Source organism: Arenimonas metalli CF5-1 (assembly GCF_000747155.1).
Lineage (GTDB): Bacteria > Pseudomonadota > Gammaproteobacteria > Xanthomonadales > Xanthomonadaceae > Arenimonas > Arenimonas metalli.
This window is the reverse complement of the sequence record NZ_AVCK01000004.1, coordinates 1-56,514: the sequence shown is the minus strand read 5'-3', so window position 1 is coordinate 56,514 and position 56,514 is coordinate 1. Positions and strand designations below refer to the sequence as shown.

Genomic DNA, 56,514 nt, shown 5'->3' with positions numbered 1-56,514 from the left:
GGAGGGCCTTCAGGCCCGAAGCTTCTCGGCGAAGAGCTTCGGGCCTGAAGGCCCTCCTACAGGAGCGGTAGAATGTCGGCCCGCCACGGAACGGATTAACCGCCGCCATGCCCGTGAACTCGCCCGCCCGGGGCAAGCTCCACATCAAGACCCACGGCTGCCAGATGAACGAGTACGACTCGGCCAAGATGGCCGACGTGCTCGCCGACCGGCACGGCCTGGAACTCACCGACGACGAGGCCGAGGCCGACGTCATCCTGGTCAACACCTGCTCGATCCGCGAGAAGGCCGAGGACAAGGTGTTCTCGCTGGTCGGCAAGTGGAAGCACCTCAAGAAGGACAAGCCGGTCATCATCGGCGTCGGCGGCTGCGTCGCCAGCCAGGAAGGCGAGGCGATCCTGCGCCGCGCGCCGCACGTGGACCTGGTGTTCGGCCCGCAGACCCTGCACCGCCTGCCCGAGATGATCGAGGCGCGGCGCGCCACCGGCCGGCCGCAGGTGGACATCAGCTTCCCCGAGGTCGAGAAGTTCGACCGCCTGCCCGAGCCGCGGGCCGAGGGGCCGAGCGCCTACGTCTCGATCATCGAGGGCTGCAGCAAGTACTGCTCGTTCTGCGTGGTGCCCTACACGCGCGGCGAGGAAGTGTCGCGGCCGTTCGACGACGTGCTGCTCGAGTGCGCGCAGCTGGCGGCACAGGGCGTGCGCGAGATCCACCTGCTGGGCCAGAACGTCAACGCCTACCGCGGGCCGATCGGCGACGCCGGCGACACCGCCGACCTCGCCACGCTCATCCGCGCCATCGCCACGATCGGGGGCGTCGGCCGGATCCGTTACACCACCTCGCATCCGGTCGAGTTCTCCGACGCGCTCATCGACGCGCACCGCGACGTGCCGCAGCTGGCCAGCTACCTGCACCTGCCGGTGCAGTCGGGCTCGGACCGCATCCTGGCGGCGATGAAGCGCGGGCACACGGTGCTCGAGTACAAGGCGCGCATCCGGCGCCTGCGCGAGGCCAGGCCGGACATCGTGGTGGCCTCGGATTTCATCGTCGGCTTCCCGGGCGAGACCGAGCGCGACTTCGAGGCCACGCTCAAGCTGGTCGACGAGATCGGTTTCGACCAGAGCTTCTGCTTCGCCTACTCCCGCCGACCGGGCACGCCCGCGGCCAACCTGCACGACGAGGTGCCGGCCGACGTGGCCAGCGCGCGCCTGCACCGGCTGCAGGCGGCGATCAACGCCAACGCCCGCCGCATCTCCGAAGCGATGGTGGGCACGGTGCAGCGCGTCCTGATCGAGGGCCCCAGCGCCCGCAACCCCGACGAGCTCACCGGCAAGACCGAGAACATGCGCAACGTGAACTTCCCCGGCCACCCGCGTCTGGTCGGCCAGTTCGTCGACCTCCGCATCACCGAGGCCCGCACCAACTCGCTCCGTGGCGAGGTGGTGGTGTCCGGCGAATAGAAGAGCGTTTTTGCCACGGATGAACACGGATAAAGACGGATGAACACGGATAGAGCCATAAGAGTTTTTGACGCGGATTTACGCGGATGAACGCGGATAGGTCAAAAGCGATCATGGTTTTATTCTCTTCATTTTTTCTGCTCTATCCGCGTTTATCCGCGTAAATCCGCGTCAAGAGATTCAATCCGCTTCATCCGTGGCCATCCGTCTTTTCCGTGTTCATCCGTGGCAAGAAACCAAATGACCAAACACGCCGTACATCGTGATTTCGTGCTGGAGCCGGAGGACAACGAGCGGCTGGCGAACCTGGCCGGGCCGTTCGACGAGCACCTGCGGCAGATGGAGCTGCGGCTGGGCGTGGAGATCGCCAACCGCGGCCATGTCTTCCGCGTGAGCGGCGAGGCCAAGGCGGCCGCGGCGGCGGAGAAGCTGCTGCGCAAGCTCTACGAGGACGCCGCCACCGAAACGCTCGACCCGCACCGCATCCACACCCACCTTGGCAGCGCGCACCTCGAGCGGATCACCGGCGAGGATGGCTTCGAGCCGCAGGAAGTGGCGATCAAGGTCAAGCGCGGCACCGTGCGCGGGCGCGGCGCCAACCAGGCCAAGTACCTGCACGCGATCACCACCCACGACATCAACTTCGGCATCGGGCCGGCCGGCACCGGCAAGACCTTCCTGGCGGTGGCCAGCGCGGTCGAGGCGCTGAACGAGTCGCGCGTGCAGCGGCTGTTGCTGGTGCGTCCCGCGGTGGAGGCCGGCGAGAAGCTGGGCTTCCTGCCCGGTGACCTCAGCCAGAAGGTCGACCCCTACCTGCGGCCGCTCTACGACGCGCTGTACGAAATGCTGGGCGTGGAGAAGGTGGCCAAGCTGCTCGAGCGCAACGTCATCGAGATCGCGCCGCTGGCCTACATGCGCGGCCGCACGCTCAACGACGCCTACGTGATCCTGGACGAGGCGCAGAACACCTCGATCGAGCAGATGAAGATGTTCCTGACCCGCATCGGCTTCGGCAGCACCGCCGTGATCACCGGCGACCTGAGCCAGGTCGACCTGCCCAAGCACCAGAAATCGGGCCTGCGAGACGCCATCGACGTGCTGCGCGGGGTCGAGGGCATCAGCTTCACCTTCTTCACCGCCCACGACGTGGTGCGGCATCCGCTGGTGGCGCGCATCGTCCGGGCCTACGATGCCCGCGACGGCAAGGAGTCGCAGGAATGACCAAGGGCCCGGTTCAACTCGACGTCAGCGTCACCTATGGCCTGCCGCGCGCGGGCCTGCCGGCCGCCACCAGCTTCCGGCGCTGGGCGGCCGCGGCCGCGCAGGGGCGCATCAAGCGCGCCGACCTCGCCATCCGCCTGGTGGATGCGAAGGAAGGCCGCGCCCTGAACCGGCACTACCGTGGCAAGGACTACGCCACCAACGTGCTGAGCTTCCCGGTGGAGCTGCCCGAGGGCGTCACCCTGCCCCTGCTCGGCGACCTGGTGATCTGCGCCCCGGTGGTGGCCAAGGAAGCCCTTGAACAGGGCAAACCGCTCAACGCCCACTACGCCCACCTCACCATCCACGGCGTGCTGCACCTGCTCGGCCTCGACCACGAGGACGAACGCGAAGCCGAGGCCATGGAGCAAATCGAGCGCGACATCCTCGCTACCCTAGGTCTCCCCGACCCCTACTAACCCAAATGAACCGGGTTCATTGGATTGGCTGGCGATGACCGGCCGGGGCGGGCGGCCCAGCAGCTCCGGCAGGGCGTTGTGCATCGGCACGTTGTCGCGCCGCAGCAGCTCCCAGTGGCCGAACGAGAACGGCGTGAGGTGCAGCAGGTCGCAGGCGTGGCTGGCGAGGCGGGCCAGCAGTCCCGGCACGGGCACGCGACGCGCGGGCCGACCGGTCAGATCAAGGCGCATGGCCGCGAGGTAGTCGCCCAGGGCGAGGGCGGTCGTACCGCCCAGTTCGAATTCCGCGGGGCCGCGTTCGTCGGCCAGGCGCGGCTTGCGGGCCAGCGCGGCCAGGGCCAGGCCCAGGTCGCGGACATCCATCGCGGCGATGCGGCCGGTGGCGTCGGCAGGTATGGCGTGCAGCGGCCAGCGTGCGACGCGGCGGATCCAGGCGGCGCCGTATCCGCCCGCTTCCGCGTCCAGCAGGGACGGCCGGACGATGCAGCAGTCGGCGCCACTCCGGCGCAGCGCCGCCTCGCCGTCGGCCTTCGAGCGCAGAAAGCCACTGCGCATCGGTGCCTGCAGGCCCAGGGCCGAGACGTGGACCAGGCGCTTGCCACCGCGGCGGCAGGCCTCGGCCAGCGCCGCCGGGGCGAGATGGTGGACGCGCTGGTAGGTTTCCCGGCCTCGCGGCCGGAGGATGCCGACGCAATTGACCACGACCTCGATGCCTTCCAGCAGGGGCCGCCAGTCCTCGGCGGCCAGCAGCTGCTCGAAGCGCGCGCGGCGGCGCAGGCAGGCCCGGGCGGCATCGGGCAGTCGCCGGTCGAGGCGCTCCGGGTGCCGGCTGCCGATCAGGACATCGTCGCCCTGGGCAAGCAGGGCGGCCACGGCATGTCGGCCGATGAAGCCGCCCCCGCCGAGGACCAGCACGCGGCGGGCGGGAGGATCGGGATTCCGGCAAGCATCCATGCGGCACCTCGTTTTGACAGTTTTTTCTGTCTTGACAGAAATATATGCCGGGACTAGCCTGACTGCAAGCTTCCCAGGGCAGCGCCCAGACACCCCGCCATGACCGAAGAAACCGCCGAGTACGCCCCCGACCCGCTGAGCCCCATCAGCCGCCGCTTCGTGCTGCACTGGGGCGAGATGGGCTCGCGCTGGGGCGTGAACCGTACGGTCGCCCAGGTCCACGCCCTGCTCTTCCTCGCCGGCCGGCCCATGGACGCCGAGACCATCGCCTCGGTGCTGCGGGTGGCCCGCTCGAACGTCAGCAACAGCCTGCGCGAGCTCATGAACCTCAAGCTGGTCCGCGTCTCGCACCTGATGGGCGAACGCCGCGACCACTTCGAGACTTCACGCGACGTGTGGGAGCTGTTCCGTACCGTGGTACGCGAACGCAAGGCGCGCGAGTTCGACCCCACCGTCAGCCTGCTGCAGGAGCTCACCAGCGATCCCGCCTTCCCGGGTGAGGACGCCGATGCCCGCAAGCGCATGCAGGAAACCCTCGCCCTGATGACGGCCCTGTCGTCCTGGGGCGAGGAGATGCTGCGGCTGGAACCCGCGACCCTGATGAAGGTGATGAAACTCGGCAGCCGCATCCAGAAACTGATCCGCGACGGAAGCAAACCATGAACGCCACCTGGCCTTTGGTCATCTACTACGACGCTTCCTGCCCGCTCTGCCGGGAGGAGATGCACGCGTTGAAAGACCACGACGCCCAGTCCCGCCTCACCCTGGTGGACGCCTCGCCCCCCGGCTTCGCCGACGTCCACCTGGACGCCGCCGGCATCGCCCGCGCCGACCTGATGCGCCTGATCCACGCCCGGGACGCCGCCGGACGCTGGTTCATCGGGGTGGACGTGTTCGAGCTGGCCTACGCCGCCGCCGGCCTGCACGGCATGGCCAGGCTGTGGGCCAACCCCCGCCTGCGCCCGCTCTGGAACCGCCTCTATCCCTGGGTCGCCCGCCTCCGCCAGCCCCTGTCCTGGCTGCGGCTCAACCGCGCCTACGGCTGGCTGGTCCGCCGCGCCGCCACCCGCGCCCAGGCCCGCGCCGCCGCCTGCGCCACCGGCCGCTGCGACCTCCCGTAAGAAAAGCGGTACCGGGTTCATTTTCATCCTCATTGAGACAGGCGGGCGCGCCCGCACCCGCCTGTCTCAATGAGGATGAAAATGAACCCGGTACCGCTTTTGCTACACTCCGCCGACCGCCCCCCGGGCGCCTATTCCACGGAAATGTCCGAAGATTCCCCTAGTAGCCCGCCGGAACGCCGCTCCTGGCTTGAACGCCTGAGCCTGGCCTTTTCCGGCGAACCCCAGACCCTCGACGACGTGGTCGAGATCCTGCGCGATGCCCAGGCCAACGGCCTGCTCGGCGCCGATACCCTGAAGATGCTCGAGGGCGCCCTGTCGGTGTCCGAGCTGCAGGTCGGCGACATCATGGTCCCGCGCTCGCAGATGGTCTCCCTGCCGCTCGATGCGAAGTTCCTCGACCTGATGAAGATGGTGGTCGAATCCGGCCACTCCCGCTTCCCGGTCCACGGCGAGGACCGCGACGAAATCCTCGGCATCCTGCTCGCGAAGGACCTGCTGCGCGGCATGGTCGCCGACGGCGGCCCCGGCAGCGTCCGCGAACTGCTGCGCCCGGCGGTGCTGATCCCCGAATCCAAGCGCCTGAACGTGCTGCTCAAGGAATTCCGGCTCTCGCGCAACCACATGGCCATCGTGGTCGACGAGCACGGCGGCGTCGCCGGCCTGGTCACCATCGAGGACGTGCTCGAGCAAATCGTCGGCGAGATCGACGACGAGCACGACGACGCCGACGAGGCCAAGCTGATCGCCGCCCAGGCCGACGGCCAGTTCCTGGTCGATGCCCTGACCCCGATCTCCGATTTCAACGAGCAGTTCGGCGCTGACTTCGACGACGACGAGTACGACACCATCGGCGGCCTGGTCACCTCCGCCATCGGCCACCTGCCCGAGGCCGGCGAAGAACTTTCGCTGGGCCGCTTCCACTTCCGCGTCGGTCGCGCCGACCAGCGCCGCGTCCACACCTTCGTGCTGAGCGTGCATGGCCCGGAGTAACGCGGGCCTCGCCGCCGCGCTGGTCCTGTGGCTGCTGACGGCGCTGCTGGCGCCGGCGGCGGCCCGGCCGGCCCCGGCGGCGCTCCCGCCCGCGCTGGAGATGCCCGCCTCGCCAGGCGCGGAGCAAGCGCCGGCGCCGCAGGCTTCCACCCAGCCCCCCGCCCCGCGCATCGGCGTGGTCACGATGGAGCCCGGCGAAATCTTCTTCGAACGCTTCGGCCACAACGCCATCGTGGTCGACGACCCCGCCAGCGGCCGCCGCATCTCGTACAACTTCGGCTACTTCGACCTCGACGAGCCGAACTTCTTCGCCAACTTCATCCACGGCCAGATGCGCTACTGGCTGGTCGCGCTGCCGCTGGAGCAGGACATGGCCCGCTACCGCGAGCTTGGCCGCGGCGCCAGCCTGCAGTGGCTGGACCTCGCACCGGACCAGGCCCGCGCGCTCGCCGCCTCGCTCGACGAACGCGCCAGCGGCGACGATGCGCGCTACCGCTACGACTACTACACCAGCAACTGCTCCACCCAGGTCCGCGACGCCCTGGACGAAGCCCTGGGCGGCGTCCTGAAGACCCAACTCACCGGCCGCTCGCAGGGCAACACCTACCGCAGCGAATCCGTCCGCCTGGCCGCGCCCGCCGCGTGGATGGCGATCGGCTTCCACGTTGGCCTCGCCGGCTACGCCGACAAGCCGCTGTCGCGCTGGGAAGAATCCTTCATCCCGATGCGCCTGCGGGACGCCCTGCGCGAAGTGCGCCTGGCCGACGGCCGCCCGCTGGTGGTCGCCGAGGAGGTCCTGCACCCGCACCGCATCGGCCAGCCCCCGGCCGAAGCGCCGCGCCTGAGGGTGCCCGCGCTGTTCGCCGGCATCGCGCTGGCGCTGGCCGTGCTGTGGCTGGGCCGCCGCGCCCCGCGTGCCGTCGCCGGCATCGCGCTGGGCTTCTGGACCGTGGCCGGGCTGGCGGGCCTGACGATGCTGTTCATCTGGTTCGGCAGCGCCCACGTCGCCGGCCACGGCAACGAAAACCTGCTGCTGCTGAGCCCGCTGTGCCTGTTCCTGCTGCCCGGCGGCTGGGCCCGCCTGCGCGGTCGCGAGCCCTCGGTGCGCTTCCGCTGGCTGCTGCGGATCGTGGTGGCAGGCGCGGCCCTCGCGGGCTTCCTGAAGTTCCTGCCGTTCCGCCCGCAGGAGAACGTCGAGTGGGTGCTCCTGCTGCTGCCGCTGCACTGGGCGCTGCTGCGCCGGCTCGACCCGCGCGGCTGAAGGCTTGCCGGCCCCGGCCCCGGGGCCGATGATGCCGGCATGGAGAACAGCTTCCCCGCCGACCCCGCCTGCGTCGTCAACTGCGTCCGCTACGGACGCGACGGCAGCCGCCGCGACCTGACCCTCGACGAGATCAGCGACGTGCTGGCGGTCGACGACGGCAGCTTCGTCTGGGTGGGCCTGTACGAACCGGAAGAAGCCCTCCTCGACAAGCTGCAGGAAGAGTTCGACCTGCACGACCTGGCCGTCGAGGACGCCCACCACGCCCACCAGCGCCCGAAGATCGAGGCCTACGGCAACTCGCTGTTCATCGCCGTGCATACCGCGCAGGCGCTCGACGGCAAGGTCTCGTTCGGCGAGACGCACATGTTCGTCGGCACGCGCTACCTGGTCACCGTGCGCCACGGCACCTCGCTGTCCTACAGCACGGTGCGCGCCCGCTGCGAACGCGAGCCCGAGCTGCTGGCGCTGGGCCCTACCTACGGCCTTTACGCGGTGCTCGACTACATCGTCGACAACTACATGCCGATCGTCGACGAGTTCCGCGACCAGCTCAACGACCTCGAGCAGGACATCTTCGCCGAGAGCTTCAGCAAGCAGACCGTGCGCAAGCTCTACGAGCTCAAGCGCGAACTCACCCGCCTGCGGCTGGCGGTGGCGCCGATGCAGGACATCACCGGCCAGCTCACCCGCGTCCACACCCAGATGGTGGGCGAGGAGATGCGGCTCTACTTCCGCGACGTGTTCGACCACACGCTGCGGGTCAACGACGCCACCGACACCCTGCGCGAGATGCTGACCGCGGCGATGTCGGTGAACCTGGCCCTGGTCACCGTGGCCCAGGGCGAAGTGGTCAAGCGCCTGGCCGGCTGGGCCGGCCTGCTGGCCGCGCCCACCCTGGTCGCCAGCTGGTACGGCATGAACTTCGAGCACATGCCCGAGGTCGGCGGCCGCTACAGCTACGGGATCCTGATCGGCGTCACCGCGGCCATCGTCGGCGGCCTGTTCATCCTGCTGCGCCGCGCCCGCTGGATCTGACCTCGCCCCGGTAGGAGGGCCTTCAGGCCCGAAGCTTTTCGCCCAAGGGCTTCGGGCCTGAAGGCCCTCCTACAGGAGCGGCGGCTTGACGTCGGTCAAGGCGCCGGGCGCCGGGCGCGCCTAACCTGCCTGCCATGACCGCCATTCCTCCCTTCGACGCCGAGCTGCTGCGCCGCTACGACAAACCGGGGCCGCGCTACACCTCCTACCCGACCGCGCCGCAGTTCAAGACCGGCTTCGGCGAAGCCGAGTTCCGGCGCGCCGCGCAGAAGAGCAACGAAGACCCGATCCCGCGCCGGCTGTCGCTGTACGTGCACGTGCCGTTCTGCTTCAGCCCCTGCTTCTACTGCGGTTGCAACCGCATCATCACCCGCGACTTCAACCGCGCCGAACCCTACCTCGACCGCCTCGTGCGCGAGGCGGCGATGCTGGGCCCGATGTTCGACCGCGACCGCGACGTGATGCAGCTGCACCTCGGCGGCGGCACCCCGAACTTCCTCACCCCGCACCAGATCGGCGAGCTGCTCGACACGCTCGGCCGGCACTTCCACTTCAGCCAGAGCCCGGCGCGCGACTTCTCGATCGAGATCGACCCGCGGGTGATCAAGCCCGGCGACATCGAGGCCCTGGCCGAGCTGGGCTTCAACCGCGCCAGCCTGGGCGTGCAGGACTTCGACCCGGCCGTGCAGGCCGCGGTGAACCGCATCCAGTCGGTGGAGGAAACCAATGCGGTGATCCGCAACTGCCGCCGCAGCGGCTTCCGCTCGGTGAACGTGGACCTGATCTACGGCCTGCCGCTGCAGACCCGCGAGGGCTTCGAGCGCACGCTCGACACCGTGATCGCCGCCCGGCCCGACCGCCTGGCGGTGTACAGCTACGCGCACATGCCGCAGCTGTTCCGCCCGCAGCAGCGCATCGACGAGAGCCAGCTGCCCAGCGCCGAAGAAAAGCTCGGGCTGCTGCAGCTGTCGATCCAGATGCTGTCGGCCGCCGGCTACCGCTACATCGGCATGGACCATTTCGCCCTGCCCAGCGACGACCTCAGCCAGGCCCAGGCGCAGGGCAAGCTGCACCGCAACTTCATGGGCTACACCACCCACGCCGACTGCGACCTGATCGGCCTGGGCGTCAGCTCGATCAGCCACGTCGGCGACACCTACAGCCAGAACCCGCGCGACCTGCCCAGCTGGGAGATCGCCATCGACGAAGGCCGGCTGCCGACCTGGCGAGGCATGGCGCTCGACGCCGACGACGTGCTGCGGGCCGACCTGATCCAGCAGCTGATGTGCCACGGGGTGGTCGATTTCGCCCCGCTGGAGCTGCGCCACGAGATCGACTTCCGCGAATATTTCGCCGAAGACCTGGCCCGGCTGGCCCCGCTCGAGGCCGACGGCCTGGTGGTGGTCGAGGCCGGCCGCCTGCGGGCGACCGAGCGCGGGCGCCTGCTCGTGCGTATCATTGCCGCATGCTTCGACCGCTACCTGCACCAGGCCCAGGCCGAACCCGTCCGCTTCTCGAAAGCGATCTGACCGCCCCCGCCGCCGGGAGCCGCCCGTGAGCCCGACCGCCCGCCGGCGCAGCCTGCCGTCGCCCGCTGCCGCGGACGATGGCGACGAGCTGCGCTTCTGCAGCACCTGCGCCTTCTCCGACGCCTGCCTGTCGCAGGGCTACGGCAAGGCCGACCTCATGGACCTGCACGTGCTGGTCGAGCACATCGGTCCGTTCCACGAGGGCGAGCACATCTTCCGCGAGGGCGAGGAGTTCAACGCCATCGCCGCGGTGCGCGCCGGCACGGTCAAGACCTACGTGCTCGACGCCTCCGGCCACGAGCAGGTGCTGGGCTTCCACCTGCCCGGCGAGATCATCGGCCTGAGCGCGATCAGCCAGGCGCGCTACCCCTGCAACGCGGTGGCGCTCGACACGGTGATGCTCTGCCGCTTCTCGTTCCCGAAGATGGCCGTGCTGGCCACGCGCATGCCCGGCCTGCAGGCGCAGCTGTTCAAGCTGCTCAGCGAGGACATCGGCAAGGCCTCGCTGCTGGCCGGCGACTTCAGCGCCGACGAGCGCATGGCGGCCTTCCTGGTGGCGCTGTCGCGCCGCTACGCGCGCCGGGGCTTTTCGGCCACGCGCCTGCACCTGACCATGACGCGCACCGACATCGCCAACTACCTGCGCCTGGCCCCCGAAACCGTCAGCCGGGTGCTCAAGCGCCTGCAGGAAGACAAGCTGGTCCGCGTCGACCGCCGCGAACTCGAGATCCTCGACCCGGCCCGCCTCGAAGCCCTCGCCCTCCACGTCCTCCGCCACTGACGCGACGCGACGTGACGTGCGCATTGCGCACGAAGGGCAGCACACCGGTTCATCGTTGCAGCGCCGCCGCCCACTCAATAGGTACTTTTGCCCGCCGTCTTGCTAGCGCCATCCTTGGCAGCAAACGTCGGCCGTTACGGGCTTCCTGCCCTCCACTTCAAAAGTACCTATTGAGCGTGCGACGTCGCACCGGATGCTGCGGGCACACCGCGGCCAAGAGCACTCGCTCCCGACACCGCGGGCACGCCGGAACCAAAGCACCCACCGCCCCGCGCGCAAGTCCCGGGCAAGAGCCGTTGATCTGGCTTGTGACCTCCCCTCGGTGTGCGACTGGCTCCCGGGGCGACGTCGCACACAGCACTAGTACTTCTGAAGTGGAGGGCAGGAAGCCCGTAACGGCCGACGTTTGCTGCCAAGGATGGCGCTAGCAAGACGTCGGGCAGAAGTACTAGTGCTGTGGGCGGCGGCGCTGCCGCGAAGCCCCATGTCGTGCGCATGGCGCACGCCGACTTGACTTGGGTCAGGGACGGGGTGGGCGGGTGGGACGACCATGGCGGGGACTTGAACCGGAGAGCCGTCATGAGCAGTACCTGCAAGCTATGGATCGCACTCGCGACCCTGCTCGCCGTCTCGTTTGCCGTCCTGCTATGGGTCGGCGGCGAGATCCATCGCGAGATGCCCCCGATCCCCGAACAGGTGGTCACGGAAAGTGGGCAGGTCGTCTTCACCCGCGCCGACATCGAGACCGGCCGCCAGGTCTGGCAGACCACCGGCGGCCAGCAGCTTGGTTCCGTGTGGGGCCACGGCAGCTACGTCGCCCCCGACTGGACGGCCGACTGGCTGCACCGCGAGGCGGTCGACATCCTCGACCAGTGGGCCCGCCGGGATTATTCCGTCGCGGGCTTCGACGCGCTCGGCAAGGGCGAACAGGCGGCCCTGACCGCCCGCCTGACCGAAATGATGCGCGCCAACACCTACGACGCGGGCGCGAAGTCGGTGGTGATCAGCGATGATCGCGCCCTCGCCATCAGCAATGTCTCAGCGCACTACCAGAGCCTGTTCGGGAACGACCCGGCCACGGCGGTGCTGCGCGAGAACTACGCGATGAAGAACAACACCGTCGCCGACGCCGAACACCGGCGCGCGATGACGGCGTTCTACTGGTGGACGGCCTGGTCGGCGGTCACCCAGCGTCCGGGCAAGGAAATCACCTACACCAACAACTGGCCGCACGAGCCGCTGGTGGGCAATGTGCCGCCCTCGAACCTGTTCATGTGGACGGTGTTCAGCGTGCTGTTCCTGATCGCGGGCATCGCCCTGCTGGGCTGGCACTACGCCGTGAACCACAGCAAGGAAGAGGCGCCGCTGCAGCTGCCGGCCACCGACCCGCTGGCCAAGGTGGTGGTGACGCCGTCGATGAAGGCCACGGCCAAGTACTTCTGGGTCGTGATCGCGCTGTTCCTGGTGCAGATCCTGCTGGGCGCCATCACCGCGCACTACCAGGTGGAAGGCCAGGAGGCCTACGGCTTCGCGCTGGCCGAATACCTGCCCTACTCGCTCACCCGCACCTGGCACACGCAGCTGGCCGTATTGTGGATCGCGACCGCGTGGCTCGGCATGGGCCTCTACATCGGGCCGGCGATCTCCGGGCATGAACCGAAGTTCCAGGCGCTTGGCGTCCACGTCCTGTGGGTCTGCCTGATCATCATCGTGGTCGGTTCGTTCGCGGGCCAGTGGTTCGCGGTGATGCAGAAGCTGGGCCTGGCCAACAACTTCTGGTTCGGCCACCAGGGCTGGGAATACGTGGACCTCGGCCGCTTCTGGCAGTGGTTCCTGTTCATCGGCCTGGGCCTGTGGCTGACGCTGGTGGGCCGTTGCCTGGTGCCGGCCATCCGCGCCGGCGGCGAGTCGAAGTCCATCACCACCCTGCTCTTCCTCTCCACCGTCGCGATCGGCCTGTTCTACGGCGCCGGCCTGATGTGGGGCGAGCACACGCACCTGTCGATGGTCGAGTACTGGCGCTGGTGGGTGGTGCACCTGTGGGTCGAGGGCTTCTTCGAAGTGTTCGCCACCGCGGTCATCGCCTTCCTGTTCACCAAGCTGGGCCTGATCAAGACCAGCACCGGCACCCTGGCGACGCTGTTCGCGACCATCGTGTTCATGGCCGGCGGCGTGCTGGGCACCCTGCACCACCTGTACTTCACCGGCACGCCGGTGGCGGTGATCGCGCTGGGCGCCTCGTTCTCTGCGCTGGAAGTGGTGCCGCTGGCCTACGTCGGCTTCGAGGCCTACCACACCTTCAAGCTCGGCCACGCCACGCCCTGGATGCAGCGCTACAAGTGGCCGATCCTGTTCTTCGTGGCGGTCGCGTTCTGGAACCTGGTGGGCGCCGGCCTGTTCGGCTTCCTTATCAACCCGCCGCTGCCGCTGTACTACATGCAGGGCCTGAACCTGACCCCGCTGCATGGCCACACGGCGCTGTTCGGTGTGTACGGCATGCTCGGCATCGGCCTGATGCTGTTCTGCCTGCGCGGCATGAAGCCGGAGGCGATCTGGCCGGAGGCCCCGCTGCGCACCTGCTTCTGGGCGCTCAACATCGGCCTGGTCGGCATGGCGCTGTTCACCCTGCTCCCGATCGGCGTGCTGCAGCTCATCGCCGCCATCGACCACGGCTACTGGTTCGCGCGTTCGGCGGACTTCATGCAGCAGCCCATCATCGAGATGCTGGTGTGGATGCGCGTGCCGGGCGACACGATCTTCAGCGTCGGTGCGTTCGCGCTGGCCTGGTTCGTGCTGCGGCTCTGGATTGCCCCGCGCAAGTCGGTGGTGGCTGAAGTGGCTGCCGACAGCGCTCGCTGAGCCCTGCCGTTACTTCGAGAGGGCCGCCTTGGCGGCCCTCTCTTTTTTCTGCTGTGGCCTATGGCGCCGTCGTCACCGGGAAGACGAGGGTCGCTTTCTCCTCCGTGAAGCCTTTATGTCGGAGAAAGCGACCCTCGCCTTCCCGGCGCCGCCGGTGCGTATCGGTTTGGGCGCCCAACGGAAGGCCCGCGGCCGTGCGCTCCGATGCTTGCGCGTGTGCGATCAGGACCAAGGCGCACCATTTTTCTCGCTGGGCTGGCTTGGCTAACCCGGTCGAGGCAAATAGCTACTGACGGCCCATCGCGCGCGTCCCTTCGGACGCGAGGTGAGACTGCTTGGCCAGCGTGGAAGACGGCCAGATTGCGAGACCTATCCGCCCGGCGGCGGGTGGAGGTGCAAGGCGTGGAGCCTGGGTCCGTTCTTTTCCGTTGGGCGACCCGCACGTTCCGGTGCACGCGGGTTGCCCCGGGGAACGCGGTTGATCTCGAGAACCATCAAGTGCCCCTGCCATCGCAACGGAGCGGTCAGAAAAGCAGGTGACGCCCACCACCGCCTAGACCCCACACCCGCCGCCGGGCGGATAGGTCTCGCAATCTGGCCACCTTCCACGCTGGCCTCGAAACCTGACTCCGCGTCCGAAGGGACGCGCGCGGGAGGCGTGCAGGAGCACCTCGCCATGGCCGGTTTAGCCAAGCAAGGACAGCGAGAAAGATGGTGCGCCTTGGTCCTGATCGCACACGCGCAAGCATCGGAGCGCACGGCCACGGGCCTTCCATTGGGAACCCATACCGACTCCACCGGGGACGCCGCGGAAGCGAAGGTCGCTTTCTCCGACATAAAGGCTTCACGGAGGAGAAAGCGACCTTCGCTTCCGCGGTGGCCCCGGCGCCGGATCTACCAGTCGATCCCGCGGTGACCCCGGCGCCATACGCAGCGCCATACGCTGCGCCATCCGGGCAGTTGGGCGAAGGGATGATTTGGGTCAAGGCGCCGCCGGGGGCTGCTTGGCAGCATGGCGGCATGGATACGAAACGCGTTGGTTCCCTTGATCTTTCCGCGCTGGCGGCGGCGCCGCACCGGCTGTTGTTCTTCATCGGGGCCGCCAACGTGCTGGCCGCGATGGCGTGGTGGACGGGATGGCTGGGCGGGTGGCTGCCGACGCCGAGCGTGCCGGCCGGATGGATGCATGCCTTCGTGATGCAGTACCAGGTGCTGCCGACCTTCATCTTCGGCTTCCTGCTCACCGTGTTCCCGCGCTGGATGGCGCAGACCGAGGCCAGCAAATGGCATTACCTGCCGGTCGGCCTCGGGCTGGTCGCCGGCCAGGCGCTGGTGCTGGCGGGGCTGGGCACGGGCTCGGCGATGCTGGTGCACCTGGGCGTGATCAACACCCTCGCGGGCTGGCTCACGGCGATGGTGGTGCTGGCCGGCTGGCTGGCGCGCGACCGCAGCGGCAACTGGCACGCGATCTCCTGCTTCGGTGGCCTGCTGATGGGCCTGGCCGGGCTGCTGGCCTTCGCCGCCTACCTGCACGTGCCGGGCGAGCCGCGGCTGGCGTTCGCGATGCTCAAGATCGGCACCTTCGGACTGCTGGTGCCGGTGTACGCCACGGTGGCGCACCGCATGTTCCCCTTCTTCGCCGGCAACGTCGTCGCCGGCTACCGTCCGTGGCGGCCGATGTGGCTGCTGGCGGTGAGCTGGCCGCTGTGGCTGGGCCACCTCGCACTGGAGCTCGCGCACCTCTACCCGTGGCTGTGGCTGGTCGACCTGCCGCTGCTGGCGCTCGCCGCGCTGACGCTGTGGAAGTGGTGGCCGCGCGGCAAGGCGCCGGCGCTGCTGCGCGTTCTTTTCATCGGCTATGCCTGGCTGCCGGTCGGGCTGGCGCTGTACCTGGCGCAAAGCCTCTGGTTCCTCGGCACGGGCGAATTCACGCTCGGCCGGGCGCCGGTGCATGCGATCTCGGTGGGCTTCTTCGGCAGCCTGCTGGTGGCGATGGTGACGCGCGTGACGCAGGGCCACTCCGGGCGGCCGCTGGTGCTGGGCCGCATCCCCGCCGTGGCCTTCGCCGGCATGCAGGTCGTTTCCCTGCTGCGGGTCGGCGCCGAGCTGGCGGCGAACCCGGCGCCGTGGTTCTTCGCGGCCAGCGTCGGCTGGCTCGTCGCTTTCCTGCCCTGGGTGCTGCGCTCGCTGTGGATCTACGCCACGCCGCGCATCGACGGGCGGCCGGGCTGAGGATCGGACCGTGATTGCCTTCTACCTGCAGATCAAACTCGTGCACATCGCCGCAGTGCTCGCCAGCGGCGGCCTGTTCGCCCTGCGCGGGGCACTCGTGCTGGCCGGCGTGCGCTGGGCGATGGCGGCGCCGCTGCGCTACCTGAGCTACACCATCGACACCGTGCTGCTGACCGCGGCGCTGATGCTGCTCACGTCGCTGAAGCTCAATCCCTTCGTCATCCCCTGGCTGTCGGTGAAGCTGGCGCTGCTTGTGCTTTACGTGGTGCTGGGCAGCCTGGCGCTGAAGCGCGCCCGCACCCGGAAGGCACGCGCGCTGTACTACGCGGCGGCGCTGGCGACCTTCGGCTTCATGTACTTCGTGGCGCGGGCGCATCATCCGCTCGGCATCCTGCAGGGGCTCGCGGCGTGACCTCGCCGGCGATCCATCCCTGCTTCCTCGGGCCCTACGGCGAAAACGACGCGCTGCTGGAAAAACTCGTGGTCGAGTTCCTGCGCGACCACGTCTACTGGCGCCGCAACTTCCATCCCGAGGATCCGCCGGCCATCCCCACCGGCGCCGCCGGCGAGCCGGCCTTCCGCGAGTTCGAGGCGCGCATGCGCCGCGAGCTGCACGCGCTGTCGGCCTCGCTCAAGAAGTCGGTGCCCTTCCACAGCCCGCGCTACATCGGCCACATGGTCTCGGACCTGCTGCTGCCGGGCCTGCTGGCGCAGTTCCTCACCCTGCCCTACAACCCCAACAACGTCAGCCTCGACGCCGCGCCGGTCACCATCGACCTCGAGCTCAAGGCCGGCCTGCAGCTGGCGCGCATGCTCGGCTACGTCGACGACCCGGCGCGGCCGGACTGCGCCTTCGGCCACCTGACTTCGGGCGGCACGCTGGCGAACTTCCAGTCGCTGCGGCTGGCGCTGGCGCTCAAGGCCTTCCCTGTGGCGCTGCGGGCGGTGTCGCCGCCGGGCCTGGACGTGCCGGAGGACGACTGGGCGGCCTTCAACCTCGCGCCTGCCGCCGGCATCGACCTGCTCGAGCGCTGGACCGCGTGGCTGGCGCATTGCCCCACGCCGCAAAGGCGCCAGTGGCGGCAGCGGCTGGCGGCCGAACGGCTGGAGTCCCTCGGGCTCGCCGACTTCCTGGCCAGGCACCCGACGCTCTCGACGCCGCGCGTGCTGGCGCCGGTGACGGCGCACTATTCCTGGTCCAAGGGCATGAAGCTGATGGGCCTGGGCCGCGCGCAGCTCGAGCTGGTCCCGGAGCGCGGCATGCGCACCGACATCGACGCGCTGGAAACGATGCTGGCGCGCTACGAGCACGACCGCCAGCCGGTGCTGATGGTGGTGGGCGTGCTGGGCAGCACCGAGTTCGGCACCATCGACCCGATCCACGAACTGGTGGCCGCGCGCGAACGCTGGGCGATGCGCGGGCTCGGCTTCGGCGTGCACGTGGACGCGGCCTGGGGCGGCTACCTCGCCACGCTGTTCCGCGAGGCCGACGGCCGCCTGCGGGCGCTGGCCGACATGCGCGAGGAATACCGCGACTTCCCGGCGCCCGAGGTGCACGCCGCGGTGGGCGCGCTCGGCCAGGCCGACTCGATCACGGTGGACCCGCACAAGCTCGGCTACATCCCCTACGGCGCCGGCGCCTTCCTGTGCCGCGACCAGCGGGCGATGGCGCTGCTGGCGGAAGACGCCGACTACGTGTTCACGCCCGGCGAGGACGGCGACTACTTCCAGCGCTTCCGCCAGCTCGGCCGCTACATCCCCGAAGGTTCGAAGCCCGGCGCCGCCGCGGCGGCGGTGTACGTCACCCACCGCGTGCTGCCGCTGGACCACGAGCACTTCGGCCAGCTGCCGCGCGAATCCATCCTCGCCACCGAAGCCTTCCGCACCGCTGCGACCCGCTTCTCGGCCCGCCTGCGCGATCGCGTGACCTGCCGGATCCCGTTCGAGCCCGACAGCAACCTCATCTGCCTGGCCCTGAACCCCGCGGGCAACCGCGACGTGGCGACCATGAACCGCTTCGTCCGCGCGCTGCACCGCGACCTCTGCTACGACCCGCGCCAGCCGCTGCAGTCGCGCGAGTTCTTCGGCTCGATGACCACGCTGCGGCCCGAAGTGCTGGGCGCCGGGGAAACCGCGGACATCCTCGCCTCGCTGGGCCTGGACCCGGCGACGCTCGACGCCGGCGGCGACGATGACGACCGCCTGGTCATCCTGCGCCACACGCTGATGAACCCCTTCCTGCTCGACACCGGCAACGGCATCAGCTACCTCGAGATGTACTTCGAACACCTCGAGCGCCGCGCCACCGCGCTGCTGGCGGCGGCCGCGTGACGCCCGCCGCCGACCGCCGCTGGGTGCACGCCGCGCTGGCCGAACTGGCGCGCGAGGCCGCCCGCTCCGCCGACACCCACCTGCTGCGGGTCGACCTGCCGGGCTTCCCCGGCATCCGTTTCTATTTCAAGGACGAAGCCGCGCATCCCACCGGCAGCCTCAAGCACCGGCTGGCGCGCTCGCTGTTCCTGTACGCACTCTGCAACGGCCGGCTGGGCGAGGGCCAGGGCGCGATCGATGCGTCGTCGGGCAGTACCGCGATTTCCGAGGCCTGGTTCGCGCGGCTGCTGGGCCTGCGCTTCGTGGCCGTGATGCCGGACTGCACCGCGCCGGGCAAGGTGCGCCTGATCCGCGCGCTCGGCGCCGACTGCGTGCTGGTGCCCCGTGGCACCGACGCCAGCGCAGTGGCGCGCGAGCGGGCGCGGCGCGAGGGGCTGTGCTTCCTCGACCAGTTCGGGCTCGCCGAGCGCGCCACCGACTGGCGCGGCAACAACAACATCGCCGAATCCATCCTCGCGCAAATGGCCGCCGAGACGGATCCCGTGCCCGCCTGGATCGTCTGCGGCGCCGGCACCGGCGGCACCTCGGCCACGGTCGGCCGCTACCTGCGCTATCGCCGGCTCGACACCCGGGTCTGCGTCGCCGAACCCACCGGCGGCGCCTTCGCCACCGGCTGGCGCAGCCGCGATCCGCAGGGCCTCGCCAGCCAGCCCACGCTCATCGAAGGCATCGGCCGGCCGCGGGTCGAGCCGGGCTTCCTGTTCGACGTGGTCGACCGCGTGGAGGAAGTGGACGATGCCGATTCGATCGCCGCGGCCTGGCGGCTCGAGTCCCTGATCGGGCGCCGTTACGGCGGCAGCTCCGGCACCAACTTCGTCGCCTGCCTGCGGTTGGCGCGCGCACTGCGCGACGAAGGCCGCCGCGGCAGCATCGTCAGCCTGCTCTGCGACCGCGGCGACCGCTATGAGGAAACCCTGTTCGATCCCGCGTGGCTTTCCGACCAAGGCATCGAACTGGCCGCGGGCCGCGCGACCGTGGCCGCGCTGGAGTCGGCGTGAGCCACCACGACCTGCGCGGCTTCCTCGCGGAACTCGCGCGCAAGGACCAGCTGCTGCGGGTGGACGCCCCGGTGGATCCCGACCTCGAAAGCACCGCACTGAGCCGCCTGGCCCTGCGCCGCGGCGGACCGGCGCTGCTGATGACGCAGGCAGTCGGATCGCGCCACGCCCTGCTGGGCAACCTGTTCGGCCACCGCCGCCGCATCGAGCTGGCGCTCGGCGGCCGGCCGCTGGCCTCGCTGCGCGAGCTGGGCGAACTGCTCGCCTCGGTGAAGGAACCGCGCTGGCCGTCGAACCTGCGCCAGGCGCTCTCGAGCTGGCCGGAACTCGCGCAGCTCGCCCACGTGGCGCCGAAGACCGTGCGCGACGCGGCCTTCGACGAGGTGGTGCTGGAAGGCGACGACATCGACCTCGGCGCGCTGCCGATCCAGCGCTGCTGGCCCGGCGACGCCGGCCGCCTGCTCACCTTCGGCCTGGTGGTGACGCGCGGCACGCGCCAGCCGCGCCAGAACGTGGCGATCTATCGCCAGCAGCTGATCGGCCGGAACCGGCTGATCATGCGCTGGCTGCCGCACCGCGGCGGCGCGCTGGACTTCGCCGACTTCCGCGCCGCGCACCCGGACCGGCCGTTCCCGCTGCTGGTGTCGATCGGCGCCGATCCGGCGACCCTGCTGGCCGCGGTCGCGCCGGTGCCGGACACGCTGTCGGAGTATGAGTTCGCCGGCCTGCTGCGGGGCGCGCGCACGCGCATCTGGCACAGCGCGCTGACCGGGCTCGACGCGCCGGCCGGCAGCGAGATCCTGCTCGAAGGCTTCATCGAACCGGGCGATACCGCGCTCGAAGGTCCGTTCGGCGACCACACCGGCTACTACAACGCCCAGGGCCTGTTCCCGGTGTTCACGGTCAAGCGCCTGCGCATGCGCCGCGACGCCATCTACCACGGCAGCTACATGGGCCGGGCGCCGGAGGACGAACCCTCGGTGCTGTCGTCGGCGCTGAACGAAGTGTTCGTGCCGATCCTGCGCAAGGTCTTCCCCGAGGTGGTGGACTTCTACCTGCCGCCGGAAGCCTGCTCGTACCGGATCGCGGTGGTCAGCATCCGCAAGCAGTACCCCGGCCACGCGCGCCGGATGATGATGGGCGTGTGGTCCTACCTGCGGCAGTTCACCTACACCAAGTTCGTGATCGTCACCGACGACGACATCGACGTGCGCGACTGGTCGCAGGTGCTGTGGGCGATGTCGACGCGGGTGGACCCGGCGCGCGACACCATGATGGTGCGCGACACGCCGATCGACTACCTCGACTTCTCCAGCCCGGTGCCCAACCTGGGCTCCAAGCTCGGCATCGACGCCACCCGCAAGTGGCCGGGCGAAACCGCGCGCGCCTGGAGCGAGCCGATCGTGCCGGACCCCGCGGCCGAGCGTCAGGCGGAAGCGTTGTGGTCCTCACTCCAGTCCGCGTCCTCGAACAGCTGCGGGTAGCGGGCCAGCACCGCCTCGAGGTCGGCCAGCACCGACGGATCAAAGCCCTCGGCCGCGAGCGCCGCGCTGGCGCGCAGCACGCTCGCCAGCAGCGGGTGCAGCGCCGCATCGGGTTCGGGGTCGAGCCGGCAGCGGGCGATCATGTCCTGCACGGCGGCTTCGAGCTCCGCCGCCACGGCCTTGACCTGGGCCTCGTCGAGGTGGCCATGCGCGCCGTGCGACAGCGCTTCGGTGGCGGCACGGACGCGGCGCATGCCTTCGCGCAAGGGCGCATCCGAGGCCCAGCGGGTTGCGGGAAGGCCGGCGTCGGCGTCCGCATCGTGGCCGTGGTTGCCGTGGCCATCCTGCGCGTCCTCGGCGGCGTGCGCGCCGTCGTGCTCGGTCGCCTGCGTGGACTGCGCGTCCACCGGCGGCTCGCCGCCGGCCGATGAGGCGACCAGGGCCGGCAGCGCCAGCACGAGGGCGACAAGCGCATGGGGAAGAGTGGGATGCATGGCGTTCTCCATTCGTGGCGTCCGCGCCGTGCGCGGCCTGCCGACATCCTCGCGCGAACGCGTTGGCGGGTAACTGACGCAGGTCAATGACCCGGCGGGGCCCGCCGGGGGAGCATGCCCCGTCCCCGACCGCGGAGCCCCCGATGCAACTGGTCTGTCCCGCCGGCAACCTGCCGGCCCTGCGCGCGGCCGTCGATGCCGGCGCCAACGCCGTTTACGCCGGTTTCCGCGACCAGACCAATGCCCGCGCCTTCCCTGGCCTGAACTTCGACGAAGCCGAGCTGCGCGCCGGCATCGCCTATGCCCACGCCCGCGGCTGCCAGGTCTACCTCGCGCTGAACACCTATCCGGAGACGGCCCGCCTGCCGGTCTGGCGCGCCGCGGTGGACCACGCCGCGGAACTGGGCTGCGACGCGATCATCGCCGCCGAAATGGCGGTGCTTGAACATGCGATGCGCGAACACCCGACGCTGGCCAGGCACCTCTCGGTGCAAGGCTCGGCCACCACCGCGCCGGCGCTGCGCTACATGCACGAACGCTTCGGCATCAGCCGCGCCGTGCTGCCGCGGGTGCTGTCGCTGCAGCAGGTCGAGCGCCTGTGCGCCTCGTCTCCGGTGCCGCTCGAGGTCTTCGCCTTCGGCAGCCTGTGCATCATGGTCGAGGGCCGCTGCCAGCTGTCGAGCTACGTCACCGGCGCCTCGCCCAACCGCCACGGGGTCTGTTCGCCCGCGCGCTTCGTGCGCTGGGAGGAGCACGCCGACGGCCAGCGCGGGGTGCGCCTCAACGGCCTGCTGATGGACCGCTACCAGCCGGGCGAGCCCGCGGCCTATCCCACCGTGTGCAAGGGCCGCTTCGACGTCGGCGGCGAAGTCTTCCACGCGCTGGAGGAACCCACCAGCCTCAACACCCTGGCCCTGCTGCCGCAGCTGGCCCGCGCCGGCGTCGCGGCGCTGAAGATCGAGGGCCGCCAGCGCGGCGTCGCCTACGTCACCGCGGTCACCCGCACCTGGCGCGAGGCGATCGACCGCCATCGCGCCGACCCGGCGGCCTGGTCGCCGCGCGACGACTGGCAGCAGGCGCTCGCGGCCCACGCCGAAGGCCACCAGACCACCCTCGGCCCCTACCACCGCGCCTGGCACTGAACGCATGAAACTCAGCCTCGGACCCCTGCAGTACTTCTGGCCGCGCGAACGCACGCTGGCCTTCTACCGCGAGGCGGCGACCTGGCCGCTCGACGTGATCTACCTCGGTGAAACCGTCTGCAGCAAGCGCCGCGAACTCGGCACGCGAGACTGGATCGCCCTGGCCGAAGAGCTGGCCGGTGAAGGCCGCGAGGTGGTGCTCTCGAGCCTGGCGCTGGTCGAGGCCGAATCCGAACTCAACGCCGTGCTGCGCATGCTCGACCACGGCGGCTTCCTCATCGAAGCCAACGACCTGACCACCGTGCAGCTGTGCCGCGAGCGCGGCCTGCCCTTCGTCGCCGGGCCAACGCTCAATGTCTACAACCACCGCGCGCTGGCGATGCTCGCCGAGGACGGCCTGCGCCGCTGGGTGCCCGGCGTCGAGCAGGGCGAACAGCTGCTGGCCGACCTGCTGGCGGCCTGCCGGGCCGAGGGCGCCACCCCGCCCGAACTGGAGGTGATCGCCTGGGGCCGGCTGCCGCTGTCCTACTCGGCGCGCTGCTTCACCGCGCGTGCGCTGGACGTGGCCAAGGACGCCTGCGGCTTCCGCTGCATCGAGCATCCCGACGGGCTGCCGCTGGCCACCCGCGAGGGCGAGCCCTTCCTGCGCATCAACGGCATCCAGGTGCAGGGCGAGGAGACGACCGACCTCGGGCCGGAACTTCTGGCGCTGCGCGCGCTGGGCGTGGACATCCTGCGCCTGTACCCGCAGGCGGAGGGCATGCGCGACGTCGTGGCGCACTTCGACCTCGCGCGGCGCTCGCCGCAGCCGCCGCCGCGGCGGGGCGCGGTGAACGGCTACTGGCGCGGGCAGCCCGGAAAACCGGGCCTGCCGGCGGGCTAACGCTTCATCCGCGCAGGCGCTGGAACACCAGCGAGGCATTGGTGCCGCCGAAGCCGAAGCTGTTGGACATCACCGTGTCCAGCGCCGCCTCGCGGCTTTCGCGCACGATCGGGAAGCCCTCGGCCTGCGGATCGAGCGTGCCGAGGTTGGCGGAGCCGGCGATGAAACCGTCGCGCATCATCAGCAGGCAGTAGATCGCCTCGTGCACGCTGGCGGCGCCCAGCGAATGGCCGGACAGCGCCTTGGTGGAGGAGATCGGCGGCATCGCCTCGCCGAAGGCCTCGCGCACCGCGCGCAGCTCGACCAGGTCGCCCAGCGGCGTCGAGGTGCCGTGGGTGTTGAGGTAGTCGATGGGCTGGTCGATGCCGGCCATCGCCATCCGCATGCAGCGCACGGCACCCTCGCCCGAGGGCGCGACCATGTCGGCCCCGTCGGAACTGATGCCGTAGCCGATCAGCTCGGCGTGGATGCGCGCGCCGCGCGCGACGGCGTGCTCGTAGTCCTCGAGCACGAGCATGCCGCCACCGCCGGCGATGACGAAGCCGTCGCGCTCGGCGTCATACGGACGCGAGGCCGTGGCGGGGTTTTCGTTGTGCTTGGTGGACAGCGCGCCCATGGCGTCGAACTGCAGGCTCAGCGACCAGTGCAGCTCCTCGCCGCCGCCGGCGAACATGATGTCCTGGCGGCCGGCGCGGATCAGGTCCGCGGCGGCGCCGATGCAGTGCGCCGAGGTGGCGCAGGCCGCCGCGATCGAATAGCTGGCGCCGCGGATGCCGAAGGCCGTGGCCAGGTTGGCCGACACCGTCGAGCCCATCGTGCGCGGCACCATGTACGGCCCCACCTTGCGCACGCCGCGCTGGCGCAGCAGGTCGGCCGCTTCCACCTGCCACTCGGTCGACCCGCCGCCGGAGCCGGCGAACAGTCCGGTGCGCTCGGAGCGCACGCGGCCCTCGTCGAGGCCGGCGTCGGCGATGGCGTCCTGCATGGCCACGTGGGCGTAGGCCGCGCCGTCGCCCATGAAGCGCAGGGCCTTGCGGTCGATGCGTGCGGCCAGGTCGATCTCCGGCGCGCCGGACACCTGGCTGCGCAGGCCGGCTTCGGCGGCGGCGGCGTCGGCGCGGATGCCGCTGCGGCCCGCGCGAAGCGCGGCGGAGACGAGGTCGACGGAGTTACCCAGGCAGGAGACGATGCCCATGCCGGTGATGACGACTCGACGCATGCTCACATGCCCTCGGTCGAGGTGAACAGGCCGACGCGCAGTTCTTCGGCCGTGTAGATCTCGCGGCCATCGACGAGCGTGCGGCCGTCGGCGATCACCAGGCTCAGGCGACCGCGCACCACGCGGCGGATGTCGATCTCGTAACTGACGCGCTTCGCCGTCGGCAGCACCTGCCCCGTGAACTTCACCTTGCCGACGCCCAGCGCGCGGCCGCGGCCCGGTTCGCCCAGCCACGGCAGGTAGAAGCCCGCCAGCTGCCACATCGCATCCAGGCCAAGGCAGCCCGGCATCACCGGATCGTCGGTGAAGTGGCAGGCGAAGAACCAGAGGTCGGGGCGGATGTCGAGCTCGGCGCGGATGATGCCCTTGCCGTATTTCCCGCCGTCGCTGCTGATCTCGGTGATGCGGTCGAACATCAGCATCGGGTCGTTCGGGAGCCGCGCGCCGTCCGCGCCGAACATCGCGCCACTGGCGCAGTCGAGCAGCTGGCTTCGATCGAAGGAATGGACGTGGGACAGCGAGGCGTTCATGGCGATCTTCCGAAATGGAAAACGCGATTCTTTCATTACTTCGCGACACTGTCGCTGACTCGCATCAACCAATTCGCCGTACGCCGGCGTAGCGATCCGCCGTACGCATGCGTAGCGATTCGCCACCGAATGGAATCATTTCATGCGCTGTCGGCGCGGTGGTGGGCACCCAGGCTGGCGCGGCGAATGCGCGCCGCGTGCAGCAGCCGCGATGCCAGGCGGGCCTGCCACGTGCGCGCCAGCGAGGGATCCACGCGCAGCCGGCGCTCGGCTTCGGCCAGCGTCGCGTCGTCGCGCACCGGGCCCATGCTGCGCCACAACAAATCGCGCAGCGCGCGCAAGGCGGCGGCGTTCGTACCGGCGCCCGGATGCACCCAACGGCGCGGCGCGGCCTGGATGCGCGCGTCGCGAGGCAACGACAGCCGGGTGCCAAGCGCGCGGCCCGCCACCACGCACTCGAGCAGCGAGTTGCTCGCGAGCCGGTTGGCGCCGTGCACGCCGCTGCAGGCCACCTCGCCCACCGCGTGCAGTCCCGGCAGGCCACTGCGTCCGTCCGCGTCGACGGCGATGCCGCCCATGTGGAAATGCACCGCGGGCGTCACCGGGGCCGGATCCCTGCGCGGGTCGATGCCGTGTGCGCGGCACAGCGCCACCGCGGTCGGGAACGCCGCCAGGCCCTGCTCGCCCAGCGACCGCATGTCCAGGAAAACGTCGTTCCCGGCCTGCCGCCTTCGCCAGACTTCGCGCGCCACCACGTCACGCGGCGCGAGGTCCGCTAGCGGATGAAGCCCATCCATCACGGCCTCGCCGCGCGCGTCGCGCAGCACCGCGCCGGCGCCGCGCAGCGCCTCGGTCAGCAGCGGCAGCGGACCCTCGCCCGGGACCGCGAGCGCGGTGGGATGGAACTGCACGAACTCGAGGTCGCGGCCCGGTGCGCCGGCCTCGAGCGCCAGCGCGAGGCCGTTGCCATCGGCCGACAGGGGGTTGGTGGTGGCCGCGAACAGCGTGCCGATGCCGCCGGTGGCGAGCACGAGGTCCGGCGTCGCGATATCGCGGGTCGCGCCGTCGGCGCCCACCAGCCGGACTGCGGCGATCGCGCCGCCCTCCGACAGCGCCAGGGCCAACAAGCCGTCCGACGCGAGGCGGGTGACGTGCGCGGCACCCGCCACCGCGCGCTCCATCGCGTCGACGATCGCCTGCCCGCTGGCATCCCCGCCCGCGTGCACGATGCGGGCGCGACCATGCCCACCCTCGCGGCCCAGTGCCCAGTCCGCGCCCTCGCGGTCGAAGGCGACGCCCTGCGCCGCCAGCCAGGCCACCGCGTCGGGCGCGGCGTCCACCAGCCTTGAAACCATGGCGACATCGTTGTGGCCGGCGCCTGCGGCGCAGGTATCTTCCGCGTGCAGCGCCGGCCGGTCACCGCGGCCCAGCGCGGCGGCGATACCGCCCTGCGCCAGCGCGCTGGCGCTGCCGGCGCTGCCGCCGACCAGCAACACCGGCCGCGGCGCGGCGGCCAGGGCCACGCAAAGCCCGGCCAGGCCGGCGCCGGCCACCACCAGCGGCGACGCGCCCGCGCTCAAACGCGCTCGCCGCGCCCGACCGCCAGCATCCGTTCCAGCGCCCGTCGTGCGCGCGCGGCGATCCCGGCCGGCACCATGACTTCGCCGGAGAGGTCGCGCAGGCAGGCGTGGATGTTCGGCAGGGTGATGCGCTTCATGTGCGGGCAGAGGTTGCAGGGTTGGATGAACTCCGTGTCCGGGAACCGCAGCCGCAGGTTGTCCGCCATCGAGCACTCGGTGATCAGCGCCACGCGTTCGGGCTTCTCGCGTGCGAGCCAGGCGCCCATCGCGCTGGTGGAGCCCACGAAGTCGGCTTCCGCCAGCACCTCGGGCGGGCACTCGGGATGCGCCACCAGGCGCACGTCGAAGCGCTCGCGCGCGTGCCGCGCCTGGGCGGCGGTGAAGGTTTCATGCACCTCGCAGCAGCCATCCCACAGCATCAGCTCGACCGCGGTCTGGCTGGCCACGTAGGCGCCGAGGTAGCGGTCGGGCAGGAAGATCACCCGGTCGCTGCCCATCGCCTCCACCACCTGCACCGCGTTCGCGGAGGTGCAGCAGGCATCGGATTCGGCCTTCACTTCCGCCGTCGTGTTGACGTAGCTCACCACGGGCACGCCCGGGTGGCGCGCACGCAGGGCGCGCACGTCGGCGGCCGCGATCGAGTCGGCCAGCGAGCAGCCCGCGCGCAGGTCGGGGATCAGCACGCGGGTGTCGGGCGAGATGATCTTCGCGGTCTCGGCCATGAAGTGCACGCCGCACAGCACGATCAGGTCCGCGCCGCAGTCCTTCGCCGCCTGCGCCAGCGCCAGCGAGTCGCCGGTGACGTCGGCGACGCCGTGGAAGATCTCGGGCGACTGGTAGCTGTGCGCCATGATCACCGCGCCGCGCTCGCGCTTGAGCTGCAGGATGGCGTCGATCCACGGCAGGTGCATCGGCACTTCGACGCAGGGCAGCAGCCGCTCCAGCGTCGTCGAGAGTTCCGCATAGTCCCGCTCCAGCGCCGGATGCCAGCGCGGCCGCAGCAGGTGTTCGGGCAGGTCGGCGGCGCTCATGCCTCACCCCGGCGGGCGTCGCGCGCCTCGCGCGCCAGCCGGGCGCCGCGGTGCAGCAGGATGCGCACGCCCAGCGGCACCGACTCCCACGGCAGGCGGTCGAGCAGGTTGCGCGCGGTCAGGCCCAGCTCGGTGTCGCCGGTCAGTTCGAGCCGACGCTGGAAGAACAGCGTGTCGGCGTCCTCGAGCCGGCTCGCAAGCAGCATCAGGTCGGTGGCGGTGCCGCGCACCGTGGCTTCGGCCGGTTCGGGGGTGGCGTGCAGTCGTCCGCCACGCAGCGCGAACACCCAGCCGATGCCGAGGTCGGAGACCGCGATGCCCAGGCGGCGCCCGACCAGGAAGTCGAGCTGGCCATCGCGCAGCGGCGCGGCCAGCAGCTGCTGCACGGCCGGCTCGAGCGCGCGGCCGGGCCACGACGACGGGAGCCGCCGCAGCAACGGGGCCCAGCGGGCCGGGGGCGGGATGGCGCGCAGCAAGGCGCGCGGGAGCGAGGGGTCGTTGGCAAGTGTCATGGCGGGCGCAAGCTTGGCGTCGTCGGGGGGCGCCGCGCCTTGACCCGGGTCAGGTGAAAGCCCCTGCAGGCAACGTCCGTCGGCGACCGCAAGCGCCAGCTGCGCCCGCGCCAGCGAGGGCGGCAGGCCCAGGCGACGCGCCAGCGACTGGCCGCGCTCGTCGATCCGACGCTCGCGGGCCGCATCGCGCACGGGCAGGCCCTCCCGTTGCTTCACCCGCGCCACGGCGGCGACCAGCCGCCGGCGCGCCGCGAGGCAGACCAGCAGCGCGTCGTCGAGCGCATCAATGCCCAGGCGCAGCCGCGCCAATCCGATCGAACGTCCTGCCACCGTCATCTCCCGATCGCCGCCTCAGCGCGGCGGATGCGCCATTGCGAAACCCCGTACCGCGCGGGACAGGCCGGCCTGGGTCCAGCCCAGCGCCAGGTAGGCCGACAGCAGCAAGGCACCGGCCACGCGGGCCGGCAGGTCCCGCCCGTCGAACGCGGCGAGCGCCAGCGCAAGGCCCGCCAGCGCGAACAGCCGCAGCACCGCGCGCCGTCGCACGACCGGCAACAAGGACTGCACGCCGGGCAGCTGCAGCCCCCGGCCGCATCGGCGATGCAGCGTGATCCAGCCGAGGAAGGCATCGATCTCGAGCAGCATCGCGATCACGATCTGTGGAAAAGCCACCGCGATCACCAGCACGCCGGCCAGCGTGGCCTTGCCCCCCGGCCAGGCCACCGCCACTGCGCCCAGCCCGAGCGCGACGAAGCCCAGCCGCCAGGCCGCGAACAGCGGGCCCGGTGCCTGCTTGCGTGTGCGCGCCTGCAGCCAGAGTCCTGCCGAGGCCGCCGACACCAGGGCCGTCGCCACCACGACGCGCAGCGGCAAGCCCTGGCCCGCCATGATCAGCGCGGTGCCCGCGAGCGGCAGGCCCGCCGCCACGCCCAGCAGCCAGGCGACCTGCGCCCGCGCCGGCGCCTCGGGCGCGCCCTGGAACATGGGCATCACCACGCGCGCCACCGTCACGAGCAGCGCGAGCATCCAGCCGATCACGCCGCTGGCCGCATGCAGGTCGGTCCAGCGTGGCAGCGACAAGGCGATCCCGCCGCCCATTCCGGCCACCAGCAGCACGCCCAGGGCCGCGGTGGCGAGGCCCGCGGCGACGGCGAGCGACAGGCCCGCCTGCAGCAACCCCCGGCGGCAACGGGCGAGCAGTCCGGGCAGCGTCGCCAGGCCCAGCCCGGCGAATGCCAGGCCCAAGGCCGTCGCCCCCGCCGCGCGAAGCCCGGTGGACGGCCAACAAAGGCCCGCCACCAGCGCCGCGGTGCCGACATTCAATGCGGCGTGCAGCGCCACGGCCGCACGCGTCCCGCCGCGCACGGGCACGTCGGCCGCCGCCGGCAGGAACTGCAGCAGGCTGCCGAACAGGGCGTTGCCCAACACGCCGAGCGTGAACACATGCACCAGCGCCACCGTCGCCGGCGACCAGCGCGAGGCCAGCAGCGCCGCGCCCTCCACGCAAAGCATCCAGCCGGCGAGCGCGCCCCAGGCCGGGACGCTGCGGAGGAATCGACCGGGGTCGGCGGTGTCCGGGGCGCGCTCAAGCGCCAGACGGGCCATCTTCGATCCATACCGTGACGGCGCAGCCCCCGCCCTCGTGGTCGGAGACCGAATAGCCGAGCCTGCGCTCCTTCAGCGCTTGCAACAGGGGCAGCGGCCGCATCGGCGTGAGCAGGCGCAGCACGGCGCCTGCCGCCAGCGCCTCGATCGCGGCCAGGCTTTGCGTCAGGGGTTCCGGCGCCGGCAGCTGGCGCAGGTCAAGGGTGTTATCGGTGAGCTCGTCCATGCCGGCATTGCAGCGCCGCGGCGGCGGTTCGTCCCTGATCCCGGTCAACCCGGACCGGGATTGATCGTGCGTCCGCCGGCTTCAGAACTCCCAGCGCAGCCCCAGGCTCGCGCCGCGGCCGGGGCGGCTGTAGAAGTCGATGTCGTCGGCGGTCGCGGTGAGCCCGCGCAGCGTGGACCAGTCCCAGTAGCGGCGGTCGGCGAGGTTGTGCAGCGTCAGGTTCAGGCGCACCTGGTCGCCGATCGCCCACCACGCGTTCGCGTCCCAGGTGGAATAGCCCGGCGGCAGGTACAGCGCCGCGGCGGTCTGGTCGGCGCGGGTGACGCGGCGCACGCCGGTGACGCGCAGCTCCCCGCCCCAGCCGCCGTCGGGCGCCCCGTAGCCGGCGGCCAGGCTGGCCCGGCCCGGGGGCACCGAGTTCAGCGGCTGGTCGCGCGCGGTGTCGTCGCCGCGCGCCCAGGCCGCGGTCAGGTCCACGTACCAGCCCGGCGCCGAGGGCAGCCACGCATCGAGGTACCAGCGCGCCTCGAGCTCGGCGCCGCGGATGCGGGCGCGGTCGCGGTTCACCGACTGGAACACCAGTTGGCCCGCGTCGTTGCGGCCGAGGTTGGCGCGCGATTCGATCAGGTCCTCGAACCGGTTCTCGTACACCGCCACGCTGGCCTGCAGCACGTCGCCGGCCCAGCGCGCGCCCAGCTCGTAGCCGTCGCTGGTTTCCGGGCGCAGGCCGGGGTTGGGCAGCGCCACGTAGTTGAAGGCCGGCAGGTTCAGGCCGATGTTGACGTCGGCGAAGGGCGGCGCGCGGAAGCCGCGCGCGTACTGCGCGTAAACGCCCAGCCGCGCGCCGTTCCAGCGCAGGCCCAGCTTGGGCGTGAACGCATCGGAATCGAGCGAGGCCGGCGCGACCGCCGGGTTGTCCTCGCGCCAGATCGCATCCGGGCGCGCGTCGAGTGAATAGCGCTCCCAGCGCAGGCCGGGCACCAGCGCCCAGCCGTCGCCGAAGCGGATCTCGTCCTGCCAGAACAGGCCCAGCTCGTTCGCGCGCGAATTCGGGAAGTCGCGCAGCGGGAACACTTCACCCAGGATCACCGGCGTGCCGGCGCCGGTCGCGAGGTTGGTCTCGAACCCCTCGCGCAGGCCTTCGAAATCGTGGCGCGCCAGGTCGATGCCGAACACCTGCCAGTGCGCGAACCCGCCCGTTTCGCCGCGCCATTGCCCGGTCAGCTCCAGCCCCGTGCTCACCTGTTCGAAGAGGAAGCCGCGCTCGCGCCGCGACGCGAACGGCGTCGCGCGGTCAGGCAGGCGGAACTGGTCGCTCCACTGCTCGCTGCGGCTGGACTGGCGATACGCCAGCGCGCGCACCGGTCCGACCGGCCCCAGCGAATCCCACTCGGTGGCCAGGCTGATGCGGTCGCGGCGGAACCGGTCGTCCGCGAGCAGCGCATAGGTCGTCGCGAATCGCCCGGGACCAAACAGCTGCGACTGCACGTCGGTTTGCCGTTCGCCCCGGCCCTGCTCCAGCGTGGCCGTCCAGCGCCCGGCCGTCCCGGCGTCGAAGCCGAACTTCGCCAGCGCGCTGTCGCTCCGGAAATCGGCGGGGTTGGCGGCATCGTCCGCGTCGCGCGCGCTGTTCTCCGTCTCGTGGCCCTCGCGTCGACCCAGCGCGACCAGCGCAGTCAAGCGCGCGTCCTCGCTGCGCGCCGCCATCCTTGCCGAGAACCAGTGCGAGTCGTCGCGGCTGGCGGCGCCGGCACGCAGCGCCCACGCGGTGCGGCGCTCGTCCCCGGACCACGAAGCCCCTGCCGCCTCGGGCGTCCAGAACGCCACCACGCCGGCCAGCGCCTTGCTGCCGTAAAGCGTGGAGGCGGGGCCGCGCAGCACTTCGATGCGGTCGACGATGCCCAGCTCCACCAGGTCGCGCCCGGCCAGCGCGAACTGGCCGACGCCGAAGCCGTCGGCCAGCGGGATGCCGTCCACTTCGACGCTGACCCGGTTGCCGTCGAGCCCGCGCAGGTTGAAGCCCAGCGCCCCGAAGCGGTTCGGGTCCGAGGCGACCTCCATGCCCGGCACCAGCCGCGCGAGGTCGTCGAGCGTCTGCACGCCGCGCTGCTCCATCACCTCGCGGTCGACCCGGCTGATCGTGCCCACCACCTGGCGCACCGGCTCGGCGCTGCGGCTGCCGACCACCACCACGGCATCGAGCACCTTCAGCGGCTCGGGGGACGGCTCCGGGCCGGGCGACAGGGCCGCGGCGAGGGCCAGGCAAAGCGGGGAAAGCGTCATGGGGATCTCCGTAAGCGTCGCCGCCACGGTAAGCCACGGACACCCGGAACCGGATTGACCCCGGTCAAAGCGCGGGGGTCGGCGGGGCGGGATGCTGCCTTCGCTTGATTCAGGTCAGGGGAACGGCGTGATCACAGGCACAAGCTGTCGCCGACCGTGGACCAGCCACGACTGACTAGCCAACCACTGTGGGGATTACCGTTATGAAGCGAACCCTGTTGAGTACATCCATGGCGATCGCACTGGCGCTGGGCGCCGGGGGCACCGCCTTCGCGGCCGACCCGGCCGGTGACCAGGTCAACGAGCGCCCGGTCAAATCCGAGGCCGAGGCCGGCGAAGCCGGCTACCTGGCCAACTGCGCCGCCTGCCACCAGGCCACCGGCACCGGCCTGGCCGGCGCCTTCCCGCCGCTGAAGGATTCCGACTGGATCGAGAAGGATCCGAACGCCGCGCTCAACGCGGTGCTGGCCGGCCTGAACGGCAAGATCACCGTCAACGGCCAGGAATACAACTCGGTGATGCCGGCGATGAGCCACCTCGGCGACGCCGACATCGCGGCCATCCTCAACCACGTGATGCACAAGCTCAACGACTCGGACGTGCGCTTCACGCCGGCCCAGGTCGCCACCGCGCGCAAGGGCATCGCCGGCGCCAGCGACCCGGCCCAGGGCCAGGCGCATCCGGGCACCAGCCAGGCCCAGGCCGCCTATGAAGGTGCGCCGACCACGATGGCCTCGGCCGACGTGAAGATGCATCGCAGCCCCGGCGCCCCGGACATGACCGAGGACGAGTTCGCCGCCGCCACCGACATCTTCTTCCAGCGCTGCGCCGGCTGCCACGGCGTGCTGCGCAAGGGCGCCACCGGCAAGCCGCTGACGCCGGACCTGACCCAAGCCCGCGGCACCGACTACCTCAAGGCGCTGATCAACTTCGGCTCGCCCGGCGGCATGCCCAACTTCGGCACCGGCGGCGAACTCTCGGCCGAGCAGGTCGACCTGATGGCGCGCTTCCTGCAGCACACCCCGCCCAGCCCGCCGGAATGGGGCATGGCCGAGATGCGCGACAGCTGGAAGGTGCTCGTGCCGGTCGACCAGCGACCGACGAAGCAGATGAACGACTACGACATCGGCAACGTCTTCTCGGTCACGCTGCGTGACTCGGGCGAGATCGCGCTGATCGACGGCTCGTCGAAGAAGATCATCAACATCATCAAGACCGGCTACGCGGTGCACATCTCGCGCGTCTCGCACTCGGGCCGCTACATCTACACCATCGGCCGCGACGGCAAGATCGACCTGATCGACCTGTGGATGGAGAAGCCGGACCGCGTCGCCGAGATCAAGATCGGCCTCGAGGCGCGCTCGGTCGAGACCTCCAAGTACAAGGGCTTCGAGGACAAGCTGGCGATCGCCGGCGCCTACTGGCCGCCGCAGTTCGTGATCATGGACGGCCCGACCCTGGAGCCGATGAAGATCGTCTCGACCCGCGGCATGACCGTGGACACGCAGGAATACCATCCGGAGCCGCGCGTGGCCGCCATCGTCGGCAGCCACCAGCACCCCGAGTTCATCGTCAACGTCAAGGAAACCGGCCGCATCCTGCTGGTGGACTACAGCGACATCGACAACCTCAAGATCACCACGCTCGACGCGGCGCGCTTCCTGCACGACGGCGGCTGGGACGTGAGCAAGCGCTACTTCCTCACCGCGGCCAACCAGAGCGACAAGATCGCGGTGGTGGACTCGAAGGAACAGCGCATGGTCGGGCTGATCGACGTCGACAAGATCCCGCACCCGGGCCGCGGCGCGAACTTCATCCATCCCGAGTACGGTCCGGTCTGGGGCACCTCGGCGCTGGGCAACGACAAGATCACGCTGATCGGCACCGACCCGGAGAAGCATCCGGACCAGGCCTGGAAGGTGGTCGAGGTGCTCAACGGCCAGGGCGGCGGCTCGCTCTTCATCAAGACCCACCCGAAGTCGCGCAACCTGTGGGTGGACACGCCGCTCAACCCGGATGCGAAGGCCTCGCAGTCGATCGCGGTGTTCGACATCGACAACCTCGACGGCGGCTACGAGGTCCTGCCGATCGCCGAGTGGGCGAACCTGGGCGAAGGCCCGAAGCGCGTCGTGCAGCCCGAGTACAACGCGGCGGGCGACGAGGTCTGGTTCTCGGTCTGGAACGGCAAGGACCAGCGTTCCGCGATCGTGGTGGTGGACGACCGCACGCGCAAGCTCAAGGCGGTGCTGGACGATCCCCGCCTGATCACGCCGACCGGCAAGTTCAACGTCAACAACACGGTGAACGACGTCTACTGATCCGGCATGGGATCCGCTGACGCCGAAGGGCCCTGCACTGCGGGGCCCTTTTTATTTCAACGCGGATCAAAGCGGATGCGCGCGGACAAGAGCGGATGGAGCAAAGAATAGAGGTAAAGAAAACTTAGTAATTCTGTTTTCTTGATCCGCTTTTATCCGCGCGCATCCGCTTTGATCCGCGTTAATAACACTCGCTCCCGGTTCAGGGCCAGGTGCGTTCGACCTGGAGCCAGAGCTTGCGGGTGTCGCGGGCGTAGCCGTCGCTGCGGTAGTCGGCGAGTTTCACCAGGCCGCTGAAGCCGGCGGGCAGCGGGAAGGCCAGCGAGGCGTTCCATTCGCGGCCGTAGTCGAAGCCGCCGCGGTCGGACTGGAAGTCATGCCACGCGACCGTCCAGGCCAGTTTGTCGTCCAGCCGCCCCGAGCCGAACTTGCCGGACACGCTGGCGTAGCGATCGTCGAGGCCGTTGGCCGGCGTCACCAGGAACTTGTCTGCCCAGCCGTTGAACGCATGCAGCGTGGCCAGCGGGGTCTGGAAGGCCGTGCGGCCATCGCCGCCCAGCTGTTCCCAGCCGAGTTTCCAGGTCAGCCCGCGCGCCGCGAGCGAGGGCTCGACCAGGAAGTAGTCGACGTTGGTGGCGTTCGGGTTGCCGGCATGGTCCCGTTGGTTGGCGGCCTCCAGCGTCCAGCCGAGGCCAGCCTTGCCGACCGCGCGCTGGCCGGTCCAGCGCAGGCCCAGCGTGCGGGTGGAGGCCGCGGCCACGTCCTGGTCCTCGTGCCAGTAGCCGTAGCCCACCACGCTGCCGTCCGCGCCCTGCCAGGCCAGGTTGAGCAGGTGGCTGTCGAGGTGGCGCTCGCGCGCGAGCGGGTCGCGCGCCTCGTCGCCGAAGACGCGGTGCACGCGGTCGAGCCAGGCGTAGCGCAGCACCAGGCCCTCGCGCAGCGTGGCGTCGGCGGACAGGCCGTCGAAGGTCTGCTCGTTCTGGCGCCAGCCGACGTTGCCGACGAAGCGATGGTTGTCGAAGGCGAGGCGCTGCCGGCCCAGCGTGCCGCCGGCGCGCTCGCCGCGCCAGCGCAGCCAGGCCTGGTTGATCTCCAGCGCGCGGGCATCGGGCACCGCGGGATACGCGGTCTCGCCGTTGGCGCCGGAGTTGAAGCGGTCGCCCAGCGCCGCGACGCCCTCGCCCTCGAAGCCGGCGCTGAAGCCGCTCGCCAGCGCACGGCTCCAGCCCAGGCGCAGGCGCAGCGTGTCCGCGGAGGCGTCGCGCGCGAACGCGTCGTCCTCGACGGCCTCGTGGCGGTAGCGAAGGTTCGCGGTCCAGCCGTCGGCCTCCGCGGCCGCGGGCGCGGCGGCCTGCAGTGCAAGCAGGCCGAGCGAGAGATGGATGCAATGTTTCAGGTTCATGGCACGGTCCGTGATTGGCCCGGGTCGGGTCGCCGCCATCGTGGCAAGGGCGCGACCGTGCGGCCCTGAGGCAGGTCAAGTGGCGTGTAGGCCGGTGACGAAAATTCGGGGTTCACATTCCCTTGACAGGGGTGCAGACTGTGCCGCATCCGCGCGGCTTGACTTGAATCAACGTGCGCGGGCCCAGGTTTGCCGACACTGCCTCCCAGTTGAATCACTCGACACTTGTCCGGAGACGCACGATGAAACGCCACCTGCTCGCCCTCTCGATCGCCGCACTGCTCGTGCTTCCGGGCTGCCGCGACAACCCCAACGCCGACCTCGATTCCCGCGGCAAGGCCACCGCCAGCGCCGATGCCGGCGACACCGGCGGCTCGCGCAAGGGCGATTTCGGCCCGCCGCAGGGCGAACCCATCGAAGCCGTGCTGACCAGCCCGCCGCTGGTGCCGCCGGCCACCGGCCGCGACTACCCGGCCAAGGTGGTGGTGAACCTGGAAGTGCGCGAAGTCGACATGGAGATCTCCGAAGGCGTCACCTACACCTTCTGGACCTTCGGCGGCACCGTGCCCGGCAGCTTCATCCGCGTGCGCCAGGGCGACACGGTGGAGTTCCACCTCAACAACCACCCCGATTCGAAGATGCCGCACAACATCGACCTGCACGGCGTGACCGGGCCGGGCGGCGGCGCCGCGTCCACGTTCACGGCACCGGGCCACAGCTCGCAGTTCACCTTCAAGGCGCTCAACGCCGGCCTCTACGTCTACCACTGCGCCACCGCGCCGGTGGGCATGCACGTGGCCAACGGCATGTACGGCCTGATCCTGGTCGAGCCGCCCGAAGGCCTGCCGCCGGTGGACAAGGAGTTCTACGTGATGCAGGGCGACTTCTACACCACCACCAAGTACCGCGAGAAGGGCTACGCGCCGTTCGACATGCAGAAGGCGATCGACGAGAACGCCACCTACGTGCTGTTCAACGGCGCCGAGAACGCGCTCACCGGCGACAACGCCCTCAAGGCCAACGTCGGCGAGAGCGTGCGCATGTACGTCGGCAACGGCGGCCCGAACCTCATCTCGAGCTTCCACGTGATCGGCGAGATCTTCGACAAGGTCTGGTTCGAGGGCGGCACGAAGTACCAGGAGAACGTCCAGACCACGCTGATCCCGGCCGGTGGCGCCGCGATCGCCGACTTCCACCTGGAAGTGCCGGGCAGCTACGTGCTGGTCGACCACTCGCTGTTCCGCGCCTTCAACAAGGGCGCGCTGGCGATCCTGAAGGTGGACGGCGCCGAGAACCCGGAGATCTACTCGGGCAAGGAAGTCGACGAGGTCTACCTCGGCGACAAGGCCGGCAGCATGGCGCCGGTGGCGGCCGCGGCGGCCGCCAACGCCGCCGGCACCCTCACGCTCGAGGACCAGGTCGCAGCGGGCCAGGCGCTGTTCGCCGGCACCTGCTCGACCTGCCACCAGCCGGACGGCAAGGGCCTGGCGGGCGTGTTCCCGCCGCTGGCCGGCTCCGACTGGATGACCCGCTCGCATGAAGAGCTGGCCGGCATCGTGCTCAACGGCCTGTCCGGCCCGATCAAGGTCAACGGCCAGGACTACAACTCGGTGATGCCGCCGATGAGCCAGCTGACCGACGACGAGGTCGCCAACATCCTCACCTACACGCTCAACAGCTGGGGCAACCCGGGTGGCCGCGTGAGCAAGGAGGACGTGGCCAAGGTGCGCGCCAGCACCGAACGCGGCGAAGGCGCGGCGCACTGACATGCGCCCCGGCCTGCTGGCGGCGGCCCTGCTCGGCATCGGCGCCTGCGCCGGTGCCGTCGCGGCCGGCGCCGACACCCCCTGGCGCACGCTGCCGGGCGGCGAGTTCGCCTCGGTGCTGCGCTACGAGGACACCGGCGGCAAGGTCACGCTGCCGGGCTTCGCGCTGCAGCAGCGGCCGGTCACCAATGCCGATTACCTGGCCTTCGTGCGCAAGCACCCGCGCTGGCAGCGCGGCAAGGCGCCGGTGGTGTTCGCCGAGTCGCGCTACCTCGAGCACTGGGCGGGCCCGACCACGCTGGGCGCCAACGCCCTGCCGGACCAGCCGGTGGTGATGGTCAGCTGGTTCGCGGCCCAGGCCTATTGCGAAAGCATCGACGCCCGCCTGCCGACCTGGTCGGAGTGGGAATACGCCGCGGCCGCCGACGAAACCCGCGCCGACGCCCGCAGCGACCCGGCCTGGCGCGAACGCATCCTGGCCTGGTACTCCGTGCCCTCGGGCCGGCCGCTGCCCGCGGTGGGCCAGTCCGCGCCCGACGTGCACGGCGTGCAGGACCTGCACGGCCTGGTCTGGGAATGGGTCGAGGACCACTCGGCCATGCTGGTCTCGGCCGACAACCGCGAACAGGGCGACCCGGACGAGATGCGCTTCTGCGGCGCCGGCGCGCTGAGCATGGACGACCGCGAGAACTACGCCGTGCTGATGCGGGTGGCCATGCTGTCCGCACTGGAAGGCGACGACACCACCAAGAATTTGGGCTTCCGCTGCGCCCGCGACCTGCCCGGAGGCAAGCCATGACCCCCCTGCTGCGCGTCCTCGCGCTGGCCTGCCTGCTGCTGCCCGGCCTGGCCGCGGCGGCACCGGCCGCCCTGCCCGACGATTCGATCTACCTGCTCGAAGACACCTTCAGCGACCAGGCCGGCAAGGCCTTCACGCTCTCCGACCGCCGCGGCAAGCCGCAGCTGGTGGCGATGTTCTACACGTCCTGCCGCTACATCTGCCCGCTGATCGTGGACAGCGCCAAGGGCGTCGAGCACGGGCTCACGCCGGAGGAACGCGCCCGCCTGGGCATCCTGCTGGTCAGCCTCGACCCGGCCCGCGACGACACCGCGGCCCTGGCCTCCGTGGCCGGCAAGCGCAAGCTCGACCCCGCCCGCTGGACCCTGGCCCGCACCGAGGCCGCCGGCGTGCGCCGCATCGCCGCCCTGCTGGGCATCCGCTACCGCGCCCTGGCCGACGGCGAGTTCAACCACTCCAGCGCGTTGGTACTGCTCGATGCCGAAGGCCGCGTGCTGGCGCGCACCGAAACGCTGGGCTCCGTGCCCGACCCGGCCTTCCTGGCCGCGGTGAAGGCCGCGCTGGCGGGCCCGCCCGGCGGCTGAGGCCGCACCGGCGGGCACGCGGCATTCCGCGTGAATTGACCTCGGTCAAGCCGGGGTCTGGCCGTGCTGGGGATAATCACGCAACGAAACCGGGGATGATCCGATGACGCTGGACAACAAGGTGGAAACCTATAACGACAAGGTCGTCATGCAATTTGCAGTGATGACGGTCGTCTGGGGCCTGGTGGGCATGACGGTCGGCGTGCTGATCGCCGCCCAGCTCTACTGGCCCTCGCTGAACTTCGACACCGCCTGGCTGAGCTTCGGCCGGCTGCGGCCGCTGCACACCAATGCCGTGATCTTCGCCTTCGGCGGCTGCGCCCTGATGTCCACCAGCCTGTACGTGGTCCAGCGCACCTGCCACGTGCGCCTGTTCAGCGACAAGCTGGCGGCGTTCACGTTCTGGGGCTGGCAGGCGGTGATCCTGGCCGCCGCCATTTCGCTGCCGCTGGGCTACACGCAGGGCAAGGAGTACGCCGAGCTGGCCTGGCCGATCGACGTGCTGATCACCCTGGTCTGGGTCGCCTACGGCGTGGTGTTCTTCGGCACCATCGTCAAGCGCCGGGTCCGGCACATCTTCGTCGCCAACTGGTTCTACGGCTCGTTCATCATCGCGGTGGCGCTGCTGCACATCGTCAACTCGCTGGCCATCCCCGCCGGCCTGATGCACAGCTACCCGGTCTACTCGGGCGCCGTGGATGCGATGGTGCAGTGGTGGTACGGCCACAACGCGGTCGGCTTCTTCCTGACCGCCGGCTTCCTCGGGATGATGTATTACTTCGTGCCGCGCCGCGCCGGCCGCCCGATCTACAGCTACCGCCTCTCGATCGTGCACTTCTGGGCCCTGATCGCCATCTACATGTGGGCCGGCCCGCACCACCTGCACTACACCGCCCTGCCCGACTGGGTGCAGAGCGTGGGCATGGTGTTCTCGCTGATCCTGCTGGCGCCCAGCTGGGGCGGCGCGATCAACGGCGTCATGACGCTCTCCGGCGCCTGGCACAAGCTGCGCACCGACCCGATCATCAAGTTCCTGATCGTCGCCATCTCGTTCTACATGATGAGCACGTTCGAGGGCCCGATGATGTCGATCAAGACCGTCAACGCGCTCAGCCACTACACCGACTGGACCATCGGCCACGTGCACTCCGGCGCGCTGGGCTGGGTAGCCATGATCTCGATCGGCTCGATCTACATGGTAATCCCGCGCTGCCTGGGCCTGAAGGAAATGGCCTCGCTCAAGCTCATCGACCTGCACTTCTGGGTCCACACGATCGGCGTCGTGCTGTACGCGGCCTCGATGTGGATCGCCGGCATCGGCCAGGGCCTGATGGCGCGCGCCTCCAACGCCGACGGCACGCTGACCTACGCCTTCGTCGAGATCGTCAAGTTCAACTACCCCTACTACATGATCCGCTTCCTGGGCGGCGTGCTGGTGGTGGCCGGCATGGTGATGATGACGGTGAACATGTGGCGCACCTTCCAGCAGGCCAAGGGCCTGGTGGCCGCGCCCGTGCTGCCCGCCACCCCCGAACCCAGCCACGCCTGAGGACCCGACATGAGCCACGAGAAACTCGAGACCAACATCGGCTGGATGGCGATCCTGATCGCCGTCGTCATCTCCTTCGGCGGCCTGGCCGAGATCGTCCCGCTGATGTACCAGGCGGAGACCGTCAAGCCGCTGCCGGGCATCAAGCCCTACCCGCCGCTGGAGCTGGCCGGCCGCGACATCTACGTGCGCGAGGGCTGCTACAACTGCCACTCGCAGATGGTGCGCACCCTGCGCCACGAGACCGAGCGATACGGCCACTATTCGCTGGCCGGCGAGTCGGTGTACGACCGCCCGTTCCAGTGGGGCAGCAAGCGCACCGGCCCGGACCTGGCCCGCATCGGCGGCCGCTATTCCGACGACTGGCACCGCGTGCACCTGATCAACCCGCGCGACGTGGTGCCGGTGTCGAACATGCCCGCCTACCCGTGGCTGGCCGAAACCCCGGTGGACCCGGGCGCGGTGGCGCGCAACATGCGCGCGCTGCAGCGCATCGGCGATCCGTACACCGACGAGGAGATCGACGGCGCCGCCGCCGCGGTCGCCGGCAAGTCCGAACTCGACGCGCTCATCGCCTACCTCCAGGGCCTGGGCAAGCACGCGCCGAAGGGGTGACCGACATGCTTTCCGGAATCCTCACCGTGCTCGCGCTGCTCGCCTTCGTCGGCGGCGCCGCCTACGTGTACAGCGCCAAGCGCAAGCCCGAGTTCGACGAAGCCTCCCGCATTCCCCTTGATGAAGACCAGAGCGAGAACACCCCATGACGACCGGCTGGTCCCTCTACGTCATCTTCCTGGTGGTCCTGAACCTCGTGGCCACCACCTGGCTGCTGTGGTGGACGGCGCGCAGGCGCAAGTCCGACGGCAACAAGGACGCCGAAACCACCGGCCACGTGTGGGACGGTGACCTCACCGAATACAACAAGCCGCTGCCCAAGTGGTGGATCAACCTGTTCTACCTGACCATCATCTATTCGGTCGGTTACCTCATCTGGTACCCGGGCATGGGCAACTTCGCCGGCACCTCGGGCTGGAGCTCGGCGGGCGAGCACGACGCCGACAAGGCCGAGGCCGACAAGAAGCTGGCCGAAGCCTTCAGCCGCTTCGACGGCATGGCCATCGACCAGATCGCGAAGGACCCGGCGGCGGTGGCGTTCGGCGCCAGCCTGTACGCGAACCACTGCGCGATGTGCCACGGTTCGGACGCGCGCGGCGCCAAGGGCTTCCCCAACCTCACCGACGCCGACTGGCAGTGGGGCGGTTCGCCGGATGACATCCTGACCACCATCCTCAACGGTCGCCAGGCGGCGATGCCGGCCCTGGCGCCGGCCATCGGCGGCGACGTCGGCGTGACCGAGGTCGCGGCCTACGTGCAGAGCCTCTCGGGCATCAAGGCCGACCCGGCGCTGGTGGCGGCGGGCAAGGCGAAGTTCGGCGGCGTCTGCGCCGCGTGCCACGGCATCGAGGGCAAGGGCAATCCCGCGCTGGGCGCGCCCAACCTCACCGACGACGCCTGGCTCTACGGCAGCGACTTCAACAGCATCCGCGAGGCCGTCACCCTGGGCCGCAACGGCATGATGCCGGCGCATCTTCCGATCATCGGCGAGACCCGCACGCGCCTCGCCGCCGCCTACGTCTGGTCGCTGTCGCACGGCGACAAGGCCGAGGCCGGCGCACCGGCGGGAGCCCCATGAGGGTCGAGGCCGAGCGCGGCTTCGACCATCCGCCCCGGCCGCTCGCGCAGCGGCTCGGGGCGATCCTGTGGCCGAGCTTCTTCGCGGCGGGCGTGGCGACGATGGTGTTCTTCGCCTTCGTCGACCCGCTGCAGCTGCGCGACCTGACCTTCCCCGGGCTCGAGATCAGCCGCGGCGTGGGCTACACGATCGGCTTCTTCACCTTCTGGGCGTGCACGGCCAGCTCGAGCCTGTTCACCTGGATCCTGCTCAGGCCGGCGAGCCGCTTCAACCGCCCGCTGCCGAAGGACTGAGGGATGGCAGGCAAGATTCCGGTTGAACTGGTGGATGAGGTCGGCCTCTACGTCTCCGAGCGCAAGGTCTACCCGCGCGAACAGGGCGGCTTCTTCCAGACCCTGCGCAAGGCGGCCGTCATCTGGCTGCTGGGCATGTACTACGGCTTCGCCTGGCTGCAGTGGGACGACCGCCAGGCGGTGCTGTTCGACCTGCCGGCGCGCAAGTTCTACGTCTTTGGCCTGAGCTTCTGGCCGCAGGATTTCTTCTACCTGGCCCTGCTGCTGATCATGGCCGGGCTCACGCTGTTCTTCTTCACCGCGCTGGCCGGCCGGCTGTGGTGCGGCTACGCCTGCCCGCAGACGGTGTGGACCGAAGTCTTCATCTGGATGGAGCGCTGGACCGAGGGCGACCGCAACAAGCGGATGAAGCTCGACGCCGCGCCCTGGAGCCGCGACAAGCTGCTGCGCAAGGGCAGCAAGCACGTGCTGTGGCTGGTGTTCGCGCTGTGGACCGGCTTCACCTTCGTCGGCTATTTCACGCCGATCCGCGACCTGGCCGCGCGCCTGGCGCCCTATGAATGGGGCGGCTGGGAGCTGTTCTGGGTGCTGTTCTACTCGCTGGCCACCTGGGGCAACGCCGGCGTGCTGCGCGAGCAGGTGTGCAAGTACATGTGCCCGTACGCGCGCTTCCAGAGCGCGATGTTCGACCGCAACACCCTGATCATCGCCTACGACCCGATGCGCGGCGAGCCGCGCGGCGCCCGCAAGAAGAACGCCCTGGCCAGCGTGCTGCAGCGCGCCCGCGGCCTGCTGCCGATGGACGTGGCCACCAGCGCGGTGGTGCACGCGGCCCAGCACCGCAGCGCCGCCGACCTCAACGCCGGCGCGCGTGCCACCACCGGCCTGGTGGTGGATGCGCAGGACGGCCTGCCGCCACCGCCCGTGGTCGGTTCGCCCGAGGACCTGGGCGACTGCATCGACTGCACCATCTGCGTGCAGGTCTGCCCGACCGGCATCGACATCCGCAATGGCCTGCAGTACGAGTGCATCGCCTGCGGCGCCTGCGTGGACGCCTGCGATTCGGTGATGGACAAGATGGGCTACCCGCGCGGCCTGATCCGCAACACCACCCAGAACGCGCTCGACGGCAAGCCCTCGCGCATCCTGCGGCCGCGCATCTTCGTCTACGGCACCCTGCTGCTCCTGCTGCTGGTGGGCTTCGGGGTCGGCATCGCCACCCGCACGCCGCTGCTGGTGGACGTGATCCGCGACCGCAACGCGCTCTACCGCGTCGCCGCCGACGGCAGCATCGAGAACGCCTACCTGCTGCGCATCGTCAACAAGGAAGACCGCCCGCATGTGTTCAGCGTGCGCATCGAAGGCGCGCCGGAGATCGTGCTGGTGGAGGCCGGCGCCACCCACGCCGCCGCCCCCGAGGAAGTGCTGACGGTGCCGGTGACGCTGCGCGCGCCGGCCGGCAGCGTGAAGGGCCGCGCCGACCTGCGCTTCGTGGTCGACAGCGACGCCGAGGGCGTGCAGGCTGTCGAGGAAACCCGCTTCTTCGGCCCGATCCCATGACCGACACGCCCACCCGCCAGTGGCACCGCAACCCGGTGGCCTGGCTGATGATCGCGATTCCCGTCGCCACCGTCGTCGCCGGTTTCTGGACGCTGTGGCTGGCGGCCAGCGAGAGCGGCGTGGACACCCACCCCGACAAGGTGCGGCGCACCGCGCAGGTGCAGGTCACCTCGCTGGAACCGGACGAAGCGGCGGCGCGCCTGGGCCTGTCGGCCGAGCTCGCGTTCGACGGCGACGGCGTGCTGGTGCGCGTGCTGCCCTCGTCGGGCCCGGTCGCGCCACGGCTGCAGCTGGTGCATCCGATCGAAACCAGCCTGGACCGCGAGCTGGTGCTGTCGCCGCATCCGCGCGGCTGGCATGCGCCGGACGTAATGGCGGGCCAGGAGGCCTGGCACCTGCGCCTGGTCGCCGCCGACGGCAGCTGGCGTTTGGTGGGCCGCTATCGCCCCGGTGACACCGCGCTTCGCCTGGAGCCCGCGGTCCGCGCCGAATGAACCGCCCGCCCGGCCCCGCCTGCTTCCACTGCGGCGAGCCCCTGCCCCCCGACCCGCCCCGGGTCACCGTCGCCGGCGAGTCCCGCGCGGTCTGCTGCCACGGCTGCGGCGCCGCCGCGCAGTGGATCGCCGATGCCGGCCTCGACGACTACTACCGCCTGCGGCGCGAGGACGGCGCTCGCGTGGACGAAGCCGCGCCCGACTTCGCCAGCTGGGACCGCGCCGACGTGCAGGCCGGCCACGTGGTGCGCACGGCCGAAGGCGACCAGGTCACGGTGGTGGTCGAAGGCATGCGCTGCGCCGCCTGCGCCTGGCTGATCGACCGCGCGCTGGTGCGCGAGGCCGGCGTGCTGGAGGTCGGCGCGAACGCCATCACCGGCCGCGTGCGACTGCGCTGGGATCCGGCGCGGGCGCCGCTATCGCGGCTGCTGTCGCGATTGGCCGCGCTCGGCTACCGCCCGCACCTCGCGCAGGGCGAGGCCGCCGAACGCGAGCGCCGCCGCGAGCGCAACCGGCTGATCGCGCGCCTGGGCGTGGCGGTGCTGGGCGCGACCCAGGCGATGATGTTCGCCGAGGCGCTCTACCTCGACACCGCCAACCAGATGGCGCCGGCCACGCGCGATTTCTTCCGCTGGATCACCTTCCTGGTGTCGACGCCCGTGGTGTTCTTCTCGGGCTGGCCCTTCCTGGCCGGCATGGCGGTCGAGCTGCGGCACCGGCGTCCCGGCATGGACACGCTGGTGGCCAGTTCGGTGCTGCTGGCCTACTTCGCCAGCCTGTTCGAAACCCTGCGCGGCGGGCGCCACGTCTGGTACGACGCGGCGGTGATGTTCGTGCTGTTCCTGCTGGCCGCGCGCTTCCTCGAGCTGATGGCGCGGCGGCAGGCCAGCGCGCGGCTCGACACGCTGGCGCGGGCGCAGCCGGCGCTGGCCTGGCGGCGCACTCCCGCGGGCCGCGAGCAGGTGCCGGTGGCCGCGCTGAAGGCCGGCGACGTCGTGCTGGTGGGCGTCGGCGAGGCGGTGCCGGCCGATGGCGAACTGCTCGAGGCGGCGGCGTCGTTCGACGAATCCCTGCTCACCGGCGAATCGGTGCCGGTGGCGCGCCAGCCTGGCGACGCGCTCTACGCCGGCAGCGTCTGCCGCGAGCAAGCCGCGGCGATGGCGGTGCAGCGCACGGGGTCCGACACGCGGCTGTCGCAGCTCACGCGCGCCGTCGAGCAGGCGCAGGCGCAGCGGCCACGCGCGGCGCGATTGGCCGATGCGGTGGCGACGCGGTTCGTGTCGGCGCTGTTCGTGGTGGCGGCGCTGGTGTTCTTTGCGTGGTGGCAGTTCGAGCCCGAGCGCGCGTTCGAAGTGGCGCTGGCGGTGCTGGTGGTCAGCTGCCCCTGCGCGCTGTCGCTGGCGGTGCCGGCGGCGCTGGCCACCGCGCACGGCACGCTGGCGAGGATGGGCGTGCTGGCGCTCGGCGCCGATGCGCTGGAGTCGCTGGCGCGCGCCGATACCGTGGTGATGGACAAGACCGGCACGCTGACCACCGGCCGGCCGGTGCTGGCCAGCGCGGAGGCGATGGACGGCGGCGACGCGGCGCCGTGGCTGCGGATCGCGGCCGCGCTGGAGCGGGACGCCGGGCATCCGATCGCCGCCGCCTTCCTACGCGCCGACGCGCCCGCGGCCAGCGCGCTGCGCGCGCATCCGGGCCAAGGCATCGCCGGATTCGTCGAGGAGCGCCCGTATCGGCTGGGGCGCGCCGACTTCGCCGCGGCGCGGGCCGACGACGGCGCGCTCTGGCTGGGCGACGGCGCCCGCGCCTTCGCGCGCTTCACGCTGGAAGATCCGCCGCGCGCCGATGCCGCGGCGGCGATCGCGGCCTTGCGAATGCAGGGGCTCGCGCCGCGCATCCTCAGCGGCGACGGCCACGCCGCGGTCGCCCGCGTGGCCGGGTCGCTGGGCGTGGAGGCCCACGCCGCGCGCCAGTCGCCGGAGCAGAAGCTGGCCGCGGTGCGCGCGCTGCAGGCCGACGGCCATCGCGTGCTGATGCTCGGCGACGGCATCAACGACGCCCCCGTGCTCGCCGGTGCCGACGTCTCGCTGGCCATGGCCGACGGTGCCCCGCTGGCGCACCGCGCGGCCGACCTGGTGCTCACCGGCTCCTCGCTGGTGCGCGTGCCGCAGGCCGTGGCGCTGGCCCGGCGGACGCAGCGCGTGATCCGGCAGAACCTCGGTTGGGCGCTGGCCTACAATCTGGTGGCCCTGCCCTTCGCCGCGCTGGGTTGGGTGACGCCGGGGCTGGCCGCGCTGGGGATGGCGGCCTCCTCGCTGGTCGTGACCGCCAACGCGCTGCGCCTGGGCCGTTTCGAGGACTCCGCGCCATGAACATCCTGCTCGCCCTGGTGCCGATCTCGCTGGTGCTGCTGCTGGTCGCCATCGGCGCCTTCCTGTGGGCGGTGCGGCGCGGGCAGTTCGACGACCTCGACACGCCCTCGCTCGACATCCTCGGCGACGACGAGCGCCCCGCGCCGGCGCCCGGGCGCGACCCTGCGCGCGACACGCGGCCGAACGCGCCGCCCAACACGGCGCCCAACACGATGCACAACGCGCCGCACGTCGCGCCGCACGTCGCGCCGCCACCGCGCCAGGACGACTGATGCCGGTCGATCTCACCGTCCTGCTGGCGGCCCTGCTCACCGGCCTGCTCGGCGGGCTGCACTGCGCGGCCATGTGCGGCGGCATCGCGACCGGGCTGGCCGCGTCGCTGCCGAAGCCGGGATTCGGGCCGGCGTTCGCGCTCAACGGCGGCCGGCTGCTGGGCTACGCGCTGGCGGGCGCGATCGTCGGCGGGTTCGGGGGTGGCTTGCTCACGCTGGCGCGCTCGGACGGACTGGCCACGTCACTGCGCGTCGCGATGGGCGTGGTGCTGCTGGTGGCGGCCGCGCGGCTGCTGTGGCCCGCGCGCCTCGGATTCGTTGCGCGCGGCGGCCAGTGGTTCTGGCAGAAGCTGCGGCCGCTGCAGGCGCGCGTGGTGCCCGCGGCCGGTCCGCTGCGCCCGTGGGTGCTGGGCCTGTTCTGGGGCTGGCTGCCCTGCGGCCTCTCGACCACCCTGCTGGCCGCCGCCTGGCTCGAGGCCAGCGCCCTGCACGGCGCCCTGCTGATGCTCGCCTTCGGCACCGGCACCCTGGCCACGATGCTGCCGATCACCTGGAGCGGCGCGCGCCTGGGCGGCCTGCTGCAGCGCCGCGGCTGGCGCGTCGGCGGCGCCGCGGTGATCGCCTTCGCCGGCATCATCACGATGGCCGGCCCCTGGCTCGCCACCCAACCCGCCGTCCACGACATCCTCGTCGCCCTCGGCTGTCGCTCGGTCTGACTTTTTTTGACGCGGATTTACGCGGATGAAATGCGGATAGAGCGAGGAAGCCAAGAGTGAGCCGGGGCGAGTGCGGCGGGTCACGCAAAGGTCGCAACAAAGAACCAAGGAGAACAAAGGGGTCAGAGCAATTATTTGTTTCAAACAAATAATTACTCTGACCCCTTTTTTCTCGCCGGGAACCACTCCAGCCTTTGCTTTATCCGCGCTTATCCGCGTAAATCCGCGTCAAAAAAGCATCGGGACTGAAGTCCCTCCCACAGGGCCCGAGGGTCAGGGGTGGGCGCGGGAGGCGGGTTTGGCGGGGCCGTGGACCATGGCGTCGAGGCGGGCCATGTCCAGGATCTGCAGCTGGCGGCCGCGGACGGAGATGATGCCGTCGTCCTGCATCCTGGTCAGCGTGCGGCTGACGGTTTCGATCACCATGCCGAGGTAGCTGGCGATGTCCTCGCGGCTCATGGGCAGCATGAACTGGTCGCCGGGGCGGCCGAGCAGCTTGTAGCGTTCCGACAGCCCGTGCAGGAACAGCGCCAGCCGCTCCGGCGCCTGCCGCCGGCCGAGCATTTCCATGTGCGTCTGGTCGCGGTTGATGCCCTGGCCGATGATGCGCAGCAGCTGGTGCTGCAGGCCCGGCACCTTCGAGCACACGTGCTCGAGCTGGGTGAGCGGGATCTCGCACACGGTGGCGCGGGTCAGCGCCTGCGCCTCGCAGGCGTGGTGGCCGCTGCCCAGCGCGTCCAGGCCCATCAGCTCGCCGGGCAGGTGGAAGCCGATCACCTGCACGTCGCCGTCCTGGTTGGTGGCGAGGGTCTTGAACGCGCCCTCGCGCGCCACGAACAGCGAGCCCAGGTTCTGGCCCGCGCGGAACAGGGTTTCGCCCTGCTCCAGCGGGCGCTTGTTGCGCACGATGTCGTCGAGCTGCTGCAGGTCGCTGCCGCCGATGCCGGCCGGCAGGCACAGCACGTGCAGCGAACACTGCGCGCAGCTCTTGCGCAGTCTGTCTAGGTCGACGACCTGGGCGCTCACGGGGGGCTTACTCCTTCGTCCAGCGCTTGAGCCAGTCGTTCACCGCGTCATGCCACTGCACGCTGTTGTGCGGCTTCAGGATCCAGTGGTTCTCGTCCGGGAAATACAGCAGCTGGCTTTCGACGCCGTTGCGCTGCGCCGCGCCGAACGCGGCCAGGCCCTGCTCCACCAGCACGCGGTAGTCCTTCTGGCCGTGGATCACCAGCATCGGCGACTTCCACTTCGAGACGTGGTTGATCGGGTTGAACTGCTCGTAGTTCTGCGGGACCTGCACCGGCGTGCCGCCGTTCTCCCACTCGGTGAACCACAGCTCCTCGGTGTTGAAGCCCATGATGCGGGTATCCACCACGCCGGCATGGTTGACCAGGCACTTGAACGCATCCGGCCAGTTGCCGGCGATCCAGGCCACCATGTAGCCACCGTAGCTGCCGCCCAGCGCGCAGGCGCGGTCGCCGTCGAGGAAGGAATACTTCTGCTGCGCGAAGGCCCAGCCCTTCTGCAGGTCTTCCAGCGGCTTGCCGCCCCAGTCCTGCGAGATCGAGTCGGTGAAGGCCTGGCCGTAGCCGGTGGAACCGTGGAAGTCGATCATCACCACCGCGAAGCCCTGGCCGGCGTAGGTCTGCGCGTTCCAGCGGTAATGGAAGTTGTCGCCGAAGCTGCCCTGCGGGCCGCCGTGGATCAGGAAGGCCACCGGGTACTGCTTGCCCTCCTCGTAGCCCACCGGCTTCACGACGTAGCCGTAAACCGTCTCGTCGTTCCAGCCCTTGAAGCTGAACTGCTCGAATTCGCCGAACGCCAGGTCCTTGAGCGCTTCCTCGTTGGCGCGGGTGACCTGGCGCGCGGCGCTGCCGTCGGCGCGGGCGACGAAGGCCTGGCCCGGCGTGTCGAGGTCGCTGACCACGTAGGCCAGCGTGTCGCCGACCAGGTCGAAGCCCGCCAGCGTGCCGCCGGCAACCACCTTGGTCGCGGCGCCGGTCGCGATCTCGACGCGGTAAAGCGGATACGTGCCGAGGTCCTGCGTGGTGGTGTAGATGGACTTGCCATCGGCCGAGAGCGTGATGCTGCTTGCCGAGCGGTCCCAGTCCGGCGCGATCTCGCGGGTCTTGCCGCTGGCCAGGTCCATCGCCATCAGCGCGAGGCGGTCGGCCTCGAAGCCCGGGCGCTTCATCGCGCGGTAGTACAGCGTCTTGCCGTCGGCGCTGAACACCGGGCCGGTGTCCATGGCCGGGTTGGACGCGGTCAGGTTCTGCGGCGCGCGGCGGGCGCGCACCCAGACGCGGTGCAGGTCGAAGTTGGTGGACCAGGCCTCGCCGCGGTCGGCGGCGCGCACGCTGTAGACGATCGACTGGCCGTCCGGCGCCCAGGCGTACTCGCTGGCGTCGCCGAAGGGCTTGGACGGGATGTCGCCGGGCACGCCGGCCGACACGCGCACCGGCTCGCCCGAGGCCTTGCCGTCGGCGCCGAAGCGGGCGACGAACAGCTGGTTCAGGCGGCCGTCCATCCAGGTGTCCCAGTGGCGCACGAACAGCTTGTCGTAGAGCACGCCGGTGGTCTTGGCCGCGGCCTTTTCGTCCAGCCGCACCTTGGTGCAGGCGAGGTCGGCGCAGTCGGGGAACACTTCGAAGCTCACCGCCACCGACTGGCCGTCGGGCGCGAGCTTGTAGCTGCCGACGTCGAGCGGGAAGTCGGTGACCTGCACGGCGTCGCCGCCGGCCACGCCCTGCTTCCAGAGCTGCTGCGAACCCGACTTGGCGCTGAGGAAATAGACGTGCGCGCCATCGGGCGAGAACGCCGGGCTGTTCACGCTGAAGCCCTCGGCGGTGAAGCGCACCGGCGGCGCCGCGTCGCGGGCCAGCAGGTCCTCGATCCACAGGCCGGTGCTGGCCTTGTTGGCCTCGAAATCGACCTCGCGCACCGCCACCACCAGCTTGCGGCCGTCGGGCGACAGCGTCGGCGAGGACACGCGGTCCAGCGTGACCATGTCGCGGGCGTCGAAGGGACGGGCGGCCTGGCTGGCGGCGGGCAGCAGGGCCGGCAGCAGCAGGGCGATCAGGGCGGGACGCAGGGTCATCGAATCGGCCTCCGGTGGCGAGGCCCCCATGGTAGGCAGCCGGGGCGGGGGACGCAAAGGCGACCTTGGTACAGGGATGGCTATACTCGGCCGTCCTGCCACGGAGCCACCCTGTGACCCACAACGCTGCCCTATCCGCCCAGTCGGGCGAACTGCTCGGCCACCCCAAGGGGCTGTTCGTCTGCTTCATGACCGAGATGTGGGAGCGCTTCGCCTTCTACGGCATGAAGACGCTGCTGCTGCTGTACCTCACCAAGTACCACCTGTTCGCCGACGCCGACGGCTACCTGCTGCTGGGCACCTACGCCGGCCTGGCGTACGCGCTGCCGCTGCTGGGCGGCCTGCTGGCCGACCGCTACCTGGGCATGCGCAAGGCGGTGATCTTCGGCGGCCTGCTGCTGGTGCTGGGCCAGCTGGGCATGGCCTACACGGGTGACGCGGCCACCGGCATCCAGGGCCAGGGCGTGCGCGACGAGTTCGCGCTGCAGGTGATGTACGCCTCGCTGGCCCTGATCGGCGTGGGCGTCGGCTTCCTCAAGCCCAACATCTCCACCATCGTCGGCCGCCTGTATGCCGACAACGACCCGCGCCGCGATTCCGGCTTCACCATCTTCTACATGGGCATCAACGTCGGCGCCTTCCTGGCCTCGATCGTGGTGGGCTATATCGGCGAAACAATTGGCTGGGGCTGGGGCTTCGGCCTGGCCGGCGTGATGATGGCGCTGGGCCTGGTGCAGTTCGTGCTCGGCCAGAAACACCTGCTGGGCCAGGCCGAGCCGTCCGACCCGGTGGCGCTGCGCGCGCCGGTGTTCGCCGGCATCTCGCGCGAGTGGATGATCTACCTGGGCGGCCTCGTGCTGGCGGTGGTGGTGTGGCAGGTGCTGCAGACCCGCGTGAGCTTCGCGCCGCTGACCGCGATGCTGGGCGGCCACGAGCCGACCCTGACCGAAGTGGTCGCCGTGCTCATGGGCGCGGCGCTGTTCGCCTGGTTCATCCGGCTGATGCTCACCGACCTGACCCGGGTCGAGAAGGGCCGGATGATCGTGCTGATGGTGCTGATCGTGGTCAGCGCGCTGTTCTGGGGCCTCTACGAGCAGAGCTACGGCCCGTGGGTGGCGATGGCGGACCGCGCGATGGACCGCGATACCTTCGGCATCACCTGGACCGCCGGCCAGACCACGGCCTTCGGCGCCCTGTTCGTGATCCTGTTCTCGCTGCCGTTCGCGTGGCTGTGGCCCAAGCTCGACAAGATGGGCATGAACCCGAGCTACCCGGCCAAGTTCGCCTGGGGCCTGGTGTTCTGCGGCCTGGCCTTCGGCGTGCTGGCCTGGTCGGCGGCGAACCCGGGCAGCGACGGGCTGGTCAGCGTGTGGTGGCTGGTCCTCGCCTACGCCGTGCTGGTGGTGGGCGAGATGGTGCTGTCGCCGATCGGCCTGGCCGCGGTGACCTCGCTGTCGATCAAGCGCGCGGTGGGCCTGATGATGGGCGCCTGGTTCCTGTTCTCGGCCTTCGGCGAAATCATCGCCGGACGCATGGGCACCTGGGCCTCGATCGCGCCCAATGCCGACGGCAGCTTCGACATCCCGCGCGCGCTGGGCGTCTACTCCAGCGTGTTCACCGACATGATGTGGATTGGCCTGGCCGGCGGCGTGCTGATGTTCGCGCTGACGCCGCTGCTCAAGAAGCTGATGCGCCCGGACTGATCCCAAGGATGAATGTAGGAGGGCCTTCAGGCCCGAAGCTTTTCGGCGAAGAGCTTCGGGCCTGAAGGCCCTCCTACCGGTTTACCGGGTTAGCGGGCCAGTTCGTCGAGGACGTCGGACAGGCCGTCGCGCCAGTCGCCCAGGCCGGTGCCGAAGTCACGCGCGAAGGCGCTGGAATCAAGCCGTGAGTAGGCCGGGCGCTTCGCCTTGGTCGGGTACTGGTCGCTGGTGATGGCTTCCAGGGTCGGCGCCGCGGCCAGCAGGCCGCGGGCCACTGCACCTTCGAAGATGGCCGCCGCGAACTCATGCCAGCTGCACTCGCCCTCGGCGGCGAGGTGCCAGGTGCCGCTGGCGGCCGGCGCGACGTCCAGCGTGCCGGCCAGCGCCGCGGCGATGCGGTGGGCCGCGGTGGGCGCGCCGACCTGGTCGGCGACCACGCGCAGGTGGCCGCGTTCGCGCGCCAGGCGCAGCATCGTCAGCAGGAAGTTGCTGCCGCGCGCGGCGTACACCCAGCTCAGGCGAAAGATGCGGTGCGTGGCGCCGCTGTCGCGAACGGCCTGCTCGCCCTGCCACTTGCTGAGGCCGTAGGCGCCCAGCGGGGCGGCCGGATCGGTCTCGACCAGCGGCCGGCGGGCGCTGCCGTCGAACACGTAGTCAGTGGACAGGTGCACGAAAGGAACGCCCGCGGCGGCGCAGGCGCGGGCCAGCACGCCCGGGGCCTCGGCATTGATGCGGTGGGCGAGCTCCGGCTCGTCCTCGGCGCGGTCGACCGCGGTGTAGGCGGCGGCATTCACCACCCAGTCGGGGCGAACCGCATTGACCAGCCCAGCCAGGCTGGCGGGTTCGGAGAAATCGGCGGCGAGGCAGGCCGAGCCGTCCGGCAGCTGGCCGCTGCGGGTGGTGGCGATGAGTTCGCCGCGGGCGGCCAGCGGCCCGCGCAGGGCATCGCCGACCTGCCCGTTGGCGCCCAGCAGCAGGATCCTCATCCGGCGTAGACCGGCAGGCGATCCTCGGCGACGTCGGCGAGGAAGGGCGCGACCGCGTCCTTGGGCGAGAGCAGCGGCTCGGACACCGGCCAGTCGATGCCGAAGGTGGCGTCGTTCCAGCGCAGGTTGGCGTCGGCGGCGCGGTCGTAGGGCGCGGTGACGAGGTAATGGAAGGTGGCGCGTTCGGACAGCACCACGAAGCCGTGGGCGAAGCCCTCGGGGATCCAGAACTGGCGCTTGTTCTCGGCCGACAGCACCACCCCGACCGAGCGGCCGAAGGTGGGCGAGCCGCGGCGGATGTCGACGGCGACGTCGTATACCTCGCCCTCGAGCACGCTGACGTACTTGGCCTGCGGGTTGGGCCACTGGTAGTGCAGCCCGCGCAGCACGCCGCGCACCGAGGAGGACACGTTGCCCTGCACGAACACGGGCGAAAGCCCGTGCTCGGCGAAGGCGGCGCGGTTCCAGCTTTCGAAGAAGAAGCCGCGGTCGTCGCCGAACACCTTCGGCTCGAACATGAGGCAGCCCGGCAGGGCGGTCTCGGTCACTTTCACTTTACGACCCCGCGCTGCACCAGCGACAGCAGGTACTCACCGTAGCCGTTCTTGGCCAGCGGCTTGGCCAGGGCCTGCAGCTGGGCGTCGTCGATCCAGCCGTTGCCCCAGGCGATCTCCTCCGGGCAGCAAACGCGCAGGCCCTGGCGTGCCTCGATGGTCTCGATGAAGTTCGATGCCTCCAGCAGCGACTGGTGGGTGCCGGTGTCGAGCCAGGCGTAGCCGCGGCCGAGCTGCTCGAGCTGCAGCGCGCCTTCCTCGAGGTAGCAGCGGTTGAGATCGGTGATCTCGAGCTCGCCGCGCGGCGAGGGCTTGAGCGCCGCCGCGAACTCCGGCGCGCGGCCGTCGTAGAAGTACAGGCCAGTGACGGCGTAGTTCGACTTCGGCTTGGCCGGCTTTTCTTCCAGGCCCACCACCTTGCCGGTGGCGTCGAACTCGGCCACGCCGTAGCGCTCCGGGTCGCGCACGTAATAGCCGAACACCGTGGCGCCGTGCTCGCGCGCGTCGGCGCGCTGCAGCAGCTCGGTCAGGCCGGTGCCGTGGAAGATGTTGTCGCCCAGCACCAGGCAGCTGGGCTGGCCGGCCAGGAACTCACGGCCGATCAGGAAGGCCTGGGCCAGGCCGTCCGGGCTCGGCTGCACGGCGTATTCGATCTTCATGCCCCACTGCGAACCGTCGCCCAGCAGGCGCTTGAACAGCTCCTGCTCGTGCGGGGTATTGATCACCAGCACTTCGCGGATGCCCGCCAGCATCAGCACGCTGAGCGGGTAGTAGATCATCGGCTTGTCGTACACCGGCAGCAGCTGCTTGCTGACCGACTGCGTGATCGGATACAGCCGGGTGCCGGAGCCGCCGGCGAGGATGATTCCCTTGCGCGCCATGTCAGGCCTCCGTGCCGATGCGTTCGAGGCGGTAGCTGCCGTCGAGCACGCGGTTCACCCAGGCCTCGTTGGCCAGGTACCACTCGACCGTGGCGGCCATGCCTTCCTCGAAGCTGACCGTGGGCGCCCAGCCGAGCTCGCCCTGGATCTTGCTGGCGTCGATGGCGTAGCGGCGGTCGTGGCCGGGGCGGTCCTTGACGTAGGTGATCTGCGACTCGCGCGGCTGGCCGTCGGCGCGCGGGCGGCGCGCGTCGAGCAGCGCGCACAGGGTGCGCACCACGTGGATGTTCTCGCGCTCGGCGTCGCCGCCGACGTTGTAGGTCTCGCCCACGCGCCCGGCCTCGAGCACGCGGCGGATGGCGCTGCAGTGGTCCTTCACGAACAGCCAGTCGCGGACGTTGCGGCCGTCACCGTAGACCGGCAGCGGGGCGCCGGCCAGGGCCTTCTGGATGATCAGCGGGATGAGCTTCTCGGGGAACTGGAACGGGCCGTAGTTGTTCGAGCAGTTGGTGGTCAGCACCGGCAGCCCGTAGGTGTGGTGGAAGGCCCGCACCAGGTGGTCGGACGCGGCCTTGGACGCCGAATAGGGCGAATTGGGCGCGTACGGCGTGGTTTCGGTGAACTTGCCCTCGTCGCCCAGCGAGCCGTAGACCTCGTCGGTGGAGACGTGAAGGAAGCGGAAGCCGTCCTTCGCCGCGCCTTCGAGCGACTTCCAGTAATCGCGCGAGGCCTCGAGCAGGGCCAGGGTGCCGACCACGTTGGTCTGCACGAAGGCCGCCGGGCCGTCGATCGAGCGGTCGACGTGGCTCTCGGCCGCGAAGTTGATCACGGCCTGCGGGCGGTGCTCGGCCAGGAGCTTGGCCACCAGTTCGCGGTCGCCGATGTCGCCCTGCACGAACACGTGGTTCGGGTTGCCGTCCAGCGACGACAGGGTGTCGAGGTTGCCGGCGTAGGTCAGCACGTCGAGGTTGATGACGCGAACGCCCGACGCGACCGCGTCGAGCACGAAGTTACCACCGATGAAACCGGCACCGCCGGTCACGAACCAGGTTTGCACTCAAGGACTCCTGCACGAAAACGCCCGGCCGGGGCCGGTGGGGGGGATGCGCGAAAAAAGGATCAGAACGGGATGTCGTCGTCCGGGAACGGATCGTCGTTGCGCGACGGGGGCGGCGCGCCGCCGCCGGAGC

50 protein-coding genes are annotated in these 56,514 nt (G+C 70.5%); 33 read left to right on the top strand and 17 right to left on the bottom strand.

Going from position 1 to position 56,514, the window contains the following annotated elements:
• Window positions 1–107 precede the first annotated feature (107 nt).
• From miaB to ybeY, 3 genes are all read left to right on the top strand, one after another.
• Window positions 108–1,460 carry a tRNA (N6-isopentenyl adenosine(37)-C2)-methylthiotransferase MiaB gene (miaB, locus tag N787_RS01630; RefSeq protein ID WP_034210290.1) on the top strand — a complete coding sequence of 451 codons (1,353 nt, stop codon included), beginning with the start codon at window positions 108–110 and terminating at the stop codon, window positions 1,458–1,460.
• Window positions 1,461–1,700: 240 nt separating this feature from the next.
• On the top strand, window positions 1,701–2,681 hold the full coding sequence (locus N787_RS01625; RefSeq protein ID WP_034210289.1) for a PhoH family protein: 981 nt from the start codon (window positions 1,701–1,703) through the stop codon (window positions 2,679–2,681).
• Entirely contained in the window at window positions 2,678–3,139 is a 462-nt protein-coding gene (ybeY, locus tag N787_RS01620) for an rRNA maturation RNase YbeY (RefSeq protein ID WP_034210288.1), read from the top strand. Before N787_RS01625 ends, ybeY begins: the two co-directional genes overlap by 4 nt.
• On the opposite strand, the gene N787_RS14170 is transcribed toward ybeY, so the two are convergent.
• A complete protein-coding gene (locus tag N787_RS14170; protein WP_084590565.1) occupies window positions 3,116–4,093 on the bottom strand; it encodes an NAD(P)H-binding protein in 978 nt (325 codons plus the stop codon). The genes ybeY and N787_RS14170 overlap by 24 nt on opposite strands.
• Window positions 4,094–4,192: 99 nt before the next feature.
• Between N787_RS14170 and N787_RS01610 the strand changes: the two genes are divergently transcribed.
• The 13 genes from N787_RS01610 to N787_RS01550 all read left to right on the top strand — a co-directional run bounded on the left by N787_RS01610 (window position 4,193) and on the right by N787_RS01550 (window position 20,780).
• Window positions 4,193–4,756, top strand: coding sequence for a GbsR/MarR family transcriptional regulator (locus N787_RS01610; protein ID WP_052575026.1), 564 nt, complete (start codon window positions 4,193–4,195; stop codon window positions 4,754–4,756).
• Window positions 4,753–5,214 (top strand): thiol-disulfide oxidoreductase DCC family protein, encoded by a 462-nt coding sequence (locus N787_RS01605; protein ID WP_034210287.1) that lies wholly within the window; start codon window positions 4,753–4,755, stop codon window positions 5,212–5,214. Before N787_RS01610 ends, N787_RS01605 begins: the two co-directional genes overlap by 4 nt.
• A gap of 144 nt (window positions 5,215–5,358) precedes the next feature.
• Window positions 5,359–6,207, top strand: a complete 849-nt coding sequence (locus N787_RS01600; protein ID WP_034210331.1) for a CorC family transporter — start codon at window positions 5,359–5,361, stop codon at window positions 6,205–6,207.
• Window positions 6,194–7,468 (top strand): lipoprotein N-acyltransferase Lnb domain-containing protein, encoded by a 1,275-nt coding sequence (locus N787_RS01595; RefSeq protein ID WP_034210286.1) that lies wholly within the window; start codon window positions 6,194–6,196, stop codon window positions 7,466–7,468. The genes N787_RS01600 and N787_RS01595 overlap by 14 nt, the downstream gene beginning before the upstream one ends.
• Before the next feature lie 39 nt (window positions 7,469–7,507).
• Window positions 7,508–8,506 carry a magnesium and cobalt transport protein CorA gene (locus N787_RS01590; protein ID WP_034210285.1) on the top strand — a complete coding sequence of 333 codons (999 nt, stop codon included), beginning with the start codon at window positions 7,508–7,510 and terminating at the stop codon, window positions 8,504–8,506.
• A gap of 134 nt (window positions 8,507–8,640) precedes the next feature.
• Window positions 8,641–10,035 carry an oxygen-independent coproporphyrinogen III oxidase gene (gene hemN, locus N787_RS01585; protein WP_156968865.1) on the top strand — a complete coding sequence of 465 codons (1,395 nt, stop codon included), beginning with the start codon at window positions 8,641–8,643 and terminating at the stop codon, window positions 10,033–10,035.
• 25 nt (window positions 10,036–10,060) lie between these two features.
• Window positions 10,061–10,816, top strand: coding sequence for a helix-turn-helix domain-containing protein (locus N787_RS01580; RefSeq protein WP_034210283.1), 756 nt, complete (start codon window positions 10,061–10,063; stop codon window positions 10,814–10,816).
• Between the two features lie 579 nt (window positions 10,817–11,395).
• Window positions 11,396–13,675, top strand: a complete 2,280-nt coding sequence (locus N787_RS01575; protein ID WP_034210282.1) for a nitric-oxide reductase large subunit — start codon at window positions 11,396–11,398, stop codon at window positions 13,673–13,675.
• 1,020 nt (window positions 13,676–14,695) lie between these two features.
• Entirely contained in the window at window positions 14,696–15,907 is a 1,212-nt protein-coding gene (locus tag N787_RS01570) for an NnrS family protein (protein ID WP_034210281.1), read from the top strand.
• A 10-nt stretch (window positions 15,908–15,917) separates the two neighbouring features.
• Complete coding sequence (locus N787_RS01565) at window positions 15,918–16,319, top strand: SirB2 family protein (RefSeq protein WP_034210280.1); 402 nt, start codon at window positions 15,918–15,920, stop codon at window positions 16,317–16,319.
• On the top strand, window positions 16,316–18,238 hold the full coding sequence (locus N787_RS01560) for a pyridoxal phosphate-dependent decarboxylase family protein (protein WP_034210279.1): 1,923 nt from the start codon (window positions 16,316–16,318) through the stop codon (window positions 18,236–18,238). The genes N787_RS01565 and N787_RS01560 overlap by 4 nt, the downstream gene beginning before the upstream one ends.
• Window positions 18,235–19,296, top strand: coding sequence for a PLP-dependent cysteine synthase family protein (locus N787_RS01555; RefSeq protein WP_034210278.1), 1,062 nt, complete (start codon window positions 18,235–18,237; stop codon window positions 19,294–19,296). The genes N787_RS01560 and N787_RS01555 overlap by 4 nt, the downstream gene beginning before the upstream one ends.
• Window positions 19,293–20,780: a UbiD family decarboxylase gene (locus N787_RS01550; protein WP_034210277.1), complete on the top strand. Its 1,488-nt coding sequence runs from the start codon at window positions 19,293–19,295 to the stop codon at window positions 20,778–20,780. The genes N787_RS01555 and N787_RS01550 overlap by 4 nt, the downstream gene beginning before the upstream one ends.
• Here the strand turns inward: N787_RS01550 and N787_RS14165 are convergent.
• Complete coding sequence (locus N787_RS14165; protein WP_156968864.1) at window positions 20,723–21,274, bottom strand: DnrO protein; 552 nt, start codon at window positions 21,272–21,274, stop codon at window positions 20,723–20,725. The genes N787_RS01550 and N787_RS14165 overlap by 58 nt on opposite strands.
• Window positions 21,275–21,417: 143 nt before the next feature.
• On the opposite strand from N787_RS14165, the gene ubiU reads away from it, so the two are divergent.
• Together ubiU and N787_RS01535 are read left to right on the top strand one after the other, a co-directional pair.
• On the top strand, window positions 21,418–22,416 hold the full coding sequence (gene ubiU, locus N787_RS01540) for a ubiquinone anaerobic biosynthesis protein UbiU (RefSeq protein WP_034210276.1): 999 nt from the start codon (window positions 21,418–21,420) through the stop codon (window positions 22,414–22,416).
• 4 nt (window positions 22,417–22,420) lie between these two features.
• On the top strand, window positions 22,421–23,299 hold the full coding sequence (locus tag N787_RS01535) for a U32 family peptidase (protein ID WP_034210275.1): 879 nt from the start codon (window positions 22,421–22,423) through the stop codon (window positions 23,297–23,299).
• A gap of 4 nt (window positions 23,300–23,303) precedes the next feature.
• Here N787_RS01535 and fabB read toward each other — a convergent pair whose 3' ends face one another.
• The 8 genes from fabB to N787_RS01495 all read right to left on the bottom strand — a co-directional run bounded on the left by fabB (window position 23,304) and on the right by N787_RS01495 (window position 32,285).
• Entirely contained in the window at window positions 23,304–24,518 is a 1,215-nt protein-coding gene (fabB, locus tag N787_RS01530) for a beta-ketoacyl-ACP synthase I (RefSeq protein ID WP_034210273.1), read from the bottom strand.
• Between the two features lie 2 nt (window positions 24,519–24,520).
• Window positions 24,521–25,048: a 3-hydroxyacyl-[acyl-carrier-protein] dehydratase FabA gene (gene fabA, locus N787_RS01525; protein ID WP_156968863.1), complete on the bottom strand. Its 528-nt coding sequence runs from the start codon at window positions 25,046–25,048 to the stop codon at window positions 24,521–24,523.
• Window positions 25,049–25,188: 140 nt separating this feature from the next.
• Window positions 25,189–26,628, bottom strand: a complete 1,440-nt coding sequence (locus N787_RS01520) for an L-aspartate oxidase (RefSeq protein WP_034210271.1) — start codon at window positions 26,626–26,628, stop codon at window positions 25,189–25,191.
• A complete protein-coding gene (nadA, locus tag N787_RS01515) occupies window positions 26,625–27,659 on the bottom strand; it encodes a quinolinate synthase NadA (RefSeq protein WP_034210269.1) in 1,035 nt (344 codons plus the stop codon). The genes N787_RS01520 and nadA overlap by 4 nt, the downstream gene beginning before the upstream one ends.
• Complete coding sequence (gene ubiT, locus N787_RS14160) at window positions 27,656–28,501, bottom strand: ubiquinone anaerobic biosynthesis accessory factor UbiT (RefSeq protein ID WP_245593935.1); 846 nt, start codon at window positions 28,499–28,501, stop codon at window positions 27,656–27,658. Before ubiT ends, nadA begins: the two co-directional genes overlap by 4 nt.
• A 21-nt stretch (window positions 28,502–28,522) precedes the next feature.
• Window positions 28,523–29,776 (bottom strand): hypothetical protein, encoded by a 1,254-nt coding sequence (locus N787_RS01505; protein WP_052575023.1) that lies wholly within the window; start codon window positions 29,774–29,776, stop codon window positions 28,523–28,525.
• Window positions 29,757–30,002, bottom strand: a complete 246-nt coding sequence (locus tag N787_RS01500) for a DUF2249 domain-containing protein (protein WP_034210268.1) — start codon at window positions 30,000–30,002, stop codon at window positions 29,757–29,759. The genes N787_RS01505 and N787_RS01500 overlap by 20 nt, the downstream gene beginning before the upstream one ends.
• Before the next feature lie 81 nt (window positions 30,003–30,083).
• On the bottom strand, window positions 30,084–32,285 hold the full coding sequence (locus N787_RS01495; protein ID WP_034210266.1) for a TonB-dependent receptor domain-containing protein: 2,202 nt from the start codon (window positions 32,283–32,285) through the stop codon (window positions 30,084–30,086).
• Between the two features lie 230 nt (window positions 32,286–32,515).
• Between N787_RS01495 and N787_RS01490 the strand changes: the two genes are divergently transcribed.
• Window positions 32,516–34,603, top strand: a complete 2,088-nt coding sequence (locus N787_RS01490; RefSeq protein WP_084590564.1) for a cytochrome D1 domain-containing protein — start codon at window positions 32,516–32,518, stop codon at window positions 34,601–34,603.
• Window positions 34,604–34,805: 202 nt separating this feature from the next.
• On the opposite strand, the gene N787_RS01485 is transcribed toward N787_RS01490, so the two are convergent.
• Window positions 34,806–36,005, bottom strand: coding sequence for an alginate export family protein (locus N787_RS01485; protein WP_034210263.1), 1,200 nt, complete (start codon window positions 36,003–36,005; stop codon window positions 34,806–34,808).
• Window positions 36,006–36,247: 242 nt separating this feature from the next.
• Here N787_RS01485 and nirK point away from each other — a divergent pair, with 242 nt between their 5' ends.
• The 13 genes from nirK (at window position 36,248) to N787_RS01425 (ending at window position 48,103) form a co-directional block, all read left to right on the top strand.
• The gene (gene nirK, locus N787_RS01480) at window positions 36,248–37,771 is read left to right on the top strand and encodes a copper-containing nitrite reductase (RefSeq protein WP_034210261.1); all 1,524 of its coding nucleotides are present in this window, start codon (window positions 36,248–36,250) and stop codon (window positions 37,769–37,771) included.
• Between the two features lies 1 nt (window position 37,772).
• A complete protein-coding gene (locus tag N787_RS01475) occupies window positions 37,773–38,570 on the top strand; it encodes a formylglycine-generating enzyme family protein (RefSeq protein WP_034210259.1) in 798 nt (265 codons plus the stop codon).
• Window positions 38,567–39,154 (top strand): SCO family protein, encoded by a 588-nt coding sequence (locus N787_RS01470; RefSeq protein WP_156968862.1) that lies wholly within the window; start codon window positions 38,567–38,569, stop codon window positions 39,152–39,154. Before N787_RS01475 ends, N787_RS01470 begins: the two co-directional genes overlap by 4 nt.
• Before the next feature lie 103 nt (window positions 39,155–39,257).
• Window positions 39,258–40,703 (top strand): cytochrome-c oxidase, cbb3-type subunit I, encoded by a 1,446-nt coding sequence (gene ccoN, locus N787_RS01465; protein WP_034210257.1) that lies wholly within the window; start codon window positions 39,258–39,260, stop codon window positions 40,701–40,703.
• A gap of 9 nt (window positions 40,704–40,712) precedes the next feature.
• Window positions 40,713–41,318, top strand: coding sequence for a cytochrome-c oxidase, cbb3-type subunit II (ccoO, locus tag N787_RS01460; protein WP_034210255.1), 606 nt, complete (start codon window positions 40,713–40,715; stop codon window positions 41,316–41,318).
• Window positions 41,319–41,323: 5 nt separating this feature from the next.
• The gene (locus N787_RS14575) at window positions 41,324–41,467 is read left to right on the top strand and encodes a cbb3-type cytochrome oxidase subunit 3 (RefSeq protein WP_156968861.1); all 144 of its coding nucleotides are present in this window, start codon (window positions 41,324–41,326) and stop codon (window positions 41,465–41,467) included.
• The gene (ccoP, locus tag N787_RS01455) at window positions 41,464–42,396 is read left to right on the top strand and encodes a cytochrome-c oxidase, cbb3-type subunit III (RefSeq protein ID WP_034210253.1); all 933 of its coding nucleotides are present in this window, start codon (window positions 41,464–41,466) and stop codon (window positions 42,394–42,396) included. Before N787_RS14575 ends, ccoP begins: the two co-directional genes overlap by 4 nt.
• Entirely contained in the window at window positions 42,393–42,689 is a 297-nt protein-coding gene (locus N787_RS01450) for a hypothetical protein (RefSeq protein WP_034210251.1), read from the top strand. Before ccoP ends, N787_RS01450 begins: the two co-directional genes overlap by 4 nt.
• Window positions 42,690–42,692: 3 nt before the next feature.
• Window positions 42,693–44,249 carry a 4Fe-4S dicluster domain-containing protein gene (locus N787_RS01445; RefSeq protein ID WP_034210249.1) on the top strand — a complete coding sequence of 519 codons (1,557 nt, stop codon included), beginning with the start codon at window positions 42,693–42,695 and terminating at the stop codon, window positions 44,247–44,249.
• Window positions 44,246–44,743: a FixH family protein gene (locus tag N787_RS01440; RefSeq protein ID WP_034210247.1), complete on the top strand. Its 498-nt coding sequence runs from the start codon at window positions 44,246–44,248 to the stop codon at window positions 44,741–44,743. The genes N787_RS01445 and N787_RS01440 overlap by 4 nt, the downstream gene beginning before the upstream one ends.
• Window positions 44,740–47,115: a heavy metal translocating P-type ATPase gene (locus N787_RS01435; protein WP_034210246.1), complete on the top strand. Its 2,376-nt coding sequence runs from the start codon at window positions 44,740–44,742 to the stop codon at window positions 47,113–47,115. The genes N787_RS01440 and N787_RS01435 overlap by 4 nt, the downstream gene beginning before the upstream one ends.
• On the top strand, window positions 47,112–47,387 hold the full coding sequence (gene ccoS / locus N787_RS15445; RefSeq protein WP_084590562.1) for a cbb3-type cytochrome oxidase assembly protein CcoS: 276 nt from the start codon (window positions 47,112–47,114) through the stop codon (window positions 47,385–47,387). The genes N787_RS01435 and ccoS overlap by 4 nt, the downstream gene beginning before the upstream one ends.
• Window positions 47,387–48,103, top strand: coding sequence for a sulfite exporter TauE/SafE family protein (locus tag N787_RS01425; RefSeq protein ID WP_034210245.1), 717 nt, complete (start codon window positions 47,387–47,389; stop codon window positions 48,101–48,103). Before ccoS ends, N787_RS01425 begins: the two co-directional genes overlap by 1 nt.
• A 273-nt stretch (window positions 48,104–48,376) precedes the next feature.
• Here the strand turns inward: N787_RS01425 and N787_RS01420 are convergent, their stop codons facing one another.
• Window positions 48,377–49,129, bottom strand: coding sequence for a helix-turn-helix domain-containing protein (locus N787_RS01420; protein WP_034210244.1), 753 nt, complete (start codon window positions 49,127–49,129; stop codon window positions 48,377–48,379).
• Between the two features lie 7 nt (window positions 49,130–49,136).
• On the bottom strand, window positions 49,137–51,200 hold the full coding sequence (locus tag N787_RS01415; protein WP_034210243.1) for a S9 family peptidase: 2,064 nt from the start codon (window positions 51,198–51,200) through the stop codon (window positions 49,137–49,139).
• Window positions 51,201–51,313: 113 nt separating this feature from the next.
• On the opposite strand from N787_RS01415, the gene N787_RS01410 reads away from it, so the two are divergent.
• Window positions 51,314–52,903, top strand: a complete 1,590-nt coding sequence (locus N787_RS01410; protein WP_034210242.1) for a peptide MFS transporter — start codon at window positions 51,314–51,316, stop codon at window positions 52,901–52,903.
• A gap of 89 nt (window positions 52,904–52,992) precedes the next feature.
• Here the strand turns inward: N787_RS01410 and rfbD are convergent, their stop codons facing one another.
• From rfbD to rfbB, 4 genes are read right to left on the bottom strand one after another with little or no spacing between them, the layout of a single operon-like run.
• Complete coding sequence (rfbD, locus tag N787_RS01405; protein WP_034210240.1) at window positions 52,993–53,889, bottom strand: dTDP-4-dehydrorhamnose reductase; 897 nt, start codon at window positions 53,887–53,889, stop codon at window positions 52,993–52,995.
• Window positions 53,886–54,443, bottom strand: a complete 558-nt coding sequence (gene rfbC / locus N787_RS01400) for a dTDP-4-dehydrorhamnose 3,5-epimerase (protein WP_034210239.1) — start codon at window positions 54,441–54,443, stop codon at window positions 53,886–53,888. Before rfbC ends, rfbD begins: the two co-directional genes overlap by 4 nt.
• Complete coding sequence (gene rfbA / locus N787_RS01395; protein ID WP_034210237.1) at window positions 54,440–55,324, bottom strand: glucose-1-phosphate thymidylyltransferase RfbA; 885 nt, start codon at window positions 55,322–55,324, stop codon at window positions 54,440–54,442. Before rfbA ends, rfbC begins: the two co-directional genes overlap by 4 nt.
• A gap of 1 nt (window position 55,325) precedes the next feature.
• A complete protein-coding gene (gene rfbB, locus N787_RS01390; RefSeq protein WP_034210235.1) occupies window positions 55,326–56,381 on the bottom strand; it encodes a dTDP-glucose 4,6-dehydratase in 1,056 nt (351 codons plus the stop codon).
• Window positions 56,382–56,514: the final 133 nt, after the last annotated feature.

What these genes read in the sequence shown, in the direction of transcription:
- miaB (WP_034210290.1), top strand. Translation starts at nt 108, where the DNA reads ATGCCCGTGAACTCGCCCGCCCGGGGCAAGCTCCACATCAAGACCCAC.
- N787_RS01625 (WP_034210289.1), top strand. Translation starts at nt 1,701, where the DNA reads ATGACCAAACACGCCGTACATCGTGATTTCGTGCTGGAGCCGGAGGAC.
- ybeY (WP_034210288.1), top strand. Translation starts at nt 2,678, where the DNA reads ATGACCAAGGGCCCGGTTCAACTCGACGTCAGCGTCACCTATGGCCTG.
- N787_RS14170 (WP_084590565.1), bottom strand. Translation starts at nt 4,093, where the DNA reads ATGGATGCTTGCCGGAATCCCGATCCTCCCGCCCGCCGCGTGCTGGTC.
- N787_RS01610 (WP_052575026.1), top strand. Translation starts at nt 4,193, where the DNA reads ATGACCGAAGAAACCGCCGAGTACGCCCCCGACCCGCTGAGCCCCATC.
- N787_RS01605 (WP_034210287.1), top strand. Translation starts at nt 4,753, where the DNA reads ATGAACGCCACCTGGCCTTTGGTCATCTACTACGACGCTTCCTGCCCG.
- N787_RS01600 (WP_034210331.1), top strand. Translation starts at nt 5,359, where the DNA reads ATGTCCGAAGATTCCCCTAGTAGCCCGCCGGAACGCCGCTCCTGGCTT.
- N787_RS01595 (WP_034210286.1), top strand. Translation starts at nt 6,194, where the DNA reads ATGGCCCGGAGTAACGCGGGCCTCGCCGCCGCGCTGGTCCTGTGGCTG.
- N787_RS01590 (WP_034210285.1), top strand. Translation starts at nt 7,508, where the DNA reads ATGGAGAACAGCTTCCCCGCCGACCCCGCCTGCGTCGTCAACTGCGTC.
- hemN (WP_156968865.1), top strand. Translation starts at nt 8,641, where the DNA reads ATGACCGCCATTCCTCCCTTCGACGCCGAGCTGCTGCGCCGCTACGAC.
- N787_RS01575 (WP_034210282.1), top strand. Translation starts at nt 11,396, where the DNA reads ATGAGCAGTACCTGCAAGCTATGGATCGCACTCGCGACCCTGCTCGCC.
- N787_RS01570 (WP_034210281.1), top strand. Translation starts at nt 14,696, where the DNA reads ATGGATACGAAACGCGTTGGTTCCCTTGATCTTTCCGCGCTGGCGGCG.
- N787_RS14165 (WP_156968864.1), bottom strand. Translation starts at nt 21,274, where the DNA reads ATGCATCCCACTCTTCCCCATGCGCTTGTCGCCCTCGTGCTGGCGCTG.
- ubiU (WP_034210276.1), top strand. Translation starts at nt 21,418, where the DNA reads ATGCAACTGGTCTGTCCCGCCGGCAACCTGCCGGCCCTGCGCGCGGCC.
- N787_RS01535 (WP_034210275.1), top strand. Translation starts at nt 22,421, where the DNA reads ATGAAACTCAGCCTCGGACCCCTGCAGTACTTCTGGCCGCGCGAACGC.
- fabB (WP_034210273.1), bottom strand. Translation starts at nt 24,518, where the DNA reads ATGCGTCGAGTCGTCATCACCGGCATGGGCATCGTCTCCTGCCTGGGT.
- fabA (WP_156968863.1), bottom strand. Translation starts at nt 25,048, where the DNA reads ATGAACGCCTCGCTGTCCCACGTCCATTCCTTCGATCGAAGCCAGCTG.
- nadA (WP_034210269.1), bottom strand. Translation starts at nt 27,659, where the DNA reads ATGAGCGCCGCCGACCTGCCCGAACACCTGCTGCGGCCGCGCTGGCAT.
- N787_RS01505 (WP_052575023.1), bottom strand. Translation starts at nt 29,776, where the DNA reads ATGGCCCGTCTGGCGCTTGAGCGCGCCCCGGACACCGCCGACCCCGGT.
- N787_RS01500 (WP_034210268.1), bottom strand. Translation starts at nt 30,002, where the DNA reads ATGGACGAGCTCACCGATAACACCCTTGACCTGCGCCAGCTGCCGGCG.
- N787_RS01495 (WP_034210266.1), bottom strand. Translation starts at nt 32,285, where the DNA reads ATGACGCTTTCCCCGCTTTGCCTGGCCCTCGCCGCGGCCCTGTCGCCC.
- N787_RS01490 (WP_084590564.1), top strand. Translation starts at nt 32,516, where the DNA reads ATGGCGATCGCACTGGCGCTGGGCGCCGGGGGCACCGCCTTCGCGGCC.
- N787_RS01485 (WP_034210263.1), bottom strand. Translation starts at nt 36,005, where the DNA reads ATGAACCTGAAACATTGCATCCATCTCTCGCTCGGCCTGCTTGCACTG.
- nirK (WP_034210261.1), top strand. Translation starts at nt 36,248, where the DNA reads ATGAAACGCCACCTGCTCGCCCTCTCGATCGCCGCACTGCTCGTGCTT.
- N787_RS01475 (WP_034210259.1), top strand. Translation starts at nt 37,773, where the DNA reads ATGCGCCCCGGCCTGCTGGCGGCGGCCCTGCTCGGCATCGGCGCCTGC.
- N787_RS01470 (WP_156968862.1), top strand. Translation starts at nt 38,567, where the DNA reads ATGACCCCCCTGCTGCGCGTCCTCGCGCTGGCCTGCCTGCTGCTGCCC.
- ccoN (WP_034210257.1), top strand. Translation starts at nt 39,258, where the DNA reads ATGACGCTGGACAACAAGGTGGAAACCTATAACGACAAGGTCGTCATG.
- ccoO (WP_034210255.1), top strand. Translation starts at nt 40,713, where the DNA reads ATGAGCCACGAGAAACTCGAGACCAACATCGGCTGGATGGCGATCCTG.
- N787_RS14575 (WP_156968861.1), top strand. Translation starts at nt 41,324, where the DNA reads ATGCTTTCCGGAATCCTCACCGTGCTCGCGCTGCTCGCCTTCGTCGGC.
- ccoP (WP_034210253.1), top strand. Translation starts at nt 41,464, where the DNA reads ATGACGACCGGCTGGTCCCTCTACGTCATCTTCCTGGTGGTCCTGAAC.
- N787_RS01450 (WP_034210251.1), top strand. Translation starts at nt 42,393, where the DNA reads ATGAGGGTCGAGGCCGAGCGCGGCTTCGACCATCCGCCCCGGCCGCTC.
- N787_RS01445 (WP_034210249.1), top strand. Translation starts at nt 42,693, where the DNA reads ATGGCAGGCAAGATTCCGGTTGAACTGGTGGATGAGGTCGGCCTCTAC.
- N787_RS01440 (WP_034210247.1), top strand. Translation starts at nt 44,246, where the DNA reads ATGACCGACACGCCCACCCGCCAGTGGCACCGCAACCCGGTGGCCTGG.
- N787_RS01435 (WP_034210246.1), top strand. Translation starts at nt 44,740, where the DNA reads ATGAACCGCCCGCCCGGCCCCGCCTGCTTCCACTGCGGCGAGCCCCTG.
- ccoS (WP_084590562.1), top strand. Translation starts at nt 47,112, where the DNA reads ATGAACATCCTGCTCGCCCTGGTGCCGATCTCGCTGGTGCTGCTGCTG.
- N787_RS01425 (WP_034210245.1), top strand. Translation starts at nt 47,387, where the DNA reads ATGCCGGTCGATCTCACCGTCCTGCTGGCGGCCCTGCTCACCGGCCTG.
- N787_RS01415 (WP_034210243.1), bottom strand. Translation starts at nt 51,200, where the DNA reads ATGACCCTGCGTCCCGCCCTGATCGCCCTGCTGCTGCCGGCCCTGCTG.
- rfbD (WP_034210240.1), bottom strand. Translation starts at nt 53,889, where the DNA reads ATGAGGATCCTGCTGCTGGGCGCCAACGGGCAGGTCGGCGATGCCCTG.
- rfbA (WP_034210237.1), bottom strand. Translation starts at nt 55,324, where the DNA reads ATGGCGCGCAAGGGAATCATCCTCGCCGGCGGCTCCGGCACCCGGCTG.